Source organism: Mesorhizobium sp. WSM4806, assembly GCF_055811635.1.
The window spans coordinates 1-55,058 of sequence record NZ_JBVVQZ010000028.1; the positions used below are offsets into that span (position 1 = coordinate 1).

General features: G+C 64.3%; 54 protein-coding genes and 1 pseudogene (1 of these 55 running past the window's edge). 21 read left to right on the forward strand and 34 right to left on the reverse strand.

What is annotated here, in order from left to right; all coding sequences use genetic code 11:
• Positions 1-293: 293 nt before the first annotated feature.
• Positions 294-482: a hypothetical protein gene (locus AC0L2M_RS31180; protein ID WP_473536834.1), complete on the forward strand. Its 189-nt coding sequence runs from the start codon at positions 294-296 to the stop codon at positions 480-482.
• 102 nt (positions 483-584) lie between these two features.
• Here AC0L2M_RS31180 and AC0L2M_RS31185 read toward each other — a convergent pair whose 3' ends face one another.
• Together AC0L2M_RS31185 and AC0L2M_RS31190 are read right to left on the reverse strand one after the other, a co-directional pair.
• On the reverse strand, positions 585-797 hold the full coding sequence (locus AC0L2M_RS31185; RefSeq protein ID WP_353682563.1) for a DUF6074 family protein: 213 nt from the start codon (positions 795-797) through the stop codon (positions 585-587).
• Positions 798-973: 176 nt separating this feature from the next.
• A complete protein-coding gene (locus AC0L2M_RS31190; protein ID WP_245477812.1) occupies positions 974-1,468 on the reverse strand; it encodes a DUF6647 family protein in 495 nt (164 codons plus the stop codon).
• Positions 1,469-1,678: 210 nt separating this feature from the next.
• Here AC0L2M_RS31190 and AC0L2M_RS31195 point away from each other — a divergent pair, with 210 nt between their 5' ends.
• Positions 1,679-2,818: a winged helix-turn-helix domain-containing protein gene (locus AC0L2M_RS31195; protein ID WP_473536836.1), complete on the forward strand. Its 1,140-nt coding sequence runs from the start codon at positions 1,679-1,681 to the stop codon at positions 2,816-2,818.
• Between the two features lie 6 nt (positions 2,819-2,824).
• Here AC0L2M_RS31195 and AC0L2M_RS31200 read toward each other — a convergent pair whose 3' ends face one another.
• The 7 genes from AC0L2M_RS31200 to AC0L2M_RS31230 all read right to left on the reverse strand — a co-directional run bounded on the left by AC0L2M_RS31200 (position 2,825) and on the right by AC0L2M_RS31230 (position 10,623).
• Positions 2,825-3,763, reverse strand: a complete 939-nt coding sequence (locus tag AC0L2M_RS31200; RefSeq protein ID WP_198032584.1) for a TRAP transporter substrate-binding protein — start codon at positions 3,761-3,763, stop codon at positions 2,825-2,827.
• A 461-nt stretch (positions 3,764-4,224) separates the two neighbouring features.
• Entirely contained in the window at positions 4,225-5,997 is a 1,773-nt protein-coding gene (locus AC0L2M_RS31205) for an adenylate/guanylate cyclase domain-containing protein (protein WP_473536837.1), read from the reverse strand.
• A 166-nt stretch (positions 5,998-6,163) separates the two neighbouring features.
• Positions 6,164-6,313, reverse strand: coding sequence for a hypothetical protein (locus AC0L2M_RS31210; protein ID WP_287346162.1), 150 nt, complete (start codon positions 6,311-6,313; stop codon positions 6,164-6,166).
• Positions 6,314-6,316: 3 nt separating this feature from the next.
• Positions 6,317-6,646, reverse strand: a complete 330-nt coding sequence (locus AC0L2M_RS31215) for a DUF2934 domain-containing protein (RefSeq protein ID WP_287346164.1) — start codon at positions 6,644-6,646, stop codon at positions 6,317-6,319.
• Between the two features lie 125 nt (positions 6,647-6,771).
• Complete coding sequence (locus AC0L2M_RS31220) at positions 6,772-7,140, reverse strand: BA14K family protein (RefSeq protein WP_287324292.1); 369 nt, start codon at positions 7,138-7,140, stop codon at positions 6,772-6,774.
• 755 nt (positions 7,141-7,895) lie between these two features.
• Entirely contained in the window at positions 7,896-9,026 is a 1,131-nt protein-coding gene (locus tag AC0L2M_RS31225) for a KamA family radical SAM protein (RefSeq protein ID WP_287346168.1), read from the reverse strand.
• 292 nt (positions 9,027-9,318) lie between these two features.
• A complete protein-coding gene (locus AC0L2M_RS31230) occupies positions 9,319-10,623 on the reverse strand; it encodes a mechanosensitive ion channel family protein (RefSeq protein WP_473536885.1) in 1,305 nt (434 codons plus the stop codon).
• Between the two features lie 560 nt (positions 10,624-11,183).
• On the opposite strand from AC0L2M_RS31230, the gene AC0L2M_RS31235 reads away from it, so the two are divergent.
• Complete coding sequence (locus AC0L2M_RS31235; protein ID WP_473536839.1) at positions 11,184-11,615, forward strand: SAM-dependent methyltransferase; 432 nt, start codon at positions 11,184-11,186, stop codon at positions 11,613-11,615.
• A 67-nt stretch (positions 11,616-11,682) separates the two neighbouring features.
• Here the strand turns inward: AC0L2M_RS31235 and AC0L2M_RS31240 are convergent, their stop codons facing one another.
• Complete coding sequence (locus AC0L2M_RS31240) at positions 11,683-13,305, reverse strand: ABC-F family ATP-binding cassette domain-containing protein (RefSeq protein WP_473536841.1); 1,623 nt, start codon at positions 13,303-13,305, stop codon at positions 11,683-11,685.
• A gap of 177 nt (positions 13,306-13,482) precedes the next feature.
• On the opposite strand from AC0L2M_RS31240, the gene AC0L2M_RS31245 reads away from it, so the two are divergent.
• Positions 13,483-13,812: a hypothetical protein gene (locus AC0L2M_RS31245; RefSeq protein WP_023799016.1), complete on the forward strand. Its 330-nt coding sequence runs from the start codon at positions 13,483-13,485 to the stop codon at positions 13,810-13,812.
• 58 nt (positions 13,813-13,870) lie between these two features.
• Here the strand turns inward: AC0L2M_RS31245 and AC0L2M_RS31250 are convergent, their stop codons facing one another.
• The 3 genes from AC0L2M_RS31250 to AC0L2M_RS31260 all read right to left on the reverse strand — a co-directional run bounded on the left by AC0L2M_RS31250 (position 13,871) and on the right by AC0L2M_RS31260 (position 18,777).
• Positions 13,871-15,886 (reverse strand): amidase, encoded by a 2,016-nt coding sequence (locus AC0L2M_RS31250; RefSeq protein ID WP_473536842.1) that lies wholly within the window; start codon positions 15,884-15,886, stop codon positions 13,871-13,873.
• A gap of 53 nt (positions 15,887-15,939) precedes the next feature.
• Positions 15,940-17,214 carry a tetratricopeptide repeat protein gene (locus tag AC0L2M_RS31255; RefSeq protein ID WP_473536843.1) on the reverse strand — a complete coding sequence of 425 codons (1,275 nt, stop codon included), beginning with the start codon at positions 17,212-17,214 and terminating at the stop codon, positions 15,940-15,942.
• A gap of 81 nt (positions 17,215-17,295) precedes the next feature.
• The gene (locus AC0L2M_RS31260) at positions 17,296-18,777 is read right to left on the reverse strand and encodes a WD40 repeat domain-containing protein (RefSeq protein WP_473536845.1); all 1,482 of its coding nucleotides are present in this window, start codon (positions 18,775-18,777) and stop codon (positions 17,296-17,298) included.
• A 219-nt stretch (positions 18,778-18,996) separates the two neighbouring features.
• Between AC0L2M_RS31260 and AC0L2M_RS31265 the strand changes: the two genes are divergently transcribed.
• Positions 18,997-19,461: a GFA family protein gene (locus AC0L2M_RS31265; protein ID WP_473536846.1), complete on the forward strand. Its 465-nt coding sequence runs from the start codon at positions 18,997-18,999 to the stop codon at positions 19,459-19,461.
• Positions 19,462-19,520: 59 nt separating this feature from the next.
• On the opposite strand, the gene AC0L2M_RS31270 is transcribed toward AC0L2M_RS31265, so the two are convergent.
• From AC0L2M_RS31270 to ligD, 5 genes are all read right to left on the reverse strand, one after another.
• Positions 19,521-20,291, reverse strand: coding sequence for an exodeoxyribonuclease III (locus AC0L2M_RS31270; RefSeq protein ID WP_473536847.1), 771 nt, complete (start codon positions 20,289-20,291; stop codon positions 19,521-19,523).
• Between the two features lie 9 nt (positions 20,292-20,300).
• On the reverse strand, positions 20,301-20,945 hold the full coding sequence (locus AC0L2M_RS31275; protein WP_473536848.1) for an alpha/beta hydrolase family protein: 645 nt from the start codon (positions 20,943-20,945) through the stop codon (positions 20,301-20,303).
• Positions 20,946-21,168: 223 nt separating this feature from the next.
• Positions 21,169-22,254 carry a tetratricopeptide repeat protein gene (locus AC0L2M_RS31280; RefSeq protein ID WP_473536886.1) on the reverse strand — a complete coding sequence of 362 codons (1,086 nt, stop codon included), beginning with the start codon at positions 22,252-22,254 and terminating at the stop codon, positions 21,169-21,171.
• 14 nt (positions 22,255-22,268) lie between these two features.
• Positions 22,269-23,183 carry a non-homologous end joining protein Ku gene (gene ku / locus AC0L2M_RS31285; protein WP_287173086.1) on the reverse strand — a complete coding sequence of 305 codons (915 nt, stop codon included), beginning with the start codon at positions 23,181-23,183 and terminating at the stop codon, positions 22,269-22,271.
• Positions 23,184-23,272: 89 nt separating this feature from the next.
• Positions 23,273-25,759: a DNA ligase D gene (gene ligD, locus AC0L2M_RS31290; RefSeq protein ID WP_473536849.1), complete on the reverse strand. Its 2,487-nt coding sequence runs from the start codon at positions 25,757-25,759 to the stop codon at positions 23,273-23,275.
• Between ligD and AC0L2M_RS31295 the strand changes: the two genes are divergently transcribed.
• On the forward strand, positions 25,758-26,069 hold the full coding sequence (locus tag AC0L2M_RS31295; protein WP_473536850.1) for a hypothetical protein: 312 nt from the start codon (positions 25,758-25,760) through the stop codon (positions 26,067-26,069). The two genes, ligD and AC0L2M_RS31295, sit on opposite strands and share 2 nt — an antisense overlap.
• A gap of 22 nt (positions 26,070-26,091) precedes the next feature.
• Here AC0L2M_RS31295 and AC0L2M_RS31300 read toward each other — a convergent pair whose 3' ends face one another.
• A complete protein-coding gene (locus tag AC0L2M_RS31300) occupies positions 26,092-26,316 on the reverse strand; it encodes a hypothetical protein (RefSeq protein WP_023799025.1) in 225 nt (74 codons plus the stop codon).
• Positions 26,317-26,403: 87 nt separating this feature from the next.
• Positions 26,404-27,843, reverse strand: coding sequence for a LuxR C-terminal-related transcriptional regulator (locus AC0L2M_RS31305; RefSeq protein ID WP_473536851.1), 1,440 nt, complete (start codon positions 27,841-27,843; stop codon positions 26,404-26,406).
• A 232-nt stretch (positions 27,844-28,075) separates the two neighbouring features.
• Between AC0L2M_RS31305 and AC0L2M_RS31310 the strand changes: the two genes are divergently transcribed.
• From AC0L2M_RS31310 to AC0L2M_RS31335, 6 genes and pseudogenes are all read left to right on the forward strand, one after another.
• Positions 28,076-28,282, forward strand: coding sequence for a hypothetical protein (locus AC0L2M_RS31310; RefSeq protein ID WP_128171069.1), 207 nt, complete (start codon positions 28,076-28,078; stop codon positions 28,280-28,282).
• A 48-nt stretch (positions 28,283-28,330) separates the two neighbouring features.
• A pseudogene (locus AC0L2M_RS31315) lies at positions 28,331-28,480 on the forward strand (EamA family transporter); the annotation flags it as partial.
• Positions 28,481-28,727: 247 nt separating this feature from the next.
• A complete protein-coding gene (locus AC0L2M_RS31320) occupies positions 28,728-29,678 on the forward strand; it encodes a substrate-binding domain-containing protein (protein ID WP_473536887.1) in 951 nt (316 codons plus the stop codon).
• Positions 29,679-29,902: 224 nt separating this feature from the next.
• Positions 29,903-31,474: a sugar ABC transporter ATP-binding protein gene (locus AC0L2M_RS31325; RefSeq protein WP_473536852.1), complete on the forward strand. Its 1,572-nt coding sequence runs from the start codon at positions 29,903-29,905 to the stop codon at positions 31,472-31,474.
• Positions 31,471-32,487 (forward strand): ABC transporter permease, encoded by a 1,017-nt coding sequence (locus AC0L2M_RS31330; protein WP_473536854.1) that lies wholly within the window; start codon positions 31,471-31,473, stop codon positions 32,485-32,487. The genes AC0L2M_RS31325 and AC0L2M_RS31330 overlap by 4 nt, the downstream gene beginning before the upstream one ends.
• A 238-nt stretch (positions 32,488-32,725) precedes the next feature.
• The gene (locus tag AC0L2M_RS31335) at positions 32,726-33,103 is read left to right on the forward strand and encodes an endonuclease domain-containing protein (RefSeq protein ID WP_473536855.1); all 378 of its coding nucleotides are present in this window, start codon (positions 32,726-32,728) and stop codon (positions 33,101-33,103) included.
• Between the two features lie 399 nt (positions 33,104-33,502).
• Here the strand turns inward: AC0L2M_RS31335 and AC0L2M_RS31340 are convergent, their stop codons facing one another.
• The 4 genes from AC0L2M_RS31340 to AC0L2M_RS31355 form a co-directional block, all read right to left on the reverse strand.
• Entirely contained in the window at positions 33,503-33,820 is a 318-nt protein-coding gene (locus AC0L2M_RS31340) for a DUF982 domain-containing protein (protein ID WP_128171066.1), read from the reverse strand.
• A gap of 383 nt (positions 33,821-34,203) precedes the next feature.
• Positions 34,204-35,835 carry a chaperonin GroEL gene (gene groL, locus AC0L2M_RS31345; protein WP_023799037.1) on the reverse strand — a complete coding sequence of 544 codons (1,632 nt, stop codon included), beginning with the start codon at positions 35,833-35,835 and terminating at the stop codon, positions 34,204-34,206.
• A 57-nt stretch (positions 35,836-35,892) separates the two neighbouring features.
• Complete coding sequence (locus AC0L2M_RS31350; RefSeq protein WP_023799038.1) at positions 35,893-36,210, reverse strand: co-chaperone GroES; 318 nt, start codon at positions 36,208-36,210, stop codon at positions 35,893-35,895.
• A gap of 153 nt (positions 36,211-36,363) precedes the next feature.
• The gene (locus AC0L2M_RS31355; RefSeq protein WP_473536856.1) at positions 36,364-36,588 is read right to left on the reverse strand and encodes a hypothetical protein; all 225 of its coding nucleotides are present in this window, start codon (positions 36,586-36,588) and stop codon (positions 36,364-36,366) included.
• Between AC0L2M_RS31355 and AC0L2M_RS31360 the strand changes: the two genes are divergently transcribed.
• The gene (locus tag AC0L2M_RS31360) at positions 36,587-36,874 is read left to right on the forward strand and encodes an usg protein (protein WP_091598882.1); all 288 of its coding nucleotides are present in this window, start codon (positions 36,587-36,589) and stop codon (positions 36,872-36,874) included. The genes AC0L2M_RS31355 and AC0L2M_RS31360 overlap by 2 nt on opposite strands.
• A 108-nt stretch (positions 36,875-36,982) precedes the next feature.
• Here AC0L2M_RS31360 and AC0L2M_RS31365 read toward each other — a convergent pair whose 3' ends face one another.
• Positions 36,983-37,231: a DUF982 domain-containing protein gene (locus tag AC0L2M_RS31365; RefSeq protein ID WP_023799041.1), complete on the reverse strand. Its 249-nt coding sequence runs from the start codon at positions 37,229-37,231 to the stop codon at positions 36,983-36,985.
• A 130-nt stretch (positions 37,232-37,361) separates the two neighbouring features.
• Positions 37,362-37,580: a hypothetical protein gene (locus AC0L2M_RS31370; protein WP_023799042.1), complete on the reverse strand. Its 219-nt coding sequence runs from the start codon at positions 37,578-37,580 to the stop codon at positions 37,362-37,364.
• A gap of 246 nt (positions 37,581-37,826) precedes the next feature.
• On the opposite strand from AC0L2M_RS31370, the gene AC0L2M_RS31375 reads away from it, so the two are divergent.
• Together AC0L2M_RS31375 and AC0L2M_RS31380 are read left to right on the forward strand one after the other, a co-directional pair.
• Entirely contained in the window at positions 37,827-38,291 is a 465-nt protein-coding gene (locus AC0L2M_RS31375; RefSeq protein WP_023799043.1) for an Hsp20 family protein, read from the forward strand.
• A 58-nt stretch (positions 38,292-38,349) separates the two neighbouring features.
• Positions 38,350-38,886: an Hsp20/alpha crystallin family protein gene (locus tag AC0L2M_RS31380; RefSeq protein ID WP_023799044.1), complete on the forward strand. Its 537-nt coding sequence runs from the start codon at positions 38,350-38,352 to the stop codon at positions 38,884-38,886.
• A gap of 316 nt (positions 38,887-39,202) precedes the next feature.
• On the opposite strand, the gene AC0L2M_RS31385 is transcribed toward AC0L2M_RS31380, so the two are convergent.
• From AC0L2M_RS31385 to AC0L2M_RS31410, 6 genes are read right to left on the reverse strand one after another with little or no spacing between them, the layout of a single operon-like run.
• Entirely contained in the window at positions 39,203-40,093 is an 891-nt protein-coding gene (locus tag AC0L2M_RS31385) for a ribokinase (RefSeq protein WP_473536858.1), read from the reverse strand.
• Positions 40,094-40,126: 33 nt separating this feature from the next.
• Positions 40,127-41,005 carry a MurR/RpiR family transcriptional regulator gene (locus tag AC0L2M_RS31390; RefSeq protein ID WP_091598869.1) on the reverse strand — a complete coding sequence of 293 codons (879 nt, stop codon included), beginning with the start codon at positions 41,003-41,005 and terminating at the stop codon, positions 40,127-40,129.
• Positions 41,002-41,979, reverse strand: a complete 978-nt coding sequence (locus AC0L2M_RS31395; RefSeq protein WP_473536859.1) for an ABC transporter permease — start codon at positions 41,977-41,979, stop codon at positions 41,002-41,004. The genes AC0L2M_RS31390 and AC0L2M_RS31395 overlap by 4 nt, the downstream gene beginning before the upstream one ends.
• Positions 41,976-43,529: a sugar ABC transporter ATP-binding protein gene (locus tag AC0L2M_RS31400; protein ID WP_473536860.1), complete on the reverse strand. Its 1,554-nt coding sequence runs from the start codon at positions 43,527-43,529 to the stop codon at positions 41,976-41,978. The genes AC0L2M_RS31395 and AC0L2M_RS31400 overlap by 4 nt, the downstream gene beginning before the upstream one ends.
• Positions 43,530-43,585: 56 nt before the next feature.
• Positions 43,586-44,644, reverse strand: coding sequence for a sugar ABC transporter substrate-binding protein (locus AC0L2M_RS31405; protein ID WP_473536861.1), 1,059 nt, complete (start codon positions 44,642-44,644; stop codon positions 43,586-43,588).
• A 34-nt stretch (positions 44,645-44,678) separates the two neighbouring features.
• On the reverse strand, positions 44,679-45,668 hold the full coding sequence (locus AC0L2M_RS31410) for a TIM barrel protein (protein WP_473536862.1): 990 nt from the start codon (positions 45,666-45,668) through the stop codon (positions 44,679-44,681).
• Between the two features lie 238 nt (positions 45,669-45,906).
• Between AC0L2M_RS31410 and AC0L2M_RS31415 the strand changes: the two genes are divergently transcribed.
• From AC0L2M_RS31415 to AC0L2M_RS31440, 6 genes are all read left to right on the forward strand, one after another.
• The gene (locus AC0L2M_RS31415; RefSeq protein WP_023799051.1) at positions 45,907-46,509 is read left to right on the forward strand and encodes a CDP-alcohol phosphatidyltransferase family protein; all 603 of its coding nucleotides are present in this window, start codon (positions 45,907-45,909) and stop codon (positions 46,507-46,509) included.
• A 30-nt stretch (positions 46,510-46,539) separates the two neighbouring features.
• Entirely contained in the window at positions 46,540-48,321 is a 1,782-nt protein-coding gene (locus AC0L2M_RS31420) for a bifunctional alpha/beta hydrolase/class I SAM-dependent methyltransferase (RefSeq protein ID WP_473536863.1), read from the forward strand.
• Between the two features lie 2 nt (positions 48,322-48,323).
• Entirely contained in the window at positions 48,324-49,661 is a 1,338-nt protein-coding gene (locus AC0L2M_RS31425) for a phosphatase PAP2/dual specificity phosphatase family protein (protein WP_023799053.1), read from the forward strand.
• A gap of 265 nt (positions 49,662-49,926) precedes the next feature.
• Positions 49,927-50,355 (forward strand): hypothetical protein, encoded by a 429-nt coding sequence (locus tag AC0L2M_RS31430; RefSeq protein ID WP_473536864.1) that lies wholly within the window; start codon positions 49,927-49,929, stop codon positions 50,353-50,355.
• Between the two features lie 8 nt (positions 50,356-50,363).
• Entirely contained in the window at positions 50,364-51,026 is a 663-nt protein-coding gene (locus AC0L2M_RS31435) for a lysophospholipid acyltransferase family protein (RefSeq protein WP_473536865.1), read from the forward strand.
• Positions 51,027-51,032: 6 nt separating this feature from the next.
• Entirely contained in the window at positions 51,033-51,971 is a 939-nt protein-coding gene (locus AC0L2M_RS31440) for a phosphatidate cytidylyltransferase (protein WP_473536866.1), read from the forward strand.
• 161 nt (positions 51,972-52,132) lie between these two features.
• On the opposite strand, the gene AC0L2M_RS31445 is transcribed toward AC0L2M_RS31440, so the two are convergent.
• Both AC0L2M_RS31445 and AC0L2M_RS31450 read right to left on the reverse strand, forming a co-directional pair.
• The gene (locus tag AC0L2M_RS31445; RefSeq protein ID WP_473536868.1) at positions 52,133-54,142 is read right to left on the reverse strand and encodes an AI-2E family transporter; all 2,010 of its coding nucleotides are present in this window, start codon (positions 54,140-54,142) and stop codon (positions 52,133-52,135) included.
• A 205-nt stretch (positions 54,143-54,347) separates the two neighbouring features.
• Positions 54,348-55,058, reverse strand: partial view of a hypothetical protein gene (locus AC0L2M_RS31450; RefSeq protein WP_473536869.1) — the 3' portion only. The gene runs 219 nt beyond the window's last position; the window shows 711 of its 930 coding nt (coding positions 220-930); its start codon lies off the right edge, out of view; the stop codon is at positions 54,348-54,350.

Sequence of the window (55,058 nt, forward strand, 5' to 3'; positions counted from 1 at the left end):
CCCTCAATGCGAGCGCGACGTCCGGTTCGTGATCTCTACCTCACCCCACGCGCCCATCCCGCGCAGCGGGTTCGTTCTTCGGCCCCAAACTGCCGGACCGGCATGCGCCTCATGTCGGGCGTGGAGGCAAACTTTGCCTCCACCAGCGCAAGAGTGACCATTCTATAGGCCGATCGGCCAGATGAGCACTTTGACTGATTTCAAGAAGGTGGACATTCTGGCGCTTCCAGCGAGTGGCGTACACAGGACGAACGCCGCATCTGGATCGAGTGCTGTTTCTGAGGGAGGACAGAATGGGCGTTTACGATCAACTTCGTGAACACCTCAAAAGACAAAGGCTGCCGGAGGCAATCCTAACTTTCGAAGAGATTGAAGCTATCACGAAGCGCATGCTCCACAACAGCGCCGCTCATCCACAATGGTGGGAGGATGATACCGAGCATCGAGACGCTGCGCAGGATGCTTGGGCGGACGCGGGCTAAAAAGTTTTCCTGCTTAAGCGAGAGGATAAGGTCCGTTTCGTCCGCTCTGATTGACTACTTTCGCCCGCCGACGCTGTTCCGCTGCATCTCACCCAGGACAACTCAGAGCAGCATCCGGATTTCTTCCTCGGCTGTCTCAACAGCCACACCCGATGCGACGAGCTGTCGGAGAAGGTTTCTCGCGATCTGGCGCCAGAAGCGATTGGCGTGCTCTCCGTCCTTGGATGAGAGTGCTTCCGCTACGACGCTGACGATTCTTCTCTGCCGATACAGCGGAAATGCACAAACGTTTGACTGCACTGAACCCCCACGCACCGAGTTGGGTGGAAGGTAGGGCCGTTTAGTTAACTGCAGGTTTCAGAGCAAGGCATGTGAATTAGTTCAGGCCACCACGTCGGGCCATGCAGCCTAACATCCGCTTCCTCTTTTTGCCGCAGACGGACTGGCCACTTGCTCCAAGGAAGGAGCTTTCGCTCTTCGTTTTCTTCGACCTAATGAGTGCACACTGTGGCGACAAGCAGTGTCGCAGGGTCGATGCTAAAGGTGCTCTTCAGGTCAGTGCCGAACAGCCGAAGCCAAGCGTCCTGGGCACGATAGGCGAGCGCCTCGCGCTCCCCTGGACAGGCGAAGCGCATCTCGGCGGCGGCCTGGAGGTGGTGAACCATCTCGTGCACCAGCACCGACAGTTCGGCCGGGGTGCGGCCCGTCCAGCCTGCGGTAAGAAAGATGGTATTGACGCCTTCATCATAGACGGCAACGACCTCCGGCGACGAGACGGTAGACCCGGCGCCGTAGCGCATCGTGACAAGTTCGATCGCGGGCGCGGTGACAAGGGCGGGAGGCTGCGCCAACGGCAGGTCGTAGTTCGCTGCGAGCCATAGTCCGATGGTCTCGAGCACAGGCGGCGTTTCTACCGGCTCGGCTGCGGCGGCCGGATTGGCCGCGGCGAGACACACGACGGCGAGCCCTAAAACTGATCTGCGCATGAGCGCCTCCTCGGGTGATCAAGCCGAGGCTGCGCCCGCCGGCGCAGAAGGTCATGAAAGCTCTCTGAAAGAGTCACGAAATCCTGCTATAATCTGGCCGTCGCACCCTCGGGCTCCGGTATGGATTACCCACGCAGCATTCGCTTCGGCGATTTCGTCCTGAACCGTACGCGCGGTTGCCTTCAGGATAGTTCCGGCACGGAGCGATTCTTGCGGCCGAAGTCATACCGGGTGCTTGAAGTGCTCGCCGAGCGACGCGGACAGCTGGTCAGCAAAGACGATCTCGTTCAGGCGACTTGGCCGGATGTGTTCGTCTCCGATGACTCCCTTGCTCAATGCGTAAGCGATATCCGCAGAGCGCTTGGCCCGGAGGGGATGGGCCTGCTGCGAACGGTGCCAAGGCGAGGATATATGCTCGTAGGCCCGGGCTCAGAGGCGGAGGAGCCGGTCGAGCCTGGCTGGAAGCGCTGGATGGCATGGACGAGCGGGCTGACTGCAGCGCTCATAGTGGCGATGGCCACTCTCTGGCTCGCGCAACCGCGGGATTCCGTGGTGGAACTCAGCGCGGCAGATGGAGCGGTTGTGCAGGCAAACGAGCTCATTACGGCACGAGACTGGCGGCGGCGTGGGGACAACGAAGAGGCACGGGGCCTTCTCGAGGCCGTGGTGGCCGACAATCCCGGACATGCAGGGGCTTGGGCAAGCCTCGGATTGACCTACTGGTTGGAAGTTCAGCACCTTGCGTGGGGAGGCGGTCGTCGTGAGATGGCGCGGGCGCTCGAGATGGTGGAGCGCGCAGTGGCGCTTGGGGGCGGTGCGCGATCGCACCGGCTGCTCGCAGAGATGCGGCTACTCTCCCCCTTCCCGGAAATGCGTTCTCCCGTCGACGCACTGGCAAATGCCCGAGCGGCGGTGACGATCGATCCTGAGGATTCCGACAACCTGGCGGTGCTTGCCCAAGCGCTGGCCCTGACAGGCCGATCGGACGAGGCGGTCCTGACAATCCAGCAGGCGCTGCGCCTCGATCCGACGCCGCAGGACTGGCACCACCAGGTCGCTGGCCTGAGCTACCTGCTCGCGGGAGAACCGGCGCGAGCTGCAGAGGAACTTGGCCCGCTCTATGGCGCCGGGACTTTCGCAAACGCGCGGTGGTGGCCAGGATGGCTCTTCGCCGCGAGCCTTGCTCATGCCGGCCGGCTGGAAGAAGCGGCCAGGGTCGTCACGGCCGCGCTTGGGCACCGGCCCGAGCAGACCGTTACGGGCGTGGCGCAATCGTTCGATGGCCTAGCCGACGAAAGCGGCCTCGCCATTGTGCTGGAGGGGCTCAGGTTGGCTGGCATGCCGGGCTGATCCCGGCTACTTGGCGTAGGCGCGCGCCTGCCAATCGCCGTACCGATCGCGAAATTGCAGATAGCTCTTCCAGGCATCGGCGAGCAGCGGGTCTCGGGCGGTCTCCTCCGCGATGACCTCGTTCCACGCCTCCCTCAGATCGAGAAGCACTTCGTCAGGCCAGGCATGCAGCTCGACGCCCATAGCGCGAAAAGCCGCGATAGCCTCGACCTGTTCAACCGCTGCCTCGGCCGCGGTCCAGGACAGGGTGTCGCCGCACGCAGTCTCCAGCACGGCCTTTTGGTGATTTGATAGCGCGGCCCAGGTCTTCTGCGGCATCAGAATTTCAAGTGAGGTTACCGGCTGCTGCCAGCCCGGGAAGTAGAGGTACTTGGCGACCTCCGCGATGCCGAGTTCGGCATCGATGGACGGCAGCGAAAATTCGGCCGCATCGATCAGCCCAGCTTCCAGCGCCGGCCGGATCTCCTCGGCTGGAAGTTCGTAGGGGACAACCCCAAGCTTCTGCAGAACCCGAGCGCCGTAACCGAAGCTGCGCATAGCCAGCCCCTCCAGATCGGCGGAACTCTCGACTGGCGCAAGGAACCAGCCTCCGCCTTCTGCGGGAAGAATACCGCAATAGAGGCTCTTCATTTCGTGGCGCGCGTAGATCGCCTCCAGTGCCTCGGCACCACCGCCCCCTTTCATCCAGGCGGTAAAGCCGGCCGGGTCAGGACCAAAGGGAAAGCCGGTAAAGATTGTCAGCGCAGGATCCTCGCGGTGGTGATGGCCTGCCGAGCCCCACACCGCGTCGACCAGCCCTGAGTTCAGGGCGCCGAAGGTGTCCTGGTCGAGCACCAGCCGGTCATGGACCTCGATGATAAAGCCGCCGTCCGACAGCCGCCGCACCGTTTCGGCGAAGCGCTCACCAGCTTCGCCGAAGAGCTTGGGATGGAGCAGACTGTTCATGCGCCAGTGCACGACCCCTTCCTGGCTAGCGGCAGGGCCCGTAGCAAGCCAGAGGGCGAGCGTCAGCCTGCCAAGAGGACGAAGAACTTGGAAAGGACTCGGCATGGCTCCACTCTCACGCCGCGGCGGTTGAAATCCCTCGCCGTTGGCCCTCGAACTTACCACGTTTCAGACCGAGTAGTCTAAGCCGTAACAGGAGTCCCGGGACATCTCGGACGGAAGATGCGTGCAAGAACCCCCATCCCACGGCAAGCGGCAGGGCCCGGCTGAGGCGAAGGTCTGCCAGGGGCTAGGTCGCGGTAATGTCAACGACTGAATGTCCGCTCTTAACGATCCATTACCCCGAAGCCGCCGGTCTGCTCTCGGCCCGCTCCAGTCATCAACGCGCCGCACAGCGGTCGTGCTGTTCCTTCGAAGCAGTGGCTGCAAGGTTCAATACCGGACCTCGCCCGGTCAGGTGCTCATACGAGGCCGGCTTTGCGAAGGCCATCCACGATCAGCTCGAAATCGTTGGGATCCTTGTAGGGCAACACTTTGCGGCGATGTTCCAGTGAGTATTGGGGGTTGACGCGAAACACTTCCTGCCACTCGCGACGGGCTTCTTCGAACCGACCCAGATGGCCGTAGCTCGCCGCCAGGAGCACGCGTGAGACGTCGGTGGAAGGGTTACGAACAAGTCGCCGCCTCAGGATCCCAATTGCCTCTTCGTACCTGCGCAACTGGAACATCGCTTGCGCCTGGAAGTGAAGGTACACGTCCGGATAATACGGGTTCAAGGCCATTGCCCTGTCGAAACACCGGAGTGCGTCCTCAGGCTTGCCGGAATAATGCAGTGCGTAACCGAGATTTTCGTGCCCCTCGGCAAGATTTGGCGCAAGAGCGATCAAGCGTTTAGCCGAGCAGATGGCCGCCTCATGCCGTCGCGAATACAATTCGACGATGCCCAGCGCCCAATGTGCGTAAGGATATCGATCGTCGAGCGCCACTGCCCGTGCCGCGAACATTTCCGCTTGTGCCATTGCGTTCGACCACGACGAGCTCCACTGGTTTGCATAGTCCAGTATGTTTGCGAACGCGAGGAACGCGTAGGCGGGAGCGAATTTCGGGTCGAATTCGACGGCGCGCTGCAACAGCTCCCGGCCCTTGATGTTTTCCGCTTTCGTGAACCGCCATAGCTGCTCTCGGCCATGAAGAAAGCAGTCATACGCGTCCAGGTTGCCGGTTTGCTCGGTCGCGAGCCGCTGCTGGTCGCTCTTTGTCAGGTTGAGCGCCAGCGCGTCGACAATTTGCTGCGTAACGTCATCCTGAACGGCAAAGATATCGGTCAGGTTGCGATCGAAGCGCTCCGCCCACAGATGTCCGCCAGTGGTCGCGTCAATAAGCTGCGCGGTGATACGTACCCTGTTGCCGGATTTGCGGACGCTGCCCTCCAGCACGTAATGCACGCCGAGGTTCCGGCCCACCTCCTGAACGTTCACGTTCCTGCCCTTGAAAGTGAAGGACGAATTGCGAGCGATCACAAACAGCTGCGACAGCTTTGAGAGAGCTGTGATGATGTCTTCGGAGATTCCGTCGGCGAAATATTCCTGCTCGGCATCACCGCTCATGTTGGCGAAGGGCAGCACGGCGATCGATAACTGAGGCGGTGCCGCCGTGGAAAGCAGAGCTTCCGAAAGTTCGTGGGTCACAGGCGCCTTTGCGTGAGCCGCGGTGCCGACTCGGAGTGAATAAACCCGGATCGGTTCGGCAATATTCTTGAGCTGGGTGTCGCCGAGATCACTGACCGAAACGTCTAGTCTCGTCTTGACTTGCCGATAGGCGTCTTCGGACAGGCAGATGGTGCCCGGGGCCGCGACACCCTCCAGACGCGAGGCGATGTTGACGCCGTCGCCCATCAGGTCGCCGTCGCTTTCTTCGACCACGTCGCCCAAATGTATCCCAATCCGAAATTCGATGCGGCGGTCCTCGGGCACGCCGGCGTTGCGCTCGACCATGCCATTCTGCACTTCTATGGCGCAGCGCACGGCGTCTACCACACTGCGGAATTCAACCAACGCACCATCGCCTGTGCGCTTGACCATACGACCGTTGTAGACGGCGATGGTCGGGTCGATCAGGTCGCTTCGAAGTGCCCGCAACCGGGCCAACGTACGATCTTCATCCGTGCTCGCCAGCCGGCTGTACCCGACCACATCAGCGGCAAGGATCGCGGCTAGCTTGCGGCTCTCGCTCACGGGCCAATCTCCTCGTATCCACAATAACACGAAGAGGCAGGGAAACATGAAAGTTCGCTGTCCCCAGAGCGGTATCCTGCACTCGCTAGAATTCTACACCCTACGCCGAAGTAATGGGGGTCATCCGGCGCAGCTGCCTGGCAAGCGACGGCCATCAATGCCCCCCTCAATGCTTCTTGAAATACTGCACCTCGCGTTCGTGCTTCTGCGCAGCCTCGCGGCTGTCAAACGTTCCGAGATTGCGGCGCTTGCCGGTTTTTTCGTCCTTCTTGCGCGAATAGAGGCGGCATTTCCCGTCTTTGAGTTTTCTGATCATCTGTCACTCCCGGAGCCACTGCTTCCCCTTGAGATTGCGCGCGGCTTGTTCGATCGCCGCCCGGTCGTTGCCCAGCCTGTCGATCAGTTCCTGCGCCTGTTCGCCCGATATGCCGGTGCGCACCGCCAGGGCCTCCACCGTCAAGACGTCGGAGCTCGCGACCTCGCGGGTTTCCGGCAGGGCATCGCCTGCCGTCAGCGGCAGGGCTGCCTCCCTGTCGATCTCGGCCTCGGCCCGGTGCCAGTGCCGCTCGGGATCGCCGTGGATCCCGCCTTCGCGTTCCCAGATCTGGTATGCGCGCTCACGGATCTTGTCTTCCCGGTCGTCGCTCATGCTGATTCCTCCTGTGGGTATTCGGATGAACGCCGCGCCAACACGAACGATCCAAGAAATCTGCGTGATCGGCGGTCGCACAGGCGCCATGCACTGCGGCCGCCAGTTCGCCGCTCAGCACCCACCTACTCGCACTGCCGGCGCGGGCCGCCGGAATAGGGCTGGTAGGTGTTGTCTTCCGGCCGATAGGAGCGGTAGCGGCTGAAGCAATATTGCACGTGGTCGGGCGGAAGCCAGGCGCCGCCGGTTTCATCCGCCGGAACATCGCCATCCATCGACCACGTGTCGGTCGCCTCGACATAGCTGGCGCCATCGTCGGCAGGCTGTGCGGCGCGGTCGGCCGCACCGGCATCGAGATAGGGCGAGACGCAGGGACGCTGCTCCCCGCTGTAGGAGATGTAGTGGTCGTCGCTTGGCCTGTAGGAGCGGTAGCGGCTCGCGCACCATTCCACATGGGCGGCGGGCATCGCCTGCTGCTCGTCCGTTGCCGGCATTGCCGGCTTGACGGAGGCCGTAGCGGTGGTGTCGGGCGACGAAGCTGCGGCATCGGCAGGTTTCGCGGCGCGATCAACTGGGGCCTGATCAAATGGGGCCTGATCAGACGGGACCTCTGCTACCTCTGGGACCTCTGGGACCGCTGGGACCTCTGGGACCGCTGCGACCTCCGTGACCTCTGGGACCGCGGGAAGGCGCTCAAGATGCTGCGAAGCGGGGTTGACCTTCCGCGGCTCCCTCGGCCACAGTTCGGCAACACTGGAAGTCGGAGCGACCGGCCGCACCGGTTCGGCGGAGAGAATCCACAGGGCGAAAGCCAATCCACTGGCGAAAACCGCCAGCGTCAGCACGAAGCCGCCAAGTACCGCCGATAAAGCTCTCACCTTGCGCTCCTTTGCCCCGTCATCTGTTAAAATGCGAGGCACTGGATCCGGTTCCAACTAGCGCGGCGTGCCAGGCAACTCGGACAGGCGCGGCTCGTGTGCGGGGGCGCAGTCGACCCGGGGCGGACACGGTTTTGTGGTGAATGTTGCGGATGTCGCCGAGGCTGGCTCCTCTCGCAGAACCTGGGTTCCTCGCCCCCACGAACGTGGGGGAGAGGTGGCTCGGCGAAGCCGAGACGGAGAGGGGGAATTTGCGCAGGCTTGCGCCATAAGGCCTTCATCCAGGGAGAGGTTTCCGTGTTTCGAAAGGCCCCTCTCCGGCCGCTTGGCGGCCACCTCTCCCCCGCTTGCGGGGGCGAGGAACCAAGGTTTCAGAGGTCGCCGACAAGCTCCGTGTAGGTCCTCACCGTCCCGTCCTGCCCGCGAATCCGCCAGGTCTCCCCGTCCCGCGCCTCGACGTAGCACGGCCCGAGCGGCACCTTGCCGCCGCCGTCCGGCAGGTCCAGCACGTAGACGGGGTTGCAGATGCCCGACAGGCGCGCCCGCAAGGCGCTGACCAGCGCCCGTCCCTCGGCAATCGTGGTGCGCCGATGCGCCATGCCGCGCGCGAGGTCGCCGTGGTGCAGGTAATAGGGTTTGACGCCGAGGCGGTACATTAGCTCGCGGCACAGCTCCTCCAGCACCTCGACCGTGTCGTTGACGCCTTTCAGCAGGACGCTCTGGTTGAGCAGCACGAAGCCGCCCTGCCGCAACGCGCGGCAGGCTTCTTCGGTGGCCGGCGTGATCTCCCGCGCGTGGTTGAAATGGGTGACGACTGTGACCATCAGCCGGCCCTGCAGCGAGCGAACCATTCCTGACGTGACGCGCGAGGGCAGCGCTACGGGCACGCGCGTGTGGATGCGCAAGAGCCGCACATGCGCAACCGCCTCGATGCGGGCGCGGATTTCTGCCAGCGCCCTGTCCGGCAGCGACAGCGGATCGCCGCCGGTCAGGATCACCTCGCGGATTTCGGGGTGGGCCTCGATATAGGCGAAGGCCGGCTCCAGCGCCTCGCGCGAAAAACCCCGGCCGATCGAGGTCAGCGACTCCTTGCGAAAGCAGAACCGGCAATAGACCGCGCACTGGTAGGTCGCAAACAGCAGAACCCGGTCGGCATGGCGATGCGTCAATCGCGGCACCGGGCTGAAGGCGTGGTCGGCGATCGGATCGTCGAGCTCGCCCTCCTGCTCAGCCAGCTCGTCGGGCGACGGGATGACCTGCGCCCGTATCGGATCGGCGGGGTCGCTCCAGTCGATCAGGTCGAGATAGGCTTTTGGGATGCGAACCTTGTGGCGCGTGGCCGCGGCTTGAGCCGCCGCGCGCTCGGCTGGCGAAAGCGGCAGGGAGTCGAGATCGCGCACCTGCCGCACGCCGGCGCGAACATCGCCCTGCCACGTGCTGTCGTAGGCGGGCTCGTCGTCGGCCGCCATGACGGCGTCGGGGGTATCGAGGTGTGAGGTCATCGCAGGCTCCTTGAATTCGGGCTGGATACAGCATTGGAGCCGGGGTGCGAACCCTTGCCGGATGCACTCGCGAACGCGCACGGCGCCGAAGCTGCCAATCTCCCCCCTCGTGGGGGAGATGCCCGGCAGGGCAGAGGGGGGCGCGAAGGATCGCCAACCTTGTTCGTTCTGAACGCGCAAAGGACGTTCTAAGCGAATGCGCGTGAGAGCGGATCGGTGAGAGAAGTCGGCGGGACAGCGCCCCGCTCTGTCCTGCCGGACATCTCCCCCACAAGGGGGAAGATTGGCAGCTTCAGCGCCCGCCTGGTTTCTCAGCACGCCCGTCCGGCTTCATGATGATCTCGCGATGCGGATAGGGGATGTCTATGCCGTTTTCCCTAAAAGTGTCCCACAGCGCCAGCAGCACCCTGCCGCGCACGTTGGTCAGGCCTTGCTGAGGGTCGTGGATCCAGAAGCGCAGCACGAAATTGAGCGAGGATTCGCCGAAGTCGGTGAGCCAGCAGACCGGCCGCCGGTCCGCTTCGACACGGCCGACGCTCATGGCGGCCTTGATGGCCAGTTCACTGACCTTATGCGGGTCGGCGTCGTAAGAGACCCCGAAATTCACGTCGAGCCGCACGAGGTTGTCGCTGAACGACCAGTTGATGACCCTTTGGGTGATGAAGTCTTCGTTCGGGATCAGGTACTCGCGGCCGTCGCGCGTCACCACCGAGACAAACCGCGCCCGCAATTCGCGCACCCAGCCGAAAGTGCCTTCGAGCGAAATGGTGTCACCCGGCTTGATCGACTTGTCGAGCAGGATGATCATGCCGGAGACGAAATTCGAAACCACCTTTTGCAGCCCGAAAGCCAGGCCGACGCCGACGGCGCCGGAGAATATCGTCAGGGCCGTCAGGTCTAGTCCGACGGAGGACAGGGCGATGGCACCCGCCACCAGCACAAGGGCGACCTTTGCGACCTTGCCGACGAGGACGCGGATCGAGGGCGTCAGCTCTTCGGAGATGCGGACGCGCTCGTCGATATACTTGCCGACGACCACCGCAAGCCAAACCGTGGCGATCAGCAGCAGCGCCGCTTTCAGCACCATGAGCGCCGAAAGGCGCACCGCGCCCAAAGGTATTGCGAGGCCTTCCATGAAAGTCGCGGCGTCGTCATCGATGCCCAGGATGACGAGGGCCGCATAGATCCAGGTCAGCCAGGCGAGAGCCCGCGCGACAAAGCGATTGCGGACGATGCGCGACAGCACCGACGCAAACAGCCACGCAAGCGATAGCGAGAGCGCGATATAGATGAAATGGGTCCGGCTTGGCCAGGTGACGGCGCGCATGAGAACGAGCGCGGCAAGCAGGAAGACCGTGAACAGAATCCAGTCGGTGCGCCGCAACAGGGCAACGACGACCCTCAACAGTCCGGGATGCCCCTTGATCTGGCGTGCCCGGTTCTCCACGAGCGGTTCGATGCGCTGCGCTGCGAGCTTCGCGACGAGGAAGAGCGTGACGATGATGGCAGCCTGATAGAAGAACCACGGCGTGACGGCGTAGTCGAACCACCGGCTGGCCCAGGCCAGCGATTCATCGATAGCGTTGCGAAAATCCATTCCCACACGACCGTTATGGAACAGCACAATGTCGCCGGCCTGGTGCAGGGTCAAGCCGGCGCTCTGCGCTTCAGCCCCGCGCCCCCGGCGCGCCTCTTGGCCGGTAGGCTCAACATGTCAGGCGTAGCCGCCGCCATGACGCGCGCGACCAGGAGGCGGCCGCCAGAATCATCAACTGATTGGAAACAACCGCTGGAAAATCGCCAGCGCGCAACATTGAATCACCATTACATTAGCTTGCTCTTAAATTAGATTTAGCGTATGTATGCAGGTGGCCGGTGATCTACCCCCCAACCGGTTAGGCTCGGCGCCAGTCCCGCCCCCCTCAGGCCAACGACGCCGGGCCGCTCGGGGTCTATTTCCTCTTTAAGTATCCCCTACTGTTCCTGTCGCGCAGTTGAGAAGTCGACCGATCGTCGGCCTCTTCGATAATCGATCAAGGGGCGTTCACCACCGGCGGTGAAAACATCGACGACGTCTGCGATCCCCTCAGGTGTCGGCCTTCCCGTCGCCAGCCATGGTCGCTAATCTCGGCTCACGGAAAGAGCTGGAGAAGCGGAATGGCGAACGACTTGTCGCCAAGGCTTTTGGCGATCGTCGATGCGCTGCCTTTGCGGCAGGGCATGCGGGTGCTGGAGATCGGCTGCGGCCCGGGTGCTGCGGCGCGCGAGATCGCGCGCCGGATTGGCGACGGCTACGTGCTGGCGATCGACCGCTCGGCCAAGGCCATCACGCAGGCCAGGGCCGCCTCGCGCGCCGAGATTGCAGCGGGCCGGCTGAGCCTGCGTCAGGTCGCCATCGAGGATTTCCAGTTGGAGGCGGACGAGAAGCATTTCGACATTGCCGTTGCGGTGCGCGTCGGCGCGTTTGACGGGCGTCATCCCGAGGCAGGAAAAATCGCCCTGCAACGGCTCAAGGCCGCGTTGACGGCGCAAGGCCGGCTGTTCATCGACGGCGGCGATCCGCTGCGCGAAATTGTGATACACGGCTGAGCAGCCCGTGCTTCCTTTCCGGAATCGAGCGTTTGGGTCATGATGAGCGGCAACGCCGCTCTGCGCCTCAGCTCCGCAACCCAGGCGCCTCCTGCCCGGTTCGCTCGACATACTCCGTATAGCCGCCGCCATAGGTGTGGATGCCCTCCGGCGTCAGTTCCAGCACACGGTTCGACAGCGCCGCCAGAAAATGCCGATCGTGCGAGACGAACAGCATGGTGCCTTCATATTGCGAGAGCGCCGTGATCAGCATTTCCTTGGTGGCGATGTCGAGGTGGTTGGTCGGCTCGTCCAGCACCAGCAGGTTGGGCGGGTCGAACAGCATCAGCGCCATCACCAGCCGCGCCTTCTCGCCGCCCGACAGCACCCGGCATTTCTTCTCGATCTCGTCGCCGGAAAAGCCGAAGCAGCCAGCAAGCGCCCTGAGCGGCGCCTGGCCTGCCTGCGGAAAGGCGCCCTCCAGCGTCTGGAACACGGTGCGTTCGCCCTCCAGCACTTCCATGGCGTGCTGGGCGAAATATCCCATCCTGACGCTGGGACCGCGCGCCACCGTGCCATTGTCCGGCTCGGAAGCGCCGGCGACCAGCTTCAGCAGCGTCGACTTGCCGGCGCCATTGATGCCCATCACGCACCAGCGCTCGCGGCGGCGCACCTGGAAATCCAGCCCCTGATAGATCGGGCGGCTGCCATAGCCCTTGTGGACGTTCTTCAGCGTCACCACGTCCTCGCCGCAGCGCGGCGCCGGCTGGAAATCGAACGACACTTTCTGGCGGCGTTTTGGCGGCTCGACGCGGTCGATCTTCTCCAGCTTCTTCACCCGGCTCTGCACCTGGGCAGCGTGCGAGGCGCGCGCCTTGAAGCGCTCGATGAAGGCGATCTCCTTGGCCAGCATCGCCTGCTGGCGTTCGAACTGCGCCAGCTGCTGCCGGTCGGCGATCGCCCGCTGCTGCTGGTAGAATTCATAGTTGCCGGAGTAAGCGGTCAGCGAGCCGCCATCGATCTCGACCACCTTGTCGACGATGCGGTTCATGAACTCGCGGTCGTGCGAGGTCATCAGCAGCGCGCCGTCATAATTCTTCAGGAACTGTTCCAGCCAGATCAGGCTTTCCAGGTCGAGATGGTTGCTCGGCTCGTCGAGCAGCATGGCGTCGGGCCGCATCAGCAGGATCCTGGCCAGCGCCACGCGCATCTTCCAGCCGCCGGAAAGTTTTCCGACGTCGCCGTCCATCATCTCCTGGCTGAAGCCGAGGCCGTCCAGCACCTCGCGGGCGCGGCCATCCAGCGCATAGCCGTCGAGCTCCTCGAAACGCGCCTGCAGGTCGCCGTAGCGGGCGATGATGGCGTCCATCTCGTCGGCGCGATCGGGATCGCCCATGGCCGCTTCGAGCGCGCCCATCTCGGCCGCCACTTCGCTCACCGGCCCGGCGCCGTCCATCACTTCGGCAACCGCGCTGCGGCCCGCCATGTCGCCGACATCCTGGCTGAAATAGCCGATGGTGACGCCGCGATCGACCGAGACCTGGCCCTCGTCGGGCTGCTCCTCGCCGTTGATCATGCGAAACAGCGTCGTCTTGCCGGCGCCGTTCGGGCCGACCAGGCCGACCTTCTCGCCCTTCTGCAAGGAGGCGGAGGCCTCGATGAAGACGATCTGCCGGCCGTCCTGCTTGCTGATGCTTTCCAGTCGAATCATGCTTTTCACGCGCGCCCAAGGGAGTTTCCCCGCGCCAATACGCGAAAGGCGGCGCCTGCGGAAGCCCGCAAATCAATCGGAATACGACGCCACATTCGAAGTTCGAACTGAATTGGCGGAACCTCAGATAGGGCCGGCAGTTTAGAAAGATGACCTCAAACAGCGAAGGAAAACGAGATGAAGACCCTAACCGCTATTTTGCTCGCCACCTCAATGATCGGGCTGACGGCCGGCACGGCAAGCGCTACCTGCCACGACACGACCGCATCGATCGAAGCTCAATCAGGCGTCGCAAAAGACGCAACGCGCGCGCCCCTCGAAACCGACGCGAATACCGGTAACAGGGTAAAGGGCGGCCCGGCCAACAAGACCGGCAACACCATGCCGCTTGCCAACCAGGAAGCCGGCGGCGATAAAAACCTTGCCACCTCGCAGCAGGATGTCGAGGCGCAGCAGGAGGGCGAGAAGACAGCAGCGGCCAAGGCCGACCCCTGCAAGCCGGACTGACGCGAATTGAAAAGCCGTTTGCAGACGGCGCGCCGCAGCACAAGGCGAAGCGCGATGGTCACCCGATCCCGCCGGTCACCACGTAGGCGCCGGCGGCGCGTCCGTCCTCAAGACGCACGATAGCGGTGACGATCGAGCCGTACGAGCCACGCCAGACGCTGTGGATTCTCTCATGCTCGTTGGCCGGCACCACCGCGCGCCCGGTCAGGCGCGCCCCGGTCTGCTGCATGGTGACAGGCTCGCCGTTGACATGCACCTTCACACGAGTGTCGGTTCCGGCCCCGCCATCGATGTCGAGCATGATGGTTATCTCATCGTCATCACCGGCATGGCGCGTCTCGGCGGCAAGCGTGACGGTCAGCGGCGGCGGCTCGCCGGGCGTGCTCGCGTTGTGGCGGGCGAAAAAAACATCGTCGGGAAGTTCCGGCGTGCGCGGCGGGCGGCTGCGGCGCCGGCCAAAACGCTCGAAGTCGCCGGCCAGCCGCAGCAGCTTCGTATCCTCATAGGCCTTGCCGGCAAAGCTTAGGCCGACCGGCATGCCGATATCGGCCATCGTGCCCATCGGCACGGTGACGGTCGGAATGCCGAGATGGCGCCACACCAGATTGCCGTTGGCGACCCAGGTGCCGTTGCGCCAGGCCAGCGCAGCGGAGGCCTCGTCGACATCCGCATCGGCCCGACCGACATCGGCGACGGCGGGAAACACCACTGCGTCGAGCCGTTGCGCGCCGAGCCAATCCTCGAAACCGATGCGCCGCGTCGCCTCCAGGCCTTTCACGCCAGCCTCCAGCTCGGGAATGGTCAGGAATGCCGTGACGCCGCGCTTGGCCCGCTCGACATATTCCGCCACATCAAAACTGTCCTCATAACGGTCCGGCAGCGTGCCCGGCGGCTGCGGAAAGATTTTTGCGCCGTCGACCGACGCGAGATCGGCGATGGTAGGGTCGGCATTGGCGCGCAGGAAATCGTCCCAGGCGAAGACGCACAGGTCCCAGATCTCGCGCTCGGCGAATCCTTTGGGAATCAGCCCGCGATCGACCATGTTTTTTGTGCCCGGCCGGTCGCGCTCGTAGTTGGAGACGACAGGAAAATCGACCTCGACCACATCAGCGCCGAGCCGCCGCAGATCGGCCGCCGCCTGCTGCCACAGTTCCAGCACCGAGGCGCGGGTCTGGATCGCAATTTCGGCCTCCGTATCGCGGCCGATATACATGCGGGGCACGCCGAGCCGCATGCCTCGCAGCGCTCCCTCCAGATCGAGGCCGGTGTAGCGTGGCGGCCGTACATCCGAGCTCTTCGGCAGCGCCACCCAGGGCTGCGCACACCAGAAATCGCCCCTTGTGTTCGGGTCGTCGGCAACGATCACGTCGAGCAGTTCGAGCATGTCGGGCACGCTGCGCGTATGCGGCACCACCACGTCCATCGTCGGCACCAGCGGCCAGTTGCCGCGCACGGAAATGACGCCGCGCGACGGCGTGTAGGCGACCAGCGCGTTGTTCGACGCCGGCGCGCGGCCCGACGACCATGTCTCCTCGCCAAGCCCGAAGGCGGCGAAGCTGGCGGCGGTCGCGGTGCCGGAGCCACTCGACGAGCCCGACGCGAAGGCGGCGGTCAGGTAATCGGCATTGTAGGGGCTTTCCGCCCGGCCGTAGACGCCGCGCTGCATGCCGCCATTGGCCATTGGCGGCATATTGGTCAGTCCGATCAGCACCGCGCCGCCGGCCCGCAGCCGCCCGATGGTGAAGGCGTCCTCGTTGGCGATGAGATGCTCGAAGGCCGGCGAGCCGGCGGCGACTGTCATGCCTGATACCTTGTAGCTGTCCTTGGCGGTATAGGGGATGCCGTCCAGCGGCCCGAGCGCAGCACCATTCCTGCGGCGCCAGTCGGACGCGGCCGCCTCCTCGAACATTTTGGGATTGAGCAAGGGAACGGCATTGAGGGCGATGCCATGGCGGTCGTACCTGGCGATGCGCCTGAGATACGCGCTGACCAGTTCGACGCTGGTGACGGTGCCGGCCTCCAGCGCCCGCCGCAGCTCTGCGATCGACGCTTCGACGATGTGGAGATCGGTCACTGTGGGAAAGCCAAACGTCTGTTATCCGCAACAGTTTCAACTATGATCTTTACCTACAATGTCTTGGTGTCCAACAGACCGTCTTCCTTCATCATATCCAGATAAATCTGGACAGCGGGATGGCCATGGGATGAAGCCTTGAGCAGCCATTTGGCAGCTTCTTTGTAGTCCGGCTGTCCATTGATGCCGCGATAGTACAGCATCCCAAGACTGGCTTCGGCATCGACATTTCCCGTTTTCGCGGCAGCCAGCCACCAGAACTCAGCAGATTTGTGGTCTCTGGCGATGCCTTCACCATTGGCATAGGCGTATGCCACGAGGAGCTGGGCCTGGGTATCTCCCTGCTTTGCGGCCTTGAGCCACCACGAAACCGGGTCCGCCTTGCTTTGGCTAACACCAGCGCCTTTCGAATAGGCGACCCCCAGGTTCAGTTGCGAACTGACGTCTCCCTGATTGGCCGCCTTGAGCCACCAAGACGCTGCGTCCGCATCGCTTTGGGTAACACCGTTGCCGATTGAATATGCATAGCCAAGCGCGGCTTGTGCCTGGGCGTTGGCGTGTTCGGACGCTTTACGCCACCAGACGGCAGCCTGAGCATGATCATGTTGAACCCCCCAACCCTGTGAATAGGCTTGGCCAACAGCGAATTGAGCGTTGGGATATCCCTGATCGGCCGCCTTACTGAACCAGGAAAATGCCTTTGCGTCATCCTTGCCCACGCCTTTTCCCAACGCATATGCAGTTCCAACGGCATATTGCGCATCGGCGAGGCCACTGGCCGCGGCTTTCATCCACCATTCGAACGCCCTGCGGTCATCCTTCGCCACCGCCCGGCCTTCTGAATAGAGAACGCCAAGGAAGTGTTGACCATTTGCGTGCCCATTGTCCGCAGCCTTCCGCGCCCACATTAAGGCCAACTGATCGTCTTTTCCGATACCTCTGCCATCATAATAAGCTTGGCTGAGGCCGGACGCACCATCTAGGTTTCCTGCCTCTGCGGTCTTGCGCCAAAAGTTCACTGCCAGCGCGTCATTCCGAGCAACGCCTTGGCCTAACCAATACATCAAACCAATATTGTTCTGCGCATCGGGGTTGCCGGCGTCGGCCACTATCTTCCAGTGGCGGAATGCCTCGGCGTAGTCCTTGTCGAGGAATGCCGCTTGCGCCTTCTGGATGGCCGACCACTGAACGTAATAATTGCGAGCTGGCCAAAACAGCACGACAGCAGCCAACACAAGCAAGACGATGGGAAAGATTCTTCGGCGATGTGGCACGGGCAAAATGGACACAGTTGTGTTCGCCTCAAGCGGCCAGTCTTCACTGCTCACGTTCGCCAATCCATTTGTCGTTAGCGGTAATCATTAGCGCACGCCGCCTCTTTCCGAAATATTCGCACCTTGAAAATCTAATCAATCTGGCGCTCCGGCGAAAAGCACCACCCCGTCTCCGCCGCCCGCCGGCCAGTCCCGGATGGTGCGGTCGTAGCCGCCGGTCAGCACCGTGCCGTCGGCGGCGAACGCCACCGCGTAGACCGGACCGGACCGGCTGTCGAACAGGGCGATCTCGCTGCCGGTTTCCATGTCCCACAGCCGCGCCGTGCCGTCGAGCGAGCCGGACAGCAGCCGCTTGCCGTCGGCGGACAGCGCCAGCGCATAGACCGTGCCCGAATGGCCCTCGAGGCGGCGGACTTCGCGGCCGGTGTCGAGATCCCAGAGCTTGATCGTATAATCGCCGCTGCCGGTGATCAGATGGCGCCCGTCGGCCATGAACAGGACGCCATAGGGGCCGCGCTCATGCCCGTGCCAGCTGCGCAGCTGCTTGCCGGCGCCGATGTCCCATAGTTTTAGCGTGCCCTCGATACTGCCGCTGATCGCGCGTGTGCCGTCGGGCGAGACGGCGACCCCGCTGATCGACCAGTCGTGCCCCGGCATCACATGCAGCACCGAGCCCTTATCGATATCCCAGACGATGACCCTGCCGGTGTCGTGTCCGCTGACGGCACGTTTGCCGTCCGGGCCGATCGCGAGCTTGTTGACGCCGCCGTTCTGGCCTGACGAGAAGACGTGCAGCACCGCGCCATCGGCGAGCTGGCGCAGCACGATCTCGCCATCGTCGCCCGCCGTCAGCGCCCGCGCCCCATCGGGCAGGAAAAGCGCGGTACGCGCCATGTCCTTGTGGATGCCGAGGGTGCGGATCAGGCGCTTGCCATCGATATCCCAGAGCTTGATCGTGCGGTCGGTACTGGCGCTCATGATCGAGTGACCGTCGGACGCCACCGCCAGCCAGATGACGGGCTCGCGGTGGCCATCGGGCTGCGTCGGCTGCGGCGGCGGAGCCTGAGGCAGCGGCGCGACGGTCTGCGGTGGCGCAGCCGGGGCTGGAGCAGGCTCCGGCGGTGAGACAGGTGGGGCAAGCGCGACCTCGGATGGCGAGGCAGGAGCCGCTTCCGGTTCCGGGGCCGGTGCGCTGGTGACCTCTTGGCTTTCCGGCGCGCTCGGCACGGTTTGCTGGGCGATCAGGCTTTTGCCGGCGTCCTGTGGCTGCCGCGACCAGGGGCCGAGTTGGTCGGCCACCAGAGCGAGCACGGCGAGGAACGGAACGACGGCAAAGAGCCGCCGCAGGCGTGGTCGTCCGCCGGGTTGCAGTTCGGCGCCCCTGCCGAACAGAGGCGTCTTCGGAGCGAGCGTCGATCGGCCCGGCAACAGGCCGGCCCAGAACAGCAGGGCGGCAAGAGCTGAGAAAACACCCGCGGCGCCGAAAAAAGCCAGGCGCGCGGACGCGAAAGCGTCGCCGGCGCCCTCGCCGCCCAGCGCGAAATACACGCGTGTGAAGCAGAGCATGCCGATCGCCAGCAGCAGCATTGCCAGCAGCCTGTCGACAAACCTGTACATCGGGCTCCCCTCGCGCCGCTGTTCGCTTCGTCCGCAATGATGCAGGTCGGCGCCGGGTTTGTCGATGCCCGGTCAATTCCGAAGAGCGAAACAGCGAGCGCAAAACGCGCGCCTGCGCCAAAGCGCTCGATATGGCCTGGCGACACTCTTGGTCGCCGCAATGTTGCCCGGTCGCGCGCTAGAATCGCCTGCCAGGGAACTCAGCACCGAGGCCAAGGGATGGATGATTGGAAACTACCTTGGGACGGCGGCTGCCTGTGCGGTGGGATACGCTTTCGCATAAGTGCGCCGCCCTTGCTGACCATGGCCTGTCATTGCACCGGCTGTCAGAAGCTGAGCGCGAGCGCTTATTCCCTGACCATGGCCGTGCCAAGCAGCGGCTTCAGCGTTACGCAAGGCGAGCCGGTGGTCGGCGGCATGCATGGCCCGCACCGGCAACTCTACTGCCCGCACTGCAAGAACTGGATGTTCACACATCCGCACGGCCTGGACTTCTTCGTCAACGTTCGCGCGACCATGCTGGATGAGCATCATTGGTATGTGTCCTTCGTCGAGGTCTTCACGTCGGAAAGCCTGCCCTGGGCAACGACCGCCGCCAGCCACAGCTTCGCCACCCAGACCGACCTTGAGGGGTATACGCCATTGATCGAGGCCTTCGCCCGCGAAGGCGCGCGACCGGGCTGACCGGTTGCGCATGAAGGATTAAGATTGGCGAAACCGCCAATGACGGCCAATCTCCGCCCTCACCGCAACTCCACCCACACCGGGGCGTGGTCGCTGGCGCCGGGCTCGCCGCGGACGTCGCGGTCGATGCCTGCCCCGGCCAGCCGGCGCGTCAGTTTCTTGGACAGCAAGATATGGTCGAGCCGCAGGCCGGCGTTGCGCGGCCAGCGATTGCGGCGATAATCCCAGAATGTGTAGAGCGTCTCCTTCGGGTGTTTTTTGCGCAGCGCATCGGTCCAGCCCTGGTCGAGCAGCGCTGCGAAGGATTCCCGGCTTTCCGGCTGCACCAGCGCATTGTCGTCATAGGAGCGGGTCGGATAGATGTCGCGCGGCTCGGGCACGATGTTGTAGTCGCCCGCCAGCACCACCGGCAGGCCGGTGTCGAACAGTTCTTCCGCATGCGCGTTCAGGCGTTGGTGCCAGGCAAGTTTGTACTGGAATTTCGGGCCGGGCTGCGGGTTGCCGTTCGGCGCATAGAGGCAGGCGACGACGATGCCGCTAACCGCCGCCTCGATGTAGCGGGCCTGGTTATCGCTGTCGTCGCCGGGCAGCGCCTCGCGGGTCAGAACCGGTTCTGAACCCCGCGCCAGTATTGCGACGCCGTTCCAGGTCGGCTGTCCCACCCAAACCGCGCCATAGCCGGCCGCGGCGAGTGCTGTGCGCGGAAACTGCGTCTGCCTGGCCTTCAGTTCCTGCAGGCAGACGATGTCGGGCTTGGCGACAGTCAGCCAGGCGAGCAGGTTCTGCAGCCGGCCGTTGATGTTGTTGACGTTGAAGGTGGCGATCTTCATCGGCCTGCTTCAGCGCACGATGCGCTCGGTCCACGCCTTCACCGCATCGGCGAGTGTCTTCAGATGATCGGCAGTGGAGAAGCCGGAGATGCTCTTGCGCGGCTTCAAATCGTGGTCGCCATCTTCCAGCCACCGCATTTCGATGGTGTCGGAAAGATCGTAGGTCGCGACCTCGTCCCTGGTGCCGAATTCGTCGCGTGTGCCCTGAAAAATCAATGTCGGCGTCTTGAGACCGGCGAGGTGTTTTGTCCGAAGCTGCGTCGGTTTCCCCGGCGGATGGAAGGGATAACCGAGGCAAAGCAGCCCTGAAATCTCGTCCTTCGAAAACATCTCGTCGGCGATCATCGAAGCGACGCGGCCGCCCATCGACTTGCCGCCGATGATGAGCGGCCCGTTCACGCCCTTCGCCCTGAGGTCGGCGATCGCCTTGATGTATTCCGGGTTCACCGTCTCGGCGCGCGGCGGCGGCTTGCGGTGGCCGTAGCGGCGGGCCGCCATGTAGTGGAATTCAAAGCGCGCAACGCGGAACCCGGCTTCGGCCAGCGCTTTTGCCGTGGCATTCATCGAGGCAGAATCCATCGGCGCGCCGGCGCCATGGGCGAGCAGGATGGTGATGGGAGCGGTGTCTGGGCCGTCGTAGAGGAAGGTGGTCATGGGGCGGCCCACTCATCCCACTTATAGAGGCCGCGTTCCGTCCCACCCCCCTCTGGCCTGCCGGCCATCTCCCCCTCAAGGGGGGAGATTAGCAGCTTCGTCTCCCCGCCCACTCCCCAACGGTGGTAGTTGGCGAAACCGTCGGTGACAGCCAATCTCCCCCCTTGAGGGGGAGATGTCCGGCAGGACAGAGGGGGGTGTTCAAGCGCGACCAAACGAGCCCTCACCCCGACATCCGCGCCAGCTGCAAATTGATGAACTGAATACCCTTGGCCGCCATCCGCGCCCATTCGGAGCCGGCGTCGAGCTCGAGATAGCGCGACCAGTTCCGCCGCGCCTCGGCGAGGTTGCCGGCGTCGAACTCCAGCCTTGCCAAGTTGAACACCGCGTCGGCATAGTTTTGGTCGAGCGCTATCGCCTTCTGCAGGTGCCGCCGCGCCGAGGCCTCGCGACCCTCATCGCTCATCAGCCCGGCCAAATTGAACCAGGCCTCGACAAAGCCGGGGTCACACTTGATGGCGCGGGCATAGTCGTGCGCCGCCTCGGCCGCGCGTCCGGCGGCGCGCAGGCAGTTGGCGCGGTTGAAGGCCGCGATCGCATCGCCCGAATCGATGGCCAGGCAGCGCTGGTAGAGTGCTGCCGCCTGCTCGTGGTCTTCAGCCTCTTCCGCGGCTTCGGCGTCGGCGAACATTTCTTCCAGCGTGTCGTCATCCGGCGACCCCAAATCGAACAGCAGCTGGCCGTCGAGTTCGCTCTGGCCGCCCTCGAGGTAGATCTGATCGGCACGCCCATGCTGCGAGCCGACATTCAGCGACTTGGCGGTCAGCGAGGCGATCGGACCGCAGCGGTGCACCGAGCGCGCGATCGCCCCCCACGAGGCGCCGCCGGCAATCAGCCCGGCATATTTGCGGGCCAGGATCAGGTCGCGAAACGAATAGGGTTCGCCATCATGCTCGAAGGCATCGAAAAGCGACAACAGGTCGAGGTCGGCGGCGGCAAGCCGCGACTGGTCAATGAGCGACTGCCTGGGCAGCGCCGAAGCCTCCGGCGCCTTGATCAGCCCGAGCAGGCGCAAAAAACCGTTTTCGCTGATCAGCTTGCGCCCGGCCGCACGCTCGGCGGCGACGCGGCGCTCGATCTCGGCATCCCCGGCCTTGGCCAGAAGCGTGCGGCCGAACACGACATGGCTGGTGCGCCTGTTGACGCCGCGTCGCAACTGGCCCTGCCGGCGCTCGACTTCACGCGCCGCCAGCCTCAGCGGGAACGCCGCCAGCGCGCCGATCGCGCCGAAGACGCTGCCGGAAATCATACCGGTGGGCGCTGTCACCCTTTGCTCTTGCCGACGGCCTTGAGCAGATTGGCCTTGAGCGGATTTTCCTTGGCCGCGCCGGCGCCGCCCCTGGCGGATTTCGTTGCCGGTTTCGCCGCTTCATCGGCCTTGCTCTTGCTCTTGGCCGGCGGCTTGGCCGATTGCGACAGGCTGGCCTTCAGCGCATCCATCAGATTGATCACGTTGCCGCGCTCGGGCGCGGCGGCGATGATCGGCTTGTGACCCTTGAGCTTCTCGCGGATCATCGCCATCAGCGCGATCTCATAGCGATCCTCGTAGTTCTTCGGATCGAAGGTGGTTTCCTTCTGCTTGATCAGCGCTTCGGCAAGCTGCAGCATTTCGGGGTCGGGCTTGCCGGCCGGGATGTTGCCGAAATATTCAGCCGTGCCGCGCACTTCGTTCGGGTTCCTCAAGGTGCAGACGAACATGCCGTTCTCGCGCGCGCCGATCGTCACCACGCGCTCGCGGCTGGACAGCACCAGCCGCGCGATCGCCAACTTGCCGGACTTGCGCATCGCTTCGCGCAGCACCGCGAAGGTTTCCTCGGCCATGGCGCCATCCGGCGCCAGATAATAGGGCGCGTCCTGATAGATGACGTCGACCGAATGCTCGTCGACGAAGGCTTCGATATTCATCGTGTGGTTGGATTCGATGCGCACCGCCTCGAGGTCGGCATCGTCGATGATGATGTACTGCTTGTCCTCGTATTCGTAGCCCTTGACCAGATCCGAGCGCTCGACCAGCCCGAGCTCGGGATCGACCGGCTTCATGTTGATGCGGTTGTGGGTGTCCTTGTGCAGCTGGTTGAAGCTGATCCGCTCACTGGCACTCGTCGCCGGATACAGCCGGACCGGACAGCTGACGAGACTGAGCTTGAGGTAACCTTTCCAACTTGCCCTGGGCGCCATGAAACTCTCCTACGCGGCCGTGCACCGTCGAACATTTCGCAGCGCTTCGTCCAAAGGACGAACGACGCTGCGCAAAACCTACATCGCCCTCACAATACCGGCAAATCCCTAGCGAAATCTTCCATGTCGGCCCAGGGATCGCCGGAGGTGGCCAGAAGCCCCGGCAGTGAAGAATAATTCAAATCTTCCGGAGCGTCGATGGATTCCAGATCGGACCAACTCACCGGCGTCGAGGCCGGCAGGTTTGTGCGGGCGCGCAGCGAATAGGGTGCCGCCGAAGTGTGGCCGCGCGCGTTGCGGTGAAAGTCGATGAAGATGCGCCGCTTGCGGTTGTCCTTGCCCATGGTGGTGGTGAAGGTGTCGGGCGCGGTGGCGGCCAATGCCGAGGAGATGGCGCTGGTCGCCTGGTGCAGTTTTTTCCAGTTCTGTTTTTGCGTCACCGGCACTGATATGTGGATGCCTTTGCCGCCCGAGGTTTTGGCAAACGGCACCAGCCCCATCGCCTCCAGTTCGGCGCGGATATGCACCGCCGCCTCGACCACCTCGCGCCAGCTAACCCCCTCGCCCGGATCGAGGTCGAAGACGATCAGGTCCGGTCTGTCGAGCCGCGTGCGATGGGTGCCCCAAGTGTGGAACTCGACGACGCCGAACTGCGCCAGCGCCAGATAGCCCTTGGCATCCTCGACCGACAGGTAGGATTTGGTCTCGCCCTCGGAATTGGTCGCCTCGAAAGTCGCCACCGATTTCGGCATGCCGGTGAAGGCATGGCGCTGGAAGAAGCAGTCCTGCGGCTTGCCGGTCGGGCAGCGCACCAGTGACACCGGGCGGCCCAAAATATGCGGCAGCATGAAGTCGCCGACCAGCGCATAATAGACGGCGATGTCGAGCTTGGTCGGTCCGGTTCTGCCGAACAGCCGCCGCGTCGGGTTGGTCACCCAGATCGTGGCAAGGTCGGCCTCGGCGATCAGCCGCTTGCGCTTGGCCGATACAGGCGTCGACAGGCCGACGTCGCGCAGCCCGCGGAACACGGCATGGCGCAGCGCATTGTCGGTGGTCCGGTTGGCATAGTGGATATGGGCCGAAAGCAGCGGCCGCACCCACTTCATCTCGCGCATGATTTCGCGTGGAACGCCTTCGGGTGCAGACGCGCCGGCGCGCAGCGGCTGCAGCCGGGCCAGCAACGCGGTGGCGGTGGCGGCGTCGAAGCCGGTGCCGACCTTGCCGCGATAGTGCAGCTCGCCATCCTCGAATTCGCCGAGCCCGAGTGCGGCCAGGCCCTCGGCTGCAGCGGAGGTGGTGTAGCCGGCGATGACGAAATCGCCGGTCTTCAGCGCCTTGGTCTTGGTCCAGGTCTTGGTGCGGCCGCTCTGGTAGATCGCGGTGGCGCGCTTGGAGACGATTCCTTCCAGCCCCATCTCGGAGGCCTGGTCGTAGAGCGCCTGGCCATCGCCTTCGACGTGGTCTGAGAACTGGATGGCGGAGTTGGCGCCCAGGCCGGACAGCAATTGCGACAGCAGCGCCTTGCGCCGGCCGAGCGGCACTTTTCTCAGGTCCCAGCCGTCGAGATACAACAGGTCGAAGGCATAGAAGTGGAGCTTGTTGCCGGCTCCTTGCGCCAATCCATCCTGCAGCAGCGCGAAGCGGCTGATGCCCCTGGCGTCGAGCGCAACGACTTCGCCGTCGACGATTGCATCGCGGCAGGGCAGCCTGGCAAAGGCATGCGGCAAGTCGCCATAGCGCCTGGTCCAGTCGAGGCCGGCGCGGGTGATCAATTCGACCGCGCCGTCGGCCAGATGCGCCATGGTGCGGTAGCCGTCGAATTTTATCTCGTGCAGCCAGATTTCGCGCGTTTTTTCGGCAGGGCTTTCGCCGCCCGGCGGCTTCGGAACCTGCGTGGCCAGCTGCGGCTCGATCCGGGAAGGCAGCGGCGCCTTGACTGCGCCCGGCAGCGCACCGGGTTTCAATGCCACCGGTTTCGCAGGCCTTGCGGCAGGCTTCGGGGTTGCCACCAGCTCCTCGATGCGACGGCCGGATTTGACGCTTTCCGGCCGGGCTTCCAGTATGTCGAGCCTGGCGTCGGCGGCGAGGTCGCGCTCCTTGAACAGCAGCCAGTTCTTTTTGCCCTCATCCTCGCCGGGCTTCGGTTTCAGCCTGGTCAGCATCCAGCCGCCATTCAGCTTCTCGCCGGCGAGACGAAATTTGAAGGAGCCGGTGCGCAAGCTCTTTTCGACATCGTCCATCGGCGCCCAGACGCCGATGTCCCAGACGATCATCGGCCCGCCGCCATATTCGCCCTCGGGAATGACGCCTTCGAAGTCGATATATTCAAGCGGATGGTCCTCGGTCTCGACCGCCAGCCGCTTGTCGGCCGGATTGAGCGACGGGCCGCGAGGCACCGCCCAGCTCTTCAGCACGTCGCCGACCTGCAGGCGAAGATCGTAATGGTCGGCGGTAGCATGGTGTTTGTGCACGACGAAGCGATTGCCTTCTGCGGCAACCGGCCCGCCGGCGGGCTCCGGCGTCTTGCTGAATTCGCGCTTGGCGCGATAGGCCTTGAGTTTGGAAGGAGCTGGCATGTCAAAGACCGAAGCGCGCGGCAGTCAGCAACCAGCGTCTCATTCCTTCGCGCCCCCCTCTGTCCTGCCGGACATCTCCCCCACGAGGGGGGAGATTGGCAGCTTCTGCCTTGGCGCCTCTTCTTCGACGTTGGAGATTGGCGAAAGCATTCGTGACATCCAATCTCCCCTCGCGGCGGAGATGTCCGGCAGGACAGAGGGGGCGCTGTCCCGCCAGCATCAAAATTCCATCGCAGCGGCGCTCCGCTGTCACGGCATGGATCCCAAGGTCTCCGCGACGTCGCTTTGCTCCTGCTCCGCCCTGGGATGACGAAGGGATGGATGTCACGGGCTCAATCGTCGGTGGCCGGCGTCAATTCGAGCTCGGCAGGCGACAGACCCTGCTGGAGCTGGCTCAGCCGGAATTCGTCGACCCAATAAGCCTCGCCGTCGACGAGGACACGCGCCTTGTAGGCGCCGGCGGAAAAGCTCTGTGCGGTGATGTAGACCTTGTGGCGGCCGAGCGCCCTGCGCACTGCAGCGCGCTTGGAATTCTGGCTGGTGACGGAACTGGCCATGGACTGCTCATACACACGCCGCCGCAGGAGAAGACGGCTGGCATAAGGATGGCCGAGACAGACGGTTGTGTCAATTTTTCAACTTGCCTACGGCAGCTTCGCCAGCTCGGCAGCGTGGCGGATGGCAAGCAAGGCGTCCCGGTTGGTAACCGGATAGCCTGCGATGAAGCGTTCGACCGAAAAGCCTGGAAATTCGGCTCTCAAGCGGGCCGCGGCGCGCGCCGCCTCGCCGGTCTCGCCCATGGCCGCATGCGAAAGCGCCAGGAACATCAGCACGTCCGGCGACTCCGGCGAACTCCTGCGGAGCGCCGCGACAGCTTCCCGATGCCTGCCGGCGGCAAACAGGATGCGGCCTTGCATGCCGAAATACCAGTGCGGGGCCAATGGATTGAGGCGCATGGCACGCTCGATGAGCGGGATCGCCTCGGCTGGATCGCCGGCGACAAGCGCTTTGCTGCCGGCCAGCAGCAGCAGTATGCCGGCGTGGTTGGAGCCGTATTCGAGAGCCCGCCGGTGCGCGCGCTCCGCTCCTTCGAGATCGCCAAGGCATGCCCTGACATTGCCGAGGCATGCGTGGGCGCAGCTGTCCGTCGGGTCGAGGCGCAAGGCGTTTTCGGCCGTGATCCGCCAGTTCTCGATCGACGTCAGCAGGTCGTCGCCAAAGCCGTTGCAGGCCTCGATCGAATAGGCGTAGGCGAGTTCGGCCCAGCAGTTGGCGAAGGTAGGATCAAGCTCCAGCGCGCGCGAAAACAAGCGGATCGCCTCGGCATTGCCGGCGCTGCTGAACGTGGTGTGCTGTTCGACCGCAAGCAGATAAAAATCATAGGCCCGCAAGCTGGCCGGTGGCTTGCGGCGAGCCGCATTGCGGCCGACCGTGGCCAGCGTTCCGTAACTGCCGGCGAACACGTTGATGATGCTTTCGGCCAGGCTGTCCTGCAGCGCGAAAATGTCCTCGGCCGGGCGGTCGTAACGCTCCCTCCACAGGTCGACGCCGCTACGGGCATCGGCAAGCTCTATCGTCAAGCGAATCCTCTGGTCGTCCGCACGCAACTGGCCCGATACGAAATAGGTGGCGCCGAGCGCCTTGCCGTCCGCCGCGAAATCGGCCGGCTTGCTGCCCAGCGATTTCATCGTGTGGAACGCGATGACAGGCAAGCCAGCGTATCGCGCCAGGTTGATGGTGATGTCTGACGACAGGCCGTCGGCAAAGCGGCGCCAGCGCTCTTCGGAATTCAGGCATTCAATCGGAAATATGGCGAGCACCGGCGGAGCGTCCGACGGGGCTGACTGCCCGCCCGGCCGAGCGCCGGAAGCGCCGGCAAAATACGCCGCGAGTCCGATCTTGGTGCGCACGCCAAGTTTTTCGTAGATGGCCGCAAGGTGGGTGCGAACAGTGGTCGGGGCAATGAAAAGTGCATTGCCGATTTCGCGATAGGTCATGCCGGTTGCGAATTTTTCCGCGACCGCGCGCTCGCGACCCGACAAGGCATCGAGCGTCTGCGCTTTCGAAGCGTCATTGACCGTCATGGTGGAACCCGTCCCAGGACAGAATACTACAAATGCAGGAGGCCGAATACTGCATCTGCCCGATGCCGTCGCAGGCGCACAAATTGCAAGGTCGTTTGCCGCAAAAAGCGGCAATCCGGGGGAGGTTTCCATGCGTCCTGTTTCGATAATGCTGGCATGCACGATCTTGAGTTTTTCCGCCGCCCAGTCGCCGTCGTTCGCTAGAGGATGCAGGCAGGTGCTGGAATCGGATGTGAAAATCACGAGCATGCGCCTCTATGCCGACATTCTGGCCAATGCCGCCCGCAACGGCTGGGACTACACGCCTGAATCGATCGTCAGCGGCTCAAAGCGGCATTTCGAGGAGATGAAGCTGCAGTTGAATGACGCCGGCTATGAGATCATGCCCGTCGGCGTCCGCCTGTATTGCAAGCGGTGGGACAAGCTCGCCGCCCGCTAGCAACCAGCGATCCGCCCTTTGCGGCGCAAGCTTTGCCGAGACATCGATATGTCGAAGGTGCAGGCCAACTGTCTGCTTCTGCTTGCCGCTGCCTTTTGGGGCTTCGGCAATGTTGCGCAGAAGACTGTGCTGGATCATCTCGATCCGCTCAGCGCCGTGGGCATGCGCTGCCTGATCGCGGGACTCATGGCCGCGCCCGCATCGGCGGCGTTGGCATCACGCGGCCCTGTGTCGGATCCGCCCGTTCTTGCGCAAATCTCCCGCCTTGGCTAGCATCCGCCCGCCGGCGCCGAGCGGAGGAGAACGTCGCGGTGGACCGGCTGGAGCGCCGTTGCGTCCCCCTGGGCGCTCAAAGGACACTCCATTTCTGGATCGACGCAGGAATTTTCGGAAAACCGGAACCGGTTTTCGGGTTCATGCGCTCATGTGGGAGGAGACTAAATTGATCAACAGACGTGAATTCCTGCTGTCGTCCGTGGCGATGGGCACGATGGCGCTGGCCGCTCCGCAACTGGCTTTCGCCCAGGACAAGCTGACCATTCTTGGTTCGGTGCCGAGCCTCGGCTTTCCGTTCTTCGTGCACATGCTGAACCAGATCAAGGCGGAAGCTCAGGCGCAGGGCGTCAATCTTGTCGAAAGCGACGGCCAGAACTCGGCGCCCAAGCAGACCGCCGATATCGAGGCAGCGCTCGTGCAGAAGGTCAACGCCATCGTCATCTCGCCACTCGACGTCAACGCGCTGGCCCCGGCCATCGAGCAAGCGATCCAGGCCGGCGTCCCCGTCGTCACCATCGACCGCCGCGTCGACGGGGTCGAAGGCATCCTCGCCCATGTCGGCGCCGACAACGTCAAGGGCGGCGAGGCCGAAGCGCAGGCCCTGGTGGCGGCTTTCCCGAACGGCGCCAAGATCTTCCATCTGCAGGGCCAGCCAGGTGCCGGGCCCGCGATCGATCGCAACAAGGGCGTGCACAACGTCCTCGACCCAATGAAGGACAAGTACCAGATCATCTTCGAGCAGACCGCCAATTTCGCCCGCGCCGAGGCGCTCTCCGTCACCGAGGCCGGCCTGGCCGCCAACGGCAAGCCCGACGCGATCATCTGCGCCAATGATGACATGGCGCTGGGCGCGGTCGAAGCCTGCGCGGCGCGCAACTTTACCGACGTCAAGATCTACGGCTTCGATGCGCTTCCCGAAGCGCTGGTCGCCGTGCGCGACGGCAAGCTGGCCGGCACCGTCGAACAGTTCCCCGGCGAGCAGTCGCGCACCGCGGTGCAGATCGCCGTCGCCTATGCCAGGGACAAGACCGAGCCGAAGGAAAAGCTCGTGCTGCTGACGCCGATCGTCATCGGCAAGGACAATCTCGACAAGGCGGAAAGGCTGGGCGAGACGAAGTAGGCCAATTGGCGAGGCCGGTGGGACAGCACCCCCCTCTGGCCTGCCGGCCATCTCCCCCTCAAGGGGGGGAGATTGGCAGTTTCAACGCGTCGCCCTTTCTTCAACGCCGAAGATTAGCGAAAGCGGCCATGACATCCGATCTCCCCCCTTGAGGGGGAGATGTCCGGCAGGACAGAGTGGGGTGTTCAAGCGCGGCGTGAACAACTGCATCGAGGGAAAAGCTTTTGCCAGCCGAAGCCACTGCGTCGCCCAATACCCCCCTCCTCGCCGTCGAGGGCGTGACCAAGCGTTTTGCCGGCGTCACCGCGCTGAGCGATGTCTCGCTCGAGGTTCGGCCCGGCGAAATCCTCGGCCTGCTCGGCGAGAACGGCGCCGGCAAGTCGACGCTGCTCAAGATCCTGTCCGGCGTGATGCCGCCGTCCAGCGGCCGCATCGTCTTCGACGGCGTAGAATTCAATCCGCACAATCCGCAGGATGCCAAGCGCCTCGGCATCGTCACCATCTACCAGGAACTGAGCCTGATCCCGACGCTGACCGTGGCGGAGAATATTTTTATCGGCTGCGCGCCGCTCGGGCGCTTCGGCCTGGTCAGCTGGCGGAAGATGGAGGTAGACTCGCGCGCGATCATCGCCCGCGTCGGCCTTGACCTCGACCCGGCGACGCCGGTGTCTGCGCTGTCGGTGGCCGAGCAGCAGCTGGTCGAGATCGCCCGCGCGCTGTCGCTGAAGAGCCGGCTCATCATCATGGACGAGCCGACCTCGGCGCTGACCGAAACCGAAGTGCAAAAACTGATGTCGATCATGGGCCGGATGCGCAAGGACGGCGTCGCCATCATGTTCGTCACCCACCGGCTGGAAGAGGCCTCTGCGATCTGCGACCGCATGACGGTGCTGCGCGACGGCAGGCTGGCCGGCCATCTCGACCGCGATGGCGGGCCGATCAAGCTGCCGAAAATCATCGAGAAAATGGTCGGCCGCGCCGCGTCCGAACTTTATGCCAGGCCGACGCTGCGCGATGTCGCCGGCGACGTCAGGCTTTCGGTGCGCGGCCTGCGCACGGTGCGCGATCCGCAGGCGCCGCATGCCATCGTGCTCGAGGGCATCGATCTCGACCTCAAGGCCGGCGAGATCCTCGGCGTCGCCGGCCTTGTCGGCTCCGGCCGCACCGAGCTTGCCCGCGCCATCTTCGGCGCCGACCGCATCGCCGCCGGCACCATCTCCCTCGACGGCAAGACGATCGCGCCTGAAACACCCGCCGACGCCATCGCCCTCGGCATCGGCCTGGTGCCGGAAGACCGCAAGCATCAGGCGATCTTCGCCGCGCTCGGCATTCTCACCAACTTTTCCGTCGCAGCGCTCGGCCGCTACTCCAACGCTCTCGGCTTCATGGCCGAGCGCCGCGAGCGCCAGGCGCTGGCGAGCTACAGAAAAACGCTGTCGATCCGCATGGCCTCGCCCGAGCAGCCCATCGAGGGGCTGTCCGGCGGCAACCAGCAGAAGGTCATCCTCGCCCGCTGGCTTGCGCGCGACCCCAAGGTGCTGATCGTCGACGAGCCGACGCGAGGCGTCGATGTCGGCGCCAAGGCCGAGGTGCACCAGATCCTGGTGCAGCTCGCCGGGCGCGGCATCGCCATCATGATGATCTCGTCGGAATTGCCCGAAGTGCTTGCGGTGTCGGACAGGATCGTCACCATGCGGCGCGGCCGCATCACCGGCGAGATGCCAGGCATCGAGGCGACCGAGGAAAAACTGATGGAACTGATGGCGCTCGATCAAACGCAGGAAGCGACGCAATGACCAGCACGACCGAACAGAGCCAGCACGGCGGCATCAATGTCGCGCGCCTGCTGATGAGCTTCGGACCGCTGATGTTCCTGGCGCTGCTGATCGTCGTCTTCACCGTGCTGAAGCCGAGCTTCATCGACCCGATCAACATCTTCAACATCATGCGGCAGATCTCGATCACCGGGCTGATCGCGCTCGGCATGACCTTCGTCATCCTCACCGCCGGCATCGACCTGTCGGTCGGCTCGCTGCTGGCTTTCTGCGGCATGGTCGCGGCGGTGGTGGCCAAGGGCGGCACCGCCAACACGCTGTCGCTGTCGACGTCCGGCGCACAAGGCTTTGGCTGGTTCGCCGCCCTTCTGGCTGCCGTCGTCGTCGGCGCCCTGGCCGGCGGCGTCCAGGGCTTTGCCATCACCCGGCTGAAAGTGCCGCCCTTCGTCGTCACGCTCGGCGGCCTCACCGTCTTTCGCGGCCTGACGCTGACGATCTCCAATGGCGGCCCGATCTCCGGCTTCGACGCTTCGATGCGCTGGTTCGGCACCGGGCTGATCGGCCCGGTGCCGGTGCCGGCGATCATCTTCGCGGCGGCGGCGATCCTCTGCCACATCGTCCTGCGATACACGCGCTACGGCCGCGCCGTCTACGCCGTCGGCGGCAATGCCGAGGCGGCGCGGCTGTCCGGCCTGCGCGTCGACCGCATCCTGATCTCGGTCTACATCATCGTCGGCTTCTTCGCCGGCCTTGCCGCCTTCGTGCTATCGGCCAGGCTCAATTCCTCGGAAGCCGTCGCCGGCATCGGCTACGAGCTGACCGTGATCTCGGCGGTGGTCATCGGCGGCACCTCGCTGTTCGGCGGCATCGGCTCGGTCGGCGGCACGGTGGTGGGTGCGGCACTGATCGGCGTGCTGCAGAACGGGCTGCAGTTCAACAACGTCTCGTCCTACACGCAAAGCATCGTCATCGGCCTGATCCTGATCCTCGCCGTGGCCTTCGACCGCTGGCTGAAATCGCGGGTAAGGCGGTAGTCCGAGGGGCAATACAGACCTAGGTCGGCGGGACAGTACCCCCTCTGTCCTACCCGACATCTCCCCCCTCAAGGGGGGAGATTGGATGTCGCTTCGCCTTTCGCCAATCTCAGAAGAAGCGCTACCGGCGAAGCTGCCAATCTCCCCCTTGAGGGGGGAGATGTCCGGCAGGACAGAGGGGGGTGTTCAAGCGCGGCGCATAGGGATAGGCAAGTTTCGCGCGGAGGGAATAGAAGCAGTGAACCACTATCACGTACCTTCGAACAACCGCGGCAATGCGCGCAAGATGCGCAAGACCATAACGGACGCCGAGCTGAAGCTCTGGAACGAGATCAGGGCGCACCGTCTCATGGGATTGGCGTTTCGGCGACAGATGCCGATAGCCGGCTACATTGTCGATTTTGCCTGTCCGGACAAAAAGCTGATCGTCGAACTCGACGGCTCCCAGCACGCTCAGGCCGAAGCCTCGGCATCGGATGCTTACAGAAGCTCGAGGCTGGAGGCGATTGGCTGGACCATCCTGCGTTTCTGGAACGACGACGTCATTCGCGACATCGACAATGTCTGCCAGCACATCGTGATCGTAGCCGGCCTGGCAGGCGCAGACCTGTGTTGAGTGTTGGTCGCGGACCTGGATCGCGCAACGCTGGCGGGGCAGTACCCCCTCAAGGGGGAGATTGGATGTCGCTTCGGCTTTCGCCAATGTCAGAAGAAGCGCTACCGGCGAAGCTGCCAATCTCCCCCCTTGAGGGGGAGATGTCCGGCAGGACAGAGGGGGGTCCTCGACCGTAGGGCGGAGAGATCAAAGGCAGCGCACCACTATCCGTACCTCCCCGTAACCGCGGCACATGCGCCAGATGCGCGAGGTCGTGATCGTAGCCGGCTTGGCAGGCGCGGAGATGCGCAACGTTGGCGCGAGGCACCCCCTCTGTCCTGCCGGACATCTCCCCCTCAAGGGGGGAGATTGGATGTTGCTGCGGCTTTCGCCATTCTCCAACTTGGGGAAAAGCCGCGTTCATGCCGGTGCGTTGAGACGCTGCGAACGCGTTGCCCAATCGATGACTGTCCCGCCGGCAACGGTAGGACTCGTCAGCGGCGCGAGAAGATCGTTGCGGCGGGCGAACGCCACGAAGGTCGCCCGCGCCGTCTCGGCGTCGATCTCTCCGTCCATCGCCGCCCGGCAGGCTTTGGCGGCGATGTCATGCGCGGCCGTCCGGCTCGCCCGCGGCCAGTCGGCAAGCAGCGCATGGGCCTCAGCCGCGCTTTCTATCCTGGTCGGCGTGCCGAGGCCGGTAAGGATGGTGACCGGCTTTTCAAAAGAAGAACGGTCCATGACACTCTCCTTTCCGGTTCAACTGTCTCCATTCCAACGCAACAGGCGCAGGCATGCGCGCGGCAATCATTTATGCTCCTCCTGGCCGGCCCCGACGCGTTGGGCCGACAGGAACATCAGCGTATAGGCCGCCTTGCGGCGATCCCAGCCGGCCTGCTCGGCCATGTCCAGCAAGCCGTCGACCAGGGGCGCCAGCGCCGCCCTGCAATCGGTTTCATAGTTGAATCGTTCTTCGGGCGGGTCGGCGCCGCGATCTTTCCAAAACTGTCCATCACATCCATCGCAACACCTGCTCCGCATTAATCCCGGACCGGCAAAACCGTGCCCGCTTTGGCGGACACGGTCCATCTGCCGTTCAGAAGCCTCGCTTTGGAGGCCTGACCTTAGTAGTCCATGCCGCCACCGCCGGGCATTGCCGGTGCGGCAGCTTCCTTCTTCGGCTTCTCGGCCACCATCGCCTCGGTGGTTACCAGCAGGCCGGCGACCGACGCGGCGTCCTGCAGAGCGGCGCGCACCACCTTGGCCGGGTCGATCACGCCCTGCGCGTAGAGATCGCCGAACTCATTGGTCTGGGCGTTCCAGCCATAGCCGAATTCGGTCTTCTCGCGCAGCTTGCCGACGATGATCGAGCCTTCCGCACCGGCATTCTCGGCGATCTGGCGCACCGGCTGCTCGATGGCCCGACGCACGATCTCGACGCCGGTCCTCTGGTCGGGGTTGTCGACGGCGACATTGTCGAGCGCCTTCGCTGCCCTGAGCAGCGCCACGCCGCCGCCAGGCAGTATGCCTTCCTCGACCGCAGCGCGGGTGGCGTGCATGGCGTCGTCGACGCGGTCCTTGCGCTCCTTGACCTCGACCTCGGTCGAGCCGCCGACGCGGATGACGGCGACGCCGCCGGCGAGCTTGGCCAGCCGCTCCTGCAGCTTCTCGCGGTCATAGTCGGAGGTGGTCTCCTCGATCTGCGCCTTGATCTGGCTGATGCGCGCCTGGATCTCGTCCTTGCGGCCGGCACCGTCGACGATCGTGGTGTTCTCCTTCTCGATCAGCACCTTCTTGGCGCGGCCGAGCATCTCCAGCGTGACGTTTTCGAGCTTGATGCCGAGATCCTCGCTGATGGCCGTGCCGCCGGTCAGGATGGCAATGTCTTCCAGCATCGCCTTGCGGCGGTCACCAAAACCCGGCGCCTTGACGGCGGCAACCTTCAGGCCGCCGCGCAGCTTGTTGACGACCAGCGTCGCCAGCGCCTCGCCTTCGACATCCTCGGCGATGATCAGCAGCGGCTTGCTCGATTGCACTGCGGCTTCGAGCACCGGCAGCATGGCCTGCAGGTTGGACAGCTTCTTCTCGTGGATCAGCACATAGGGCTCTTCGAGCTCGACGCGCATCTTGTCCTGGTTGGTGATGAAATAAGGGCTGAGATAGCCGCGATCGAATTGCATGCCCTCGACCACTTCGAGTTCAGTCTCGGCGGTCTTGGCCTCCTCGACCGTGATGACGCCCTCATTGCCGACCTTTTCCATCGCTTCGGCGAGGAAGCGGCCAATCTCGGCATCGCCATTGGCCGAGATGGCGCCGACCTGGGCGATTTCGTCGTTCCTTGTCACCTTGCGGGCATTGGCCTTGAGTTCAGCGACGATGGCGTCGACCGCCTTGTCGATGCCGCGCTTCAGGTCCATCGGGTTCATGCCGGCGGCAACCGCCTTGGCGCCTTCCTGGACGATCGACTGCGCCAGAACGGTCGCGGTCGTGGTGCCGTCGCCGGCGACGTCGCTGGTCTTCGAGGCGACCTCGCGCACCATCTGCGCGCCCATGTTCTCGAACTTGTCCTCAAGCTCGATTTCCTTGGCGACGGTAACGCCGTCCTTGGTGATGCGCGGGGCGCCGAATGACTTGTCGAGGATGACATTGCGGCCCTTGGGACCGAGCGTCACCTTCACCGCGTCGGCGAGGATGTTGACACCGCGCAACATCTTCTCGCGGGCTTCGGTATGGAATTTCACATCCTTGGCAGCCATTGGATAACTCCTTCAAATAGGCAGCTTACGTTGACTGATGGCTTGTTCAGGCCCCGCTCAGGCGGCCTTCTTTTTTATCTGGTCGGTCATTTCAATCACGCCCAGCACATCGCTTTCCTTCATGATGAGCAGGTCCTCGCCATTGAGCTTGATCTCGGTGCCCGACCATTTGCCGAACAGGATGCGGTCGCCGACCTTGACGTCCAGCGGCTGCAACTGTCCGCTATCGTCGCGCGCGCCGGGGCCGGCGGCGATGACCTCGCCTTCCTGCGGCTTCTCCTTGGCTGTGTCAGGAATGATGATGCCGCCCGCGGTCTTCTCGTCGACCTCGATGCGGCGGACCAGGATACGGTCATGCAATGGACGGAACGCCATGTCGTTCTCCTCATAGGACAAACAGATTTTCTTGGACCTCCCTTCGCAGCCGACCAGTGGGTCGGTGCGACGGTGCGCGACCCCTGCTCAGGCATCACGCGCCTATCGAATTAGTCTGCCTATCCAGCCTTTCAAGAGGACGCCGAAAAAATTTTAGCACTCGCCGTTGTCGAGTGCCAACACACCGTAATAACGCGCTGTAATAATGGCGCTATTCCAGGATTTGAAACGACGGATGCGGCTTGAAATCGGGGCGCAACCTTCCGACATCATCGTCGATCCCGGCACCGTCTGCCGGCGGCCGGAACCGATGAGGAAGTGGAAGCGTTTTCCCCCGCGGAGGATGGACGCCTGATCGTTCGGAAAGGAGACGGGCATGGTCGGTAATGAGTTCCAGGTCAGCAACGAGTTCCGGCTCCAGATGCAGGGTTTTGGCCTGACGACGGCAGAGATCCATTATCGTCTTCCCGACTATCGGGACCTGCTCCAGCTCTTCATCTGGCAGCAATACGACATCGCCCCGGATTTCCCGACGCTGAAGCATTTCCTCGAATTTTGGGAACGTGAGATCGAGGGCCCGCTGCATTCTGTGCGCGTCGCCCATCACCGTCTGATCCAGCCCTCCGAATGGCGGGCGGTGGACGGCGTCATTACGCTGCAGTGAAATAGAAAAAAGGCGGCGCTTTTCATAAAAGGCGTCGCCTCTGCAGCACGGCGCTTCCGCCCCGGCTTCAGTTTCATTGGCGTTCAGGTGGATTGATATTCAGGTGGATTAACGTCCCGTGACCAGCAGTCCGGCGGTGCGCGCCGCCTTGACGAAGGCGGTGCGCGCCTCGCGGGCGGTGCGCCAACCGTCGAGCGCGTCGCGGCAGGCGCGATAGGCTGCGCGCCAGTTGCGGCCGCGCGCCCGGTCCGGCCATTGCTGCATGCATTCGATGGCTTCCCAGCTGCTGGCGACCTTGCGCTCTCCGACGGATTGGAGCTTCAGCGTGATCGGCCCGGAAAATGAGACGTCGTTCATCACTTCCTCCTTTTCTTTTTGAGAATAACCAGGAAGGCAGCCCGATCGGCGCCCGACTGACGAGATGGTTCGTATGGCTGCACGCTTCAAGACCTCCCCCATCTCCCAGTCTGCTTGCCAAAACCCGGCGCTATATGTCGTCGTCCGGCGGTTCGAGAAGTCCGATCAGCGTCGCCACCCTTGCCGACGGCAGCGGGCGGCCCTCGTTGACCAGCGCCTCATCGGCGCCGACCCAGGCAAAGGCCTCGCGCAACTCTTCGATCGTCGCGCCGGTCGAGGCGATGTCGGCGATCACGGCGTCGTCGACCGGGCCCAGCACCGAAATGATGTCGTCGCGTGTCATGGTCATGATGTCCTCCATGCGGCGTGCCGGCGCGACCCTCAAACGACGGTTGAAACCGGCATTGCCAGCACAATCGGGGCCAGTACAATCCGGCAACAAAAATTCTGGCAGCGGGACAGAATCTGGGTCTTGATTTCGGCCTGACAATAACCAAATGAAAATTGCCGGTTGCCGAATGGGACTGGCAGAACCCAGGGAGCGCCAAGCTCTTTGGCGTCCCTCGTACTATGTTGCTCCATGGAGGATGTAGCTATGAGAACCGCATTCGACTTTTCCCCGCTCTATCGGTCGAGCATCGGTTTCGACCGCATCTTCAACCTGCTGGAAAACGCGCCGCAGGCAGTTGAAACCTGGCCGCCCTATGACATCGAGCGAAGCGACGAGAACACCTATCGGGTGAGGATCGCCGTCGCCGGTTTTTCCGAGAACGATCTCGACATCAGCCACGAGCCGAACCTTCTCATCGTCTCTGGCGAGCGCAAGGAACACGACGAGGTGGAATATCTCCATCGCGGCCTTCCGGTGCGACCGTTCGCACGGCGCTTCGAGCTTGCCGATCACATGACGGTCACCGGCGCCTCGCTCAACAACGGCCTGCTGACGATCGACCTCGTGCGCCAAGTGCCCGAAGAGATGAAGCCGCGTCGCATCACGATCGCCAAGCAAGACGCCGCACCGAAGGCCGGACAGGTCGAGAAGCCGAAGCAGGCCGCCTGAGCGAAGGCGATCTCTGGCGTTCGCCTTTGACACAACCAGTCGAGAAAGGAGAACAGCAATGGCTATTCGTGATCTCATTCCCTGGGGCCGGGAGAACAGTCCGGTTCCCAGCTTCTATCGTGACGAGGACCGCGACCCGTTCATGGCGTTGCATCGCGAGATGAACCGCCTGATCGACGACGCCTTCCGCGGCTTCGAAACGCGCATGCCGATGCTCAGCGGATTTTCGTCGGCGCGCGGCAGCTGGCCGAGCGTCGAAATCGCCGACGGCGAGAAGGAGATCCGCGTGACCGCGGAAATTCCCGGCATGGACGAAAAGGACGTCGAGGTGATGCTCGATGACGGCGTGCTGACGCTGCGTGGCGAGAAGCGCTCCGAGACCGAAGACAAGGACAGGCAGTTCTCCGAGCGGTTCTACGGCCGCTTCGAGCGCCGCATCCCGCTCGGCTACGAGGTCGAGGAGGACAAGGTGAACGCCGCCTTCCATAACGGCGTGCTCACCGTGACGCTGCCCAAGACGGAGCGCGCACGGACGAAAGCCAAGCGCATCGCCATCAGTGGCAGTGCCGCCAGCCCCGGCAAGAGCAAGCACTGACGACATCGGCAGCCGGACGCGCCAGCCGCGCCCGGCTGCAGATCGGGCTGCATCCCGATCGGCCCGCGCGCTCCGCCCAAAGGCACGGGCTTCATTTGTTCGGCCGATGCGCCTGACGGTGCGAAGGCCGCATAGTGAGTATCTACGGAGCATTGAGTAGCAGCGTCGCTACCGTGGCGTTCCTGGCGCACAGGCTACGGAGCCCGTCATCCCTTGGGGTGGCGGGCTTTCGTATTAATCGTCGGCTTTATCGGCCTGTGAAAAGTCCTCGCCATCCGCTTCGTGTCACGATCGCGGGCGGAGGCAGCCACCCGTCTCAGATCGCCTCGCGCTGCCGTTCCGGCGTGGCGACCAGCAAGGCCGCGGCGGCGTTGGCGGCAGCAAGTGCGGCCTCGACCCGATGCCCGCGGGCAAGGCCTGCCGCGAACGCGCCGACGAACTCGTCGCCGGCGCCATGGGTGCTGACCACCTTCACCGGAAGGGCGGCCCGCGCGAACGCCTGGCCGTCGCGGCCGCAATAGGCAACGCCCTCCCCGCCTGCCGTGACGATCGCGGCCGGGTAGAAATCGACCAGCATGCGTGCCGCCTCGGCAGCACCCTCGAGCGTATCGACGACCGCAACGCCGGCCAAGAATTCCGCCTCGATGGCGTTGACGATGACGATATCGGTGAGTGCGATCAATTCGCCGGACAGTTTTCGCGCGGGGGCGGCGTTGAGCACGACGCGGCCGCCATGCGCCTTCACCGCCCGCGCTGCGGCAATGTTGGCGGCTTCCGGCACCTCGTTCTGCAGCAGCAGCACCGCCGTTTGCGCAACCATCTCGGTCGCGGCCACGATGTCCTTCTCGCCCAAGGTGAGATTGCTGCCCGAGACGATCACCGCGCCATAATCGCCGCCGGCGTCGAAGATCACCACGCTCATGCCCGAGCCGGCGCCAGGTGCGACCCGCACGAAGCGGCTGTCGACGCCGCGGCGCGCGAGATTGCTGACAAGCGCGCGGCCGAAATCGTCATCGCCGACGGCGCCGATCATTGCCGAGCGCACGCCGGCCCGCGCCGCCGAGACCGCCTGGTTGCCGCCCTTGCCGCCGCATTTCGGCTGCCAGGCATGGCCGGTTACGGTTTCGCCCTTGCGCGGGCGGTCAGGCGCTTCGACCATGATGTCGTAATGCAGGCTGCCGAACACGGTGACCAGCGGAGCCGTCATGTGCCCCAATCTTTCATGAGCCGCCCCAATCTTTCATGAACCGCCCTTGTCCCGGCGTTTCGAGGTCACCGCCGACATCGTGCGGCCGAGATTGCGCTCCGCCGCCTGGTAGTCGCGCTGTGCCACCGCGACGAACAGCGCGTCGAGAATGTTGAGCTGGGCGATGCGCGCCGCCGCGTTCTCGCCCATCAATGGCGAGCCCTGCGCGGTCGAGCACAGCACGATGTCGGCGACGGCGGCCAGCGGCGAGTTGTCGTAATTGGTGATCGCCAGCGTCCGCGCACCGCTCTTGCGGGCGAGATGGATGGCATCGATCACGGCGCTGGTGTTGCCGGAATGCGAGAAGCCGACGGCGATGTCGTCAGCGCCGAGCAGCGAGGCCGACATCAGCATCATGTGCGAATCGTCGTAGACGGATGCGCGGATGCCGATGCGCAGGAATTTGTGCGAGACGTCGCGCGCGATCTGCGCCGAACCGCCGACGCCATAGAAATCGCGGTTCCTGGCGCGGTACAAAAGATCGGCGGCGCGGTCGAAATCGTCCATGTCGAGGATCGCCAGCGTCTCCTCCAGCGCCTGGATCGAGGTGCGGAACACTTTTTGGACGATCTCGGCCGAACTGTCGTCGACCGACAGTTCCTGGTGCATTTCGGCGGTCGGCAGGCGGCTGTATTCGTAAACCGCGGTGCGGAAGTCGCGATAGCCGGAAAAGCCCAGTTTCTTGGCGATCTTCACCACCATCGCCTCCGACACGCCGGCTTCTTCGGCGATCTGCTTGAGCGGAATGGTCTCGTCGAAGCCGCGCCGTCCGAACACGGTTTCCACCACCTTCGCCTCGAGCGGCGTCAAATGCGGCATCATCATGCGGATCCGCGGTCCTACTGCTTTCAGATCCAGGCTGGTCAAGGTCATCCACGTCCCCTCGTCACGCGATCGATGAGCATCGCGGCGAGGATTATAAGGCCAGTTGCCAAGAGCTGATAGAAGGACTGGACATTCATCAGCGTCAGGCCGTTGCGCATGGTGCCGAGGATGACGGCGCCCAGGATGGTGCCGACGACGCTGCCCTTGCCGCCCATCAGCGAGGCGCCGCCGATGGCCGCCGCGGCAATGGCATCGAGCTCCCAGAGATTGCCGAGAATGGGTTCGGCGGCACCCAGCCGTCCGATCAGGATCTGCGCGGCAAGGGCCGCCAGCAGGCCCGAGATCATGTAGGCGGCGATCTTGGTGCGAGCGATCGGCACGCCGGCTATGTAGGCTGCCTCCTCATTGCCGCCGACGGCGAGCAGATATTCGCCGAAAGGCGTCTTCTTGAGGATGATCCAGGCGATCAGCGCGACCACGGCCACGATGATGACCGCCAATGGCAGCCCGAACAGCGAGCCGTTGAAGATGGCGCGGAAGCCGGCAGGCAGGCCGAGCACCGGATTGCCGCCGGTATAGATCAGCGCCAGCGCCCGGTAGATGCTGAGCGTTCCCAGTGTGACGATGAAAGGCTGCAGCCCGACATAGGCGACCAGCACGCCATTGAGCAGGCCGCAGACGAGGCCGATAGCGAAGCCGGCGGCGATGGCCAGCGGAAACGGCACGCCGGCAATCAGCATCGAGGCCGAGATGACGGCCGAAAGGGCTGCCGTCGGCCCGACCGACAGATCGATGCCGCCCGAGATGATCACCAGCGTCATGCCCAACGCCAGGCAGGCGTTGATGCTCGACTGCTGCAGGATGTTGATCAAGTTGCGCTCGGCAAAGAAGCCCGGGACCAGCGCGCCGAAGACGGCGAGGATCACCACCAGGCCGATCAGCGTGCCGGCATCGCGCAGCGAAAACCGGTGCAGGAATTCAGCCCGTGGGCGCGCTGCTGTGTGTTCGGTTACATCAGTCATACGCTGGTCCTGTCCGTTATGCCTTGCCGGCCCGATGGCCTTGCGCCTTGCCGGCCTTGCGTCTCCGATTGGGGTATGGCGTGCGCCGCGATCGCCTGTTCGCTGAGATCGGCCCGGTCGAGTTCGGCGGCGACCGTGCCGTCGCGCATGACCAGCACGCGGTCGGCGAGCCGGATCACCTCGGGAAGCTCGGACGACACGACGACGACCGAATGGCCTTCGGCGGCGAGCTCCTCGATCAAATGGTAGATCTCCGCCTTGGCGCCGACGTCGATGCCGCGCGTCGGCTCATCGAACAAAAGGATGCGCGTTCCCGCCGCCAGCCAGCGGCCGATGATCGCCTTCTGCTGGTTGCCGCCGCTGAACAGCCGGATCGGCCGGTCGAGCAGGAACGGGCGCAAATTGACCCGCTTCATCTTCTCGGCCGCGACCCGTTTCAGCCTGGGGTGATCGATGACGCCGCACGGTGCGAACACGCCCATCGAGGCCAGCGCCATATTGCTGGAGATCGACCGCAGCGGCACGATGCCTTCGCGCTTGCGCTCCTCCGGCACCAGGCCGATGCCGGCGGCGATGGCTTCGCACGGACTGGCGAGTTTTATCGCCTTGCCGTCGATCTCGACCCTGCCCGACGAGGCGCGGTCGGCGCCGGCCAGCAGCCGCAGCAGTTCGGTGCGGCCCGAGCCGACCAGGCCGGCAATGCCCAGCACCTCGCCGCGGTGCAGGTCGAACGAGACGTCATGGACCTTGGTTGCCGAGGCGAGGCCACGCACGCTCAGCCTGACCTCGCTGGAGGCGTGCGAGCGGTGCTGTTCCTGGGCGAGCTCGCGTCCGACCATCATCGAAACGACGGCTTTTTCCGACACCTGCGCCAGATCGACGGATCCGACCACGACGCCGTCGCGCATGATTGTGGCGCGCTGGCAGATGCCGAACACCTCGTCCAGCTTGTGCGAGACATAGACGACCGCGACGCCGTCGCGCGCCAGCCCGGCAATGACTTCGGCCAGCCGCTCGAACTCGCTCGGCGTCAGGCTCGATGTCGGCTCGTCCATCGCCACGACGCGCGCCCGATCGAGCAGCGCCCGGGCGATCTCGACGATCTGCCGCTGCGCAACCTTCAGGCTGCCGAGCGGGACTGCCGGATCGATGGTCGGATCGAGTGCGGCAAGGGCTTCCGCGGCGCGGCGTTCCTGCTCGCGGCGGGCGACGAAGATGCCGCCGCGCGTCAGCGGATGGCCGAGGAACATGTTCTGGGCGACGCTGAGATGCGGCACCTGCTGCAATTCCTGATGGATCATGGCGACGCCCGCGGCGCGCGCCGCGACCGGATTGTTCAGCGCCACCGGTCTGCCGTCGATCAGCACGCTTCCGGCGGTCGGCCTGTAGACCCCCGACAGGATGCGCAGCAGCGTCGATTTGCCGGCGCCGTTCTCACCGAGCAGGCCATGGATTTCGCCGGCGCCGACGGAAAAGGACACATCGCTCAGCGCTCGCACCGCCGGAAACACCTTGGAAATGCCCTCGAATTGCAGCCGCGGGACAGACATTGGCTCTATTCTCCAGGCAAAGGGCGCCAGCCCGGCCGGCACCCGCAGTCCTGCCCTTAATTGCCCGCTGCCGCGTCCTCGAGCAGCGCCTTGCGCACGGCGTCGCCGGCGCCGGAATAGCGGTCGGCATTGTCCTTGGTGATAAGCGCCTGCGGCGTGGCGACGACGCGCGGCAGCTTCTGCCCGGCCACCAGCCGCAGCGCCGATTCCAGCGCCACCTCGCCGGTCAGCACCGGGAAGCTGTCGACGGTGCCGGTCAGTTCGCCGGCGCGGATCGAGGCATAGGCGTCGGAGATGCCGTCGGTGCCGAAGACGGCGACCTTGTCCTGCAGGCCGGCGGCCTTGACCGCCTCGACGATGCCCAGTGCCATGCCGTCATTGTTGGCATAGAAGCCGATCAGGTCGGGGTGCTGCTGCAGGATGTTGCTGGCAGCGTCGAAGGAGGTCTGGCGGTCCCAGTTGCCGGGCACGCTGGCGACGACCTCGAACTTGCCGGCTTCGGTGATCGTGGTCTTGAAGCCATCGGTGCGCTGGACTGCGGCATAGACTCCGGCCTGGCCTTCGACGATGGCGACATTGCCGCCATCCGGCCAGTTCTTGATGAACCATTTGGCGACGCGCACCCCATTGTCGCGCTGGACATTGCCGACATAGTGCTCGGCCTGCGGGATGACCGCGTCGTTGACATTGACCACCGGCACGTTGGCGGCCTTGGCCTGTTCCATGATTGGCTGCAGGTTGGAGTCGGTCTGCGGCGAGACGAGCAGCACGTTGTAGCCCTGCGTGACCAGGCCTTCGGCGATTGTCAGCTGGCCGAGCTGGTCGCCCTCGCTCTGCGCCGCCTGGTAGACGACAGGCACGCCGACGCGATCGCCGAACGACTTGTAGCCTTCACCCAGCGAGCGCCAGTATTCGTTGGTCAGCGTCTTGGAGACGGCGCCCGCCCTGGTGCCGTCGGGCAGCTTGGGAAGCGCGCCGAACTTGGCCTCGAGCTGCGACCAGTCGATGCGGTCCTTCTCGGTATCGGAATTGAGCGGCGCGAGGTCGGTCGAAAAGGCCGAGCCGATGGACAGCGCCATCAGCGCAGCGGTGGCGGTGGCAAGCAGAAATTTCATGGTCTTTCCTCCCTTGTTGAAAACGGCGCCGGCCTCAGTTCTCCGGCCCGAGCATGGCTTCCTGGATGATGGCTTGCGACGCGACCGCGTCCTGACGGTCGATGGCGGTGGACAGGCGGTTGTCCCTTTCCAGCCGGTCGACGACGCGCAGCATGCGCTTGACCGTGGCGATGTTGACTTCGCATTCGTGGACCGGATCGAGGCCGGTCATGTCGGGGAAGGTGTCGAAGTAGATGGCGCCGGCGTAGCCGTCGCGGCGGATCTGGCGGAGCAGCTCGATCGTCTGCAGCGTGTGCACTGCGCCGACCATCAGGCCGTCGTCGCGCTTGGCATAGCCGTCGTTGAGATGCACGCCCAAGAGTTTGCTGTGGCGCGCCACAAGTGCTGCGGCAAAGGCCGGCTGCTCGTCGGCATAGAGCACATGGGCGAAATCGAGCGTCACGCCGAGATTGGGCAGGCCGATCTCGCGGATCGCCAGCAATGTCGTCGCCGCGTCGGGCATCAGGCTGTAGGAACGCGGCTCGTTGGGCTTGTACTCCAGGCTGATCAGGCAGTCGGGATCATGCGCTGCCACTTCACGAATACCATCAATTTCGTGTTGCCATAGCGTCGCGTAATCGGCCTGGAAGGCATAGTCGAAGCCATCCTGGCCGAGCCACAGCGTCATCAGATTGGCGCCCGCCTCACGCACGGCGTCGATGCCGGCCTTGGTCAGGTCGATGGCTTCGCGGCGAACTGCCGGATCCGGATTGGTGAAGGCGCCGAGCTTGAAGGCGGGATTGGAGTAGTAGCGCATGGCAAAACCATTGATGGAAAGCCCGAGATCGCCGAGTTTTTGTGCCATTTCCGCAGGTTTTTCATCGACATGATCGGGAAAGTTGAGGTCGAGGTCGGTCAGCCCCGCAACCTTCGCCGCTCGCGCCGCCATCTGCAGCATGGACGGCTTGCCGACAAGATCCGGCCATTCGGCCTGCGGCCGCGAGGCAAAGGAATTGAGGCGTGTGGCGAAACGACTGGCTGTCATGGATGACCCTTTTGGTGGACATAACTTCACATATTTTTGAGTATTTGTAAAGTTCTCATTTGAGGGCTCTAGGGAATTCGACCTTGAGGCGGCGCCGCCAAACCGTAAGGCCTGCGCATGGTAAGGTTCCGGGCGGGCGCTGCTGATCGTAACCCTCTACAACCGCTCGTCGCCCTTGCGTCTTGCGCGCCAATCGATCATCCTCGCCGCAGTTGCACCGCGGCCGGGGGGTTCGCACATGCCGACGCTTTATGCGCTGAAACCGGCCTTCCAGGCCAGACTGCGGCCGCTCGCCGACCGGCTGGCCGGGGCCTGCGTCACCGCCAACCAGATCACGCTGCTGGCTGCCGCCCTGTCGGTTGCCACCGGCGTTGTGGTCGCGGCCCTTGCCGGCCATCGCGCGGTCTTCCTGCTGATGCCGGTGGTGCTGTTTGCGCGCATGGCGCTCAACGCCATCGACGGCATGCTTGCGCGCGAACATGGCCAGGCCTCAAAACTCGGCATGTATCTCAACGAGCTCTGCGACGCCGTCTCCGACCTGGCGCTGATCCTGGCCTTTGCCGCTCTCTTCCCTGCCTGGGGCGTCGTCGCCTTTGCCGTCACAGCAGTGCTTGTGGAGTTCGCCGGCGTGCTTGGCATCGCGGCAGGCAGCGGGCGCAATTATGCCGGGCCGTTCGGCAAGAGCGATCGGGCGCTGGCGCTCGGCATCGTCGCCGTCCTCGTCGCCTGCGGCCTGTGGGTGGACGCGATCACGCCGTTCGTGTTTCCGGCAATGGCTACACTCTCGCTGGTGACCGCCATCAACCGGATACGCAGCGGCCTTAACGGGAGCGGCGACTGAAATTCCGGACGCATCCGCCTGGGGAAAAACATGCTTCATGAACCGACGATTGCTGCTTCCGCAGTTGAGCAGCGGGTGGCGCAGGAGCGCACCTTCCGCAGCCATGACGGCACCGAGATCTTCTACCGCTACTGGCCGGCGGTCGGGCAACCCGCCAAGGGCGCGGTTGTGCTGTTCCACCGCGGCCACGAGCACGGCGGCCGCATGGCTCATCTGGTCGACGAACTCGATATGCCCGGCCATGCCTTCTACGCCTGGGACGCGCGCGGCAATGGCCGCTCGGCCGGCGAGCGCGGCTATGCGCCGTCTTTTGCCGCACTTGTGCGCGACATCGATTGTTTGGTGCGCGAGATTGGCAGAGACGGTTTTTCCCAGCGCGACATCGCGCTGATCGCGCAATCTTTCGGCGCGGTGCTCGCGGCCGCCTGGGTGCATGATTATGCACCGCAGATTCGCGCCTTGGTACTGGCCTCGCCGGCCTTCTCGGTCAAGCTCTACGTGCCTTTCGCCAAGCAAGGCATTGCGCTGTGGCAGAAGATCAAGGGCCGCTTCTTCGTCAATTCCTACGTCAAGGCCAAGTTCCTGACGCATGACCCCGAGCGCATCGCCTCCTTCGAGGCCGATCCGCTGATCACGCGGCCGATCTCTTCCAACATCCTGGTCGAGCTCTACGACCACGCCGCCCGCATCGTCTCGGATGCCCGCGCCATCACCGTGCCGACGCAATTGCTGATCTCCGGCAGCGACTGGGTTGTGCGGCATGGACCGCAGCACGAATTCTTCGTCAATCTCGCCAGCCCGGCCAAGCAGCGGCATGTGCTGCCCGGCTTCTTCCACGACACGCTGGGCGAACGCGACCGCCGCAAGGCACTCGACCTGATCAAGCCGTTCCTCGAAAGACAGTTCTCGACGCCACAGAAGTCCGTCGACCTGACCGCGGCCGACCGCGTTGGCTACACACGCGACGAGGCCGACCGGCTGGCCTCGCCGCTCGCTTTGCTGTCACCGAAAGGCCTCTATTGGGCAATGAGCCGCGCCTCGATCCGCGCGGGCGCCTGGCTGTCGTCAGGCATGAAGACCGGGATCGCCACCGGCTTCGATTCCGGCTCGACCCTCGACTACGTCTATGAGAACCAGGCGCGGGGCGCCGGTCCGCTCGGCCGCATGATCGACCGCACCTTTCTCGACGCCATCGGCTGGCGCGGCATCCGCCAGCGCAAGCTGCATCTCGAAGAGCTGATCGGCAGCGCCACTCGCACGCTGAAGGCCGCCGGCCGCACGGTCCATATCGTCGATATCGCTGCCGGCCACGGCCGCTACGTGCTCGACGCCGTCGCCAAATGCACCGAGCCGCCGGCCAGCGTTCGGTTGCAGGATTTTTCCGAGCTCAACGTTTCGCTCGGCTGCAAGCTGATCGCCGAGCGGCCCCTGCCGACCGATGTCTCGTTCCACCAGGCCGACGCCTTCGACGCCGAGATGCTTGCCGGGCTCGATCCGGCGCCGGACCTGGCCATCGTCTCCGGGCTTTACGAATTGTTTGCCGACAACGCCATGATCATCCGCTCGCTCGGCGGGCTGGCCAGGGCGATGCAGCCCGGCAGCCTGCTTGTCTACACCAACCAGCCCTGGCATCCGCAGCTCGAAATGATCGCCCGCAGCCTGACCTCGCATCGCGGCGGCCAGGCCTGGGTGATGCGCCGGCGCACGCAAGGCGAGATGGACCAGCTGGTGGCGGCGGCCGGCTTCGAGAAGCTCGACCAGCGCATCGACCAGTGGGGGATCTTCACCATATCGGTCGCGCGGCGCGTCTGAGCATGGTCTTGCCTGTCCTTGGCCCTGCCGCCCCTTCTGCCCCTGCGCGCGAGCCGTACGCTGGAATCGCGCTGCGGGCGGCGCTGTGGCTGGTCTTTCTGGCGCCGTTCTTCTACGCGAGCTACGGCTTCGCCAACTGGCTGGCGTCGCAGCGCGACGATGTCGGCAGCATCGTCTTCGCCTGGGAGCACAACATCCCGTTCATCGCCTGGACGATCGTGCCCTACTGGTCGATCAATCTGTTCTACGGCCTGTCGCTGCTGCTCAACGATACCAAGCGCGGCGTCGATCGGCTTGCCGGCCGCTATCTGACGGCGCAGATCGTCGCCGTCGCCTGTTTCATCCTGTTCCCGCTGACGGCGACCTTCGTGCGGCCGCAGACATCGGGCCTGCCAGGCTTCATGTTCGCGGTCCTCGGCGGCTTCGACAAGCCGTTCAACCAGGCGCCGTCGCTGCACATCGCGCTGCTGGTCATCATCTGGGATCATTGGCGCTATCGGCTGAAAGGCATGGCCGGCGTCGTCTGGCATGCCTGGTGTTTGCTGATCGGCGCCTCGGTGCTGACGACGTGGCAGCACCATGTCATCGATATCCCGACCGGCGCTTTGCTCGGCTTCTTCGCCCTGTGGCTGTTTCCGCGCCACGGCGAATTGCCGTTCGCCGGCTTCCGGCTGACCGCTGATGCCGGCGCGCGGCGGCTGGCGCTGTTCTACGCGCTGGTTGCAGCGCTGGCGCTTGCCGGCGCCGCTGCCGGCGCCTTCGTTTTGGCGCTGTGGCTCATCCTGCTGTGGCCGGCGCTGGCGCTGGCCATCGTTGCCTTCGCCTATGCCGGAGCCGGCGCCAAAGTGTTCCAGAAAACGGCCGACGGCAGCGTCTCGCTGGCCAGCCGTGTCTTGCTGCTGCCCCACCGGCTTGGCGCCACGATCAATGCATGGATATGGACGCGCAAGCTGCCGCCGCATGTCGCCATTGCCGACGGTGTCTTCCTCGGCCGCTTTCCCACCGTCGCCGAGGCTGGCGCATTCGGCACGGTGATCGACCTTGCCGGCGAGTTGGAGCGGCCGCGCGGCGTCGCCTGCCGCTGGACGGCTGTCGCCATGGTCGATCTTTTGCCGCCCTCGCCCGAGGCGCAGGCGCAAGCGGTGGCGGCGATCGAGGACGCGCGCAGCTACGGCACGGTGCTTGTCTGCTGCGCGCTCGGCTTCCAGCGCAGCGCCGGCGCCGTCGCCGCCTGGCTGGTTGCCACCGGCCGCGCCGACACGCTGGCGCAAGCGCGAACCAAGCTCGCAGCATCGGGCCGGCCGGTGCATCTTCGGATCGCGATGGACGAGCCGGCATGAACAGTTCGAGCAATAGACGAAGCCACTTGCCAAAGTCGGCGCTGCCCCTCACCTGCCTGCCGGCATCCTCTCCCCGTATAGTGACGGGGAGAGGGGTGCCGTTATCAGCGGTTTCGCCAATCACCAGCGTTTTAGAAATGGCGCCGACACTGCGGCCAGCCTCTTCTCCCCGTCACTATACGGGGAGAAGTGCCCGGCAGGGCGATGAGGGGCGGCGCAAGCATTTGGAAAAGGGCGGCACCAAACCTGAAGCGATTATTCCGGCATGAGTGCCCATCGAGACAAGGCCGAAGCGTTCGCCGTCGGGTTGATGACGCAGGCGGTGTGGCCGCTGTTTTTTGTGCTGGCCGCGTTGGCGGCCGCGCCGGTCATTGCCGTGGCAGCGCAGCCGCAGGCGACCACGCTGGCGGCGGCGGCGTGGCTGGTCGCGGCAGCGAGCGGCGTGGTCACTCTCGCCGTCTCGGCCCTGCTTGCCTTCGACGCGTTGCTGTTCTGGCTGATGGCCAGCCACATCAGCGAGGCCGCCGGCGGTGCCTCGGTAGACGACGTGCTGGCGCGCATGCGCGTCAAACCGGCCGCTGCCGGCATCCGCTCGCTCGACCGGCGCATCGCGGGCACGCAACGCCTGCTGATGAAGCAGCGCATCGCACTCGGCCTGTTCGTGGCGGCGTCGCTCGTCGCCTTGTCTTTCTGAGCCCGACGATGAGCAGGCTCGGCACAAGGAGCTTCACCCTGCTGCAGACCGTGACCTCGGTCGGCCTGTCGGCGCTGGCCTGGGCGGTGACCGGCGTGCGGCCGATCTGGAACGGCAGCCAGCCGTCGGACCGGCAGCGCATCTACTTCGCCAATCATGCCAGCCACGGCGATTTCATCCTGCTGTCGGCCTGCCTCAGCGAGAAGCAGCGCGCCCGCACCCATGCGGTCGCTGCCGCCGACTATTGGGGAAAATCGCGGCTGCGCCGGTTCATCGCGCAGGACATGCTGTCCTCCGTGCTGATCCACCGGCAGTGGACCGATGAGGCGCAGAACCCGATCTCGGTCATGCTGTCGGTGCTCGACGAGGGCCATTCGCTGATCATCTTCCCCGAGGGCACGCGCAACATGACCGACCAGCCGCTGCTGCCGTTCCGCTCCGGCCTCTACAATCTGTCGATGGCGCGGACCGACGTCGAACTCATCCCGTGCTGGATCGAGAACATGTCGCGGGTGCTGCCCAAGGGCCAGTTCGTGCCGGTGCCGCTGCTCTGCCGGGTGGTCTTCGGCGCGCCGATCGCCATTGCGCCCGGCGAGGAACGCCGCGCCTTTCTCGACCGCGCCCGCGAGACGCTGCTGGCGCTGAACCCACGCCCGCTAAGAGGCGATTAGAACACGATGCCAATGATGCACGAGACCCTTATCATGGTTGTCGGCCTCACTGCTGTGCTGACCACGGCAAGCCTGGTTGCCGGCATCCTGTCGTGGCGCGCGCCGAAGCCGCTGTCGTCGACGCTGGTCAACCTCAACCAGCGCATCAACGCCTGGTGGGTGATGGTGGTGGCGATCACCGTCGCCTTCTTCTTCGGCCGCGCCGGCATGACCATCCTGTTCGCGCTGATCTCGTTTGCCGCCTTGCGCGAATTCGTGACGCTGACGCACAGCCGCCGCAGCGACCATTGGGTGCTGCTCGGCATGTTCGGCCTCATCATCCCATTCCAGTACTGGCTGGTATGGACCGCCTGGTACGGCCTGTTCACCATCTTCATCCCGGTCTACTGCTTCCTGCTGATGCCGGCGATCACCGCGCTGCACGGCGACACCGAGCGCTTTCTCGAGCGCATCTCGGCGCAGCAATGGGCGGTCATGATCTCGGTCTACTGCGTCAGCCACGTGCCGGCGCTGCTGACTCTCGACGTGCCCGGCTTCGAAGGCCGCAACTTGTTGCTGGTCGCTTTCCTGATCATCACCGTGCAAGGCAGCGACGTGCTGCAATACATCTTTGGCAAGCTGTTCGGCAGGCACCTGATGTCGCCGAAGGTTTCGCCGTCGAAGACCTGGGAAGGGCTGGTCGGCGGGCTGGCGACGTCGAGCCTGCTTGGCGCGCTGCTGTCGTTCCTGACGCCGTTTTCGCCGCTGCAGGCGGCGGGCGTCGCCTTCATCGCCTGCCTGATGGGCTTCCTCGGCGGGCTGGTCGCCTCCGCCATCAAGCGCGACCAGGGGGTGAAGGACTGGGGCCATCTGATCGAGGGCCATGGCGGCATGATGGACCGCGCCGACAGCCTGGTCTTCGCCGCCCCGGTTTTCTTTCACACGGTGCGCTATTTCTGGACGTGAGGGCGAGCTACGACCTCAGAGGCTGTTTCGAAAGTCGCTCCGGTGAGTCATATGGTGGTGGTTTCGAGAACCGGAGCGCAGCGGACATTTGGGTCCGTGAGCACCGGAAGCGCAGAAAACGCCATCAGATGGCCGCCAGAGTAGAGTTTCCAAACGGTCTCTTACTTTGCAGCCGCAAGCGGCGCCTTCCTGGCCGGGCGCGGCCGGCGGCGCATGCGGCGCTTGGCAGCGACCTTCAGCGCAACCGGCGGATCGCTCGACAATGCGCCCAGAACGGCTTCGACCATGCCAAACGCCACAAAATCGGCGTTGATGTCATTGGTCCATTCGACTTCTGTCTTTTTGTCGTCGCCGTCCTTCGACCAGAACACGATCCCTACCCGCAGCGCCGACCTGGCACGTTTCAGCCGACGAACAAGAAAACGGGCGTGCTTGACCGAGTCGCGGTTCAGGAATCCGACCACAACGGTGTCGACAGCGTCGAGCTCGAGCCGGCGAATGCCAGTCGGATCCATATCGGCAAAGCTCGCCTTCGAGACCGTCGCCCCCTGGACTTCGAGCACCTGCGCCAGCATGGCGGCGGCGGCATCGTCGAGTTCGCCGCGGCCGCCGGCACACAGCACCGACATCTCCGTGCCATCCGGCAGCTCAGTGTCGTCCTCGCCCTCCGCTTGAGCCTGCTTGTCCCCGTCCTTGTCCTTGTATTTGTCCGCCGGCGCAGGTTCGGCTGTGGCCGGATCATCGTCCTCCTCCGCTTCCTCCCGTGCGCTGTCGTCGAGGTTCGCCACCAGCATCTGCGCGCTGGCCGCCACCCGCCGTCTTTGCTCATCGCCCATGACGCCGCGCACCCGATCCTGCTCGCCGAGCAGCAGTGCGGCAATGGCGACCTTGTCATAGAATTCGAACAGATATTTTTCCTCCAGCATCTCCTCGGCGTGATCCGTGGCTTCCTCTGGATCGCCGGCCAGCAGCCGTTGGTAGAGCCGGGCGTGGGGTTCGAGCACCGGTTCGTTGCCGAACAGGACGTCGAGGAATTCGAATTGCGGCACGTGCCTGCCGAGCACGACGAGGCAGACCGTGAGCGGCGTCGACAGGACCAGGCCCAGCGGGCCCCAGAGCCAGGTCCAGAAGATCGCCGCAACGATGATGGCCAATGGCGAAAGCCCCGTTCGTGAACCGTAGAGCCACGGTTCGACGACATTGCCGGTGATCATTTCCATGACCACGAACAGACCGGCGGTCCACAGCACGAGCGACCAGCCAGGCGCCACGGCAAGCGCCAGGAACAGCGGCAGCAGCGCACCAATGATCGGGCCGATATAGGGAACAAAGCGCAGCGCCAGCGCCAGCAAGCCCCACAGCAGCGCATTGGGTATCCCCAGAATCCAAAGCCCTGCTGTAACCGGTATGGCATAGACGATATTCACGACCAACTGCATGAGAAGATACCGGCCGACCCGCTTGCCGGCATCCTGGAGCGCCTCGGTAGTTCGATGAAGATCACCATAGCCGACGAGGCGTATGAAACGGTCGCGCAGGTCCTCGCGCTCAAGCAGCATGAATATGACGACGACGACGATCAGGCCTGCCGACGCCAGCGGGCTGATCAGCGGGCCGATCAGGTTCTGCAGAACCTGGAGCGGCCTTTCGCGTGCGATGATCTCGACGGGCACCGGCTCGCGCCGTGGCTGATCCGCGGCGGGCGGCGAGGTTTCCTGCCTGTCGAGTTCCTGGCCAACACGTTCGATCGCCTCGCTCAGCCTGGCGATGACGCCGCCGCCGACGCCGGTCTCCTTCAGGGATCGGACTTTGGTCAGGATATTTGACTGGTAAAGCGGGATGTTCTGCGCCAGTTCGCTGACCTGCGTGGCGACAATGAAGGAGAACAGCGCAAGCACGGTGAATGCGCCCAGCACACTGGCGATGACCGCAGGAAGACGGGGAATGCCGACCCGTTTGAGTGCCGAAACCAAGGGTGCAAGCGCAAAGGTCAGCAGCAGCGCGATTGCGATCGGCAGGAAAACCTCGCGCCCGAAATACAGGGCCGCAACCGCCGCCACGACGGTCGCGACGGTGGGCAGCGACATGCGCGGCAGGGCCATGGCAGCCGAAACAACGCCCACCAGCCCGGGCTCCGACGGATGCATGCCGTTTCGCCGATTGGCCGCCACTTGATGCCTCCACCCTGCCATAGCCATGATCAGGCATATTGAGCCGGCGTGCAACTTTCGCTTCTTCGCGCCGGCGAGTTCGAAGACGCGATCGGCAAGGGCGGCGCTTTGCGGCCCAACTGGACAGCCGGACGGGCGCTTTGGTCGCCGGACAAAACAACTGACGTGGTGATCGGTTCCGCACAGGCAGAAGACGAGGTCAGGCTTAATACGAATGGCTCAGCCAATGACGGTCGAACACGTCGACGATGGCGCGGAACTCGGCCGGCGGGATCTGGCTGGCGCCGCCGTCGCTGTCTCCGACGAGGAATTGCGCCAGCTGCCGGTCAACCGCTTCCGTCTGCTCGACGGACAGGCCAAGCGATGCCAGATCGGCGGCGATCGATCCGTCGGGCGGCAGATATCCGCCCCATGCCTGGGGCGCCGGATTGCGCAAGCGGACCATCAGGATCCGGGTCAGCGACGGCTGCGGCTCCGGGCCGATGATGGTGGTGCCGCACAAATAGCCGCCAAGCACGCTTCCCGGCCGCGAGTGCGGAAACAGGCACAAGAAGAATTGCGCCTCGCCGCTGGCTTCCTTCAGATGCGCATAAAGCCCGCGTTTTGCCGACGTCATCTGCCCACCGAGCAGCAGCTGCCCGGTCGGCAAGGCCTCGCGATAGGCGGCGGTCAGGCCGTTCGCCCCCGGCCCGACCTCAATCGACAGGCTGCCCCTGATCAGCTGGCCGCGATAGTAGGGCGACAAGGCGCTGGAATAACAGGCGTAGGTTCCGGCAAGGGCCAATCCAGGGCTCCGCTCCTCATGCCCGGCAGCGGTTTCGAAATGCGCATTGGCGCGGCGCTCCAGTTCGGCCCTGTCGATGCCGTGGCGGGCACAGATCGCCGCGGTAAAACCTGGCAGGTCGCTCTCGGCGAT

Excerpts from the sequence above, each read along its gene's own strand:
- AC0L2M_RS31180 (WP_473536834.1), top strand. The coding sequence starts at position 294 with ATGGGCGTTTACGATCAACTTCGTGAACACCTCAAAAGACAAAGGCTG.
- AC0L2M_RS31190 (WP_245477812.1), bottom strand. The coding sequence starts at position 1,468 with ATGCGCAGATCAGTTTTAGGGCTCGCCGTCGTGTGTCTCGCCGCGGCC.
- AC0L2M_RS31200 (WP_198032584.1), bottom strand. The coding sequence starts at position 3,763 with ATGAACAGTCTGCTCCATCCCAAGCTCTTCGGCGAAGCTGGTGAGCGC.
- AC0L2M_RS31210 (WP_287346162.1), bottom strand. The coding sequence starts at position 6,313 with ATGATCAGAAAACTCAAAGACGGGAAATGCCGCCTCTATTCGCGCAAG.
- AC0L2M_RS31215 (WP_287346164.1), bottom strand. The coding sequence starts at position 6,646 with ATGAGCGACGACCGGGAAGACAAGATCCGTGAGCGCGCATACCAGATC.
- AC0L2M_RS31220 (WP_287324292.1), bottom strand. The coding sequence starts at position 7,140 with ATGCCGGCAACGGACGAGCAGCAGGCGATGCCCGCCGCCCATGTGGAA.
- AC0L2M_RS31225 (WP_287346168.1), bottom strand. The coding sequence starts at position 9,026 with ATGACCTCACACCTCGATACCCCCGACGCCGTCATGGCGGCCGACGAC.
- AC0L2M_RS31230 (WP_473536885.1), bottom strand. The coding sequence starts at position 10,623 with ATGGATTTTCGCAACGCTATCGATGAATCGCTGGCCTGGGCCAGCCGG.
- AC0L2M_RS31235 (WP_473536839.1), top strand. The coding sequence starts at position 11,184 with ATGGCGAACGACTTGTCGCCAAGGCTTTTGGCGATCGTCGATGCGCTG.
- AC0L2M_RS31240 (WP_473536841.1), bottom strand. The coding sequence starts at position 13,305 with ATGATTCGACTGGAAAGCATCAGCAAGCAGGACGGCCGGCAGATCGTC.
- AC0L2M_RS31245 (WP_023799016.1), top strand. The coding sequence starts at position 13,483 with ATGAAGACCCTAACCGCTATTTTGCTCGCCACCTCAATGATCGGGCTG.
- AC0L2M_RS31260 (WP_473536845.1), bottom strand. The coding sequence starts at position 18,777 with ATGTACAGGTTTGTCGACAGGCTGCTGGCAATGCTGCTGCTGGCGATC.
- AC0L2M_RS31265 (WP_473536846.1), top strand. The coding sequence starts at position 18,997 with ATGGATGATTGGAAACTACCTTGGGACGGCGGCTGCCTGTGCGGTGGG.
- AC0L2M_RS31270 (WP_473536847.1), bottom strand. The coding sequence starts at position 20,291 with ATGAAGATCGCCACCTTCAACGTCAACAACATCAACGGCCGGCTGCAG.
- AC0L2M_RS31275 (WP_473536848.1), bottom strand. The coding sequence starts at position 20,945 with ATGACCACCTTCCTCTACGACGGCCCAGACACCGCTCCCATCACCATC.
- AC0L2M_RS31280 (WP_473536886.1), bottom strand. The coding sequence starts at position 22,254 with ATGATTTCCGGCAGCGTCTTCGGCGCGATCGGCGCGCTGGCGGCGTTC.
- ku (WP_287173086.1), bottom strand. The coding sequence starts at position 23,183 with ATGGCGCCCAGGGCAAGTTGGAAAGGTTACCTCAAGCTCAGTCTCGTC.
- AC0L2M_RS31295 (WP_473536850.1), top strand. The coding sequence starts at position 25,758 with ATGTCAAAGACCGAAGCGCGCGGCAGTCAGCAACCAGCGTCTCATTCC.
- ligD (WP_473536849.1), bottom strand. The coding sequence starts at position 25,759 with ATGCCAGCTCCTTCCAAACTCAAGGCCTATCGCGCCAAGCGCGAATTC.
- AC0L2M_RS31300 (WP_023799025.1), bottom strand. The coding sequence starts at position 26,316 with ATGGCCAGTTCCGTCACCAGCCAGAATTCCAAGCGCGCTGCAGTGCGC.
- AC0L2M_RS31305 (WP_473536851.1), bottom strand. The coding sequence starts at position 27,843 with ATGACGGTCAATGACGCTTCGAAAGCGCAGACGCTCGATGCCTTGTCG.
- AC0L2M_RS31330 (WP_473536854.1), top strand. The coding sequence starts at position 31,471 with ATGACCAGCACGACCGAACAGAGCCAGCACGGCGGCATCAATGTCGCG.
- AC0L2M_RS31340 (WP_128171066.1), bottom strand. The coding sequence starts at position 33,820 with ATGGACCGTTCTTCTTTTGAAAAGCCGGTCACCATCCTTACCGGCCTC.
- groL (WP_023799037.1), bottom strand. The coding sequence starts at position 35,835 with ATGGCTGCCAAGGATGTGAAATTCCATACCGAAGCCCGCGAGAAGATG.
- AC0L2M_RS31350 (WP_023799038.1), bottom strand. The coding sequence starts at position 36,210 with ATGGCGTTCCGTCCATTGCATGACCGTATCCTGGTCCGCCGCATCGAG.
- AC0L2M_RS31360 (WP_091598882.1), top strand. The coding sequence starts at position 36,587 with ATGGTCGGTAATGAGTTCCAGGTCAGCAACGAGTTCCGGCTCCAGATG.
- AC0L2M_RS31355 (WP_473536856.1), bottom strand. The coding sequence starts at position 36,588 with ATGCCCGTCTCCTTTCCGAACGATCAGGCGTCCATCCTCCGCGGGGGA.
- AC0L2M_RS31365 (WP_023799041.1), bottom strand. The coding sequence starts at position 37,231 with ATGAACGACGTCTCATTTTCCGGGCCGATCACGCTGAAGCTCCAATCC.
- AC0L2M_RS31370 (WP_023799042.1), bottom strand. The coding sequence starts at position 37,580 with ATGACCATGACACGCGACGACATCATTTCGGTGCTGGGCCCGGTCGAC.
- AC0L2M_RS31375 (WP_023799043.1), top strand. The coding sequence starts at position 37,827 with ATGAGAACCGCATTCGACTTTTCCCCGCTCTATCGGTCGAGCATCGGT.
- AC0L2M_RS31380 (WP_023799044.1), top strand. The coding sequence starts at position 38,350 with ATGGCTATTCGTGATCTCATTCCCTGGGGCCGGGAGAACAGTCCGGTT.
- AC0L2M_RS31385 (WP_473536858.1), bottom strand. The coding sequence starts at position 40,093 with ATGACGGCTCCGCTGGTCACCGTGTTCGGCAGCCTGCATTACGACATC.
- AC0L2M_RS31390 (WP_091598869.1), bottom strand. The coding sequence starts at position 41,005 with ATGACCTTGACCAGCCTGGATCTGAAAGCAGTAGGACCGCGGATCCGC.
- AC0L2M_RS31395 (WP_473536859.1), bottom strand. The coding sequence starts at position 41,979 with ATGACTGATGTAACCGAACACACAGCAGCGCGCCCACGGGCTGAATTC.
- AC0L2M_RS31400 (WP_473536860.1), bottom strand. The coding sequence starts at position 43,529 with ATGTCTGTCCCGCGGCTGCAATTCGAGGGCATTTCCAAGGTGTTTCCG.
- AC0L2M_RS31405 (WP_473536861.1), bottom strand. The coding sequence starts at position 44,644 with ATGAAATTTCTGCTTGCCACCGCCACCGCTGCGCTGATGGCGCTGTCC.
- AC0L2M_RS31410 (WP_473536862.1), bottom strand. The coding sequence starts at position 45,668 with ATGACAGCCAGTCGTTTCGCCACACGCCTCAATTCCTTTGCCTCGCGG.
- AC0L2M_RS31415 (WP_023799051.1), top strand. The coding sequence starts at position 45,907 with ATGCCGACGCTTTATGCGCTGAAACCGGCCTTCCAGGCCAGACTGCGG.
- AC0L2M_RS31420 (WP_473536863.1), top strand. The coding sequence starts at position 46,540 with ATGCTTCATGAACCGACGATTGCTGCTTCCGCAGTTGAGCAGCGGGTG.
- AC0L2M_RS31425 (WP_023799053.1), top strand. The coding sequence starts at position 48,324 with ATGGTCTTGCCTGTCCTTGGCCCTGCCGCCCCTTCTGCCCCTGCGCGC.
- AC0L2M_RS31430 (WP_473536864.1), top strand. The coding sequence starts at position 49,927 with ATGAGTGCCCATCGAGACAAGGCCGAAGCGTTCGCCGTCGGGTTGATG.
- AC0L2M_RS31435 (WP_473536865.1), top strand. The coding sequence starts at position 50,364 with ATGAGCAGGCTCGGCACAAGGAGCTTCACCCTGCTGCAGACCGTGACC.
- AC0L2M_RS31440 (WP_473536866.1), top strand. The coding sequence starts at position 51,033 with ATGCCAATGATGCACGAGACCCTTATCATGGTTGTCGGCCTCACTGCT.